Genomic DNA, 57,338 nt, shown 5'->3' with positions numbered 1-57,338 from the left:
GATCCGGATAGCCACCGTGCCCAGCGCCGCCACTGCCGTACCGCGCCTGGTGGATCCGCTGTGCACCCGGCACCCGCTGCTCACCGCGCATGTCATGGCCGACCTGACGTCGAGAGAGATTCTGACGAGGCTCAGGGACTTCTCCGTCGACGCGGCTCTGACCTACCTGGACGACGAGGTACGAGCCGCGTTCCAGGTGGTGTCGCTGTACCAGGAGAAGTACGTCCTGCTCAGCGATGCGTCCTGGGCCCCGATCGGCGGCGAGACGGTGTCCTGGGCCGAGGCGGCGGCGCTTCCGCTGTGTCTGCTCACGCCTGCCATGCGAGGCAGGCGTACCCTCGACGCCCTCTTCGCCGACGTCGGGGCCGAACCGGTGGCAAGGGTGGAGACCGACTCGTTCGCCGCGCTGATCGCCCACGTGGTCCCCGGGCGCTGGGCCGGGATCGTCCCGCTGGCCTTCGTCCACGCACTCGGTGTGCCGCCCGGGGTGCGTGCGGTCCCCATGGCCGAGCCCTCGCGAGCAGTCGAGATCGGCCTCGTGACCTGCCGTCGGGAGCCCGAGTCGGTGACGGTGCGCGCACTGGTGGCCACCGCGCGCCAGGTCGACCTCACGCCCCTGGAACGCCTGCCCCGGATGCCCTCGGGGTTCGGCGCCGCGTCGGGCGTGCGAGGCGACGCGGCCACACGGCCTTCGGCCGGCTGAGCGGTACGCGCACTTTTCGGCCGGCTCCGCCGCCTGTGGCCACTCCTCGACGCGGGCCCCGTCCCTCACATCGACACCGGCCTGCGCGATGTCGTACGCCATGCTCCGAAACGAGGCGTCTGCCGTGCCTGGCATACGCGGGTGGCCGGCGCCCGACCGGGCGGGCGCCGACTCACAGAGACCCTGGGGGCAGGGCACGACCTGTCGCACCTTGAGCCCGAGGCGATCATCAGCTGTGCGCGGGCACCCGACCGGGCGCCCGCGTTCAAGACCCCGCATGGTCGGCGAAGCAGCTTCCACACGGGAACGCGTCCATCCGGGGACCCATGGCTGAGGGACCAGCCCTCGGCGCCCCGGCCTGCTCGCGCGGTCAGCCCTCCGTACGAGCGGGCAGTCGCCATCCCGGGCGCGGGAAGTGGCAGGTGTAGCCCTCCGGGTAACGCTCCAGGTAGTCCTGGTGCTCGGGCTCGGCCTCCCAGAAGGGGCCGACCGGCTCGACCTCGGTGACGACCTTGCCCGGCCACAGTCCGGAGGCGTCCACGTCCGCGATGGTGTCCTCGGCGATCCGCTTCTGCTCGTCGTCCACGTAGTAGATCGCCGAGCGGTAGCTGAGACCGATGTCGTTGCCCTGGCGGTTCTTGGTGCTCGGGTCGTGGATCTGGAAGAAGAACTCCAAGATCGCGCGGTAGTCGGTCTTCTCGGGGTCGAAAAGGATCTCGATGGCCTCGGCGTGGGTCCCGTGGTTACGGTACGTCGCGTTCGGCACGTCCCCGCCGGTGTAACCGACCCGGGTCGACGTCACGCCCGGGAGCCGGCGGACGAGGTCCTGCATCCCCCAGAAGCATCCGCCCGCCAGCACGGCCCTCTGCGTCTGCGCTGCCATTTCGGCCCCTCCAATATCTTTCGCCTCGGTCACTCGGGCTGCCCGGCTCGCACACGATCGGCAACCCGTACTTCTGCCTACATCAGCGTGTAAGGGCCCCAAACAATTCCGGGCCCCCGCGGCCGCCGGCCGCCGCGCGGGCGAGCCATGCGGACGACGCGGCGAACCACTGCCGGTCCACCGGCCCAGTGCCTCTCCCCGCGACGCCGGCTCACCGCCCGTCCGGCTTGGCCGGCGGAACGATCTCCCGCTTGAGGATCTTGCCTGTGGGCCCTTTCGGCAGGGTGTCCTCGATCCATACCTTCCGCGGATACTTGTACGCGGCGACCTGCCGCTTGACGTAATCACGCAGCTCGTCCGGTGTGGCCCGGGCGCCCGGCTTGAGGACGACCGCCGCGCCTACCTCCTCACCGAGGTCAGGACTGGGCAGACCGACCACCGCGGCATCGGCCACCGCCGGATGCTTGTACAGCACGGCTTCGACCTCGCGCGGGTACACGTTGTAGCCGCCACGAATGATGACGTCCTTCTTCCGGCCGACGATCCAGAAATATCCGTCCTGGTCGACCCGGCCGATGTCGCCGGTGTGGAACCAGCCGTCCCGGACCGCGGCGGCGGTCTCCTCGGGGCGTTGCCAGTACCGCTTCATCACGTTGTGGCCGCGAATCGCGATCTCGCCCGATTCTCCGAGTGGTACCTCCTGGTCGTTGTCGTCGACCACCCGCATCTGGACGCCCCGGATCGGGGTGCCGACCGAACCGGGCTTGGGCCCGGTCTCCGGGTTGTTGAGCGAGGCGACGGGCGAGGTCTCGGACAGTCCGTACCCTTCGAGCACGACGCAGCCGAACGCGGCCTGGAAGTCGCGCAGCACCTGGGCCGGCATCGCCGCGCCGCCGGAGAAGCAGTACCGCAGCCGGGAGACGTCGTAGGCGTCCCGGCCGGGCTGCCGCAACAGCCTGCTGAATATCGTCGGCACCCCGACGAAGGCCGTCACTCCGTGCCCGGCGAGGATGCCCAGTGCCTTCTCGGCGTCGAAGCGCGGCAGCAGCGTGACGCACGCACCGGAGGCGACGGCGGCGTTGAGAGTGCAGGTCTGCCCGAACGCGTGGAAGAGCGGCAACCCACCGAAAATCACGTCGTCGGGGGTGAGCAGGAGCAGCTCGGTGGCCACGATGTCGCAGTTGCGGGTCAGGTTGGCGTGGGTCAGCTCGGCCCCCTTCGGCTGACCGGTCGTCCCCGAGGTGTAGAGAATCACCGCCGTGTCGTTCTCCCGGTCGGTGAGGTCCTCGGCGGGGGTGCCCGAGGCAAGCAGATGGTCGAATCCGGCGGGATCGACGGCGACCGCTTCGGCCCCGGTCTGCTGCGCACCGGCCCGCGCCTCGTCGGCGGAGGTGTGCGAGGCGAACAGCAGCCGGGCACCCGAGTCACCGAGGTAGTAGGCGACCTCCCGGGACTTGAGCAGGGGGTTCATCGGAACGACGATGCCGCCAGCCCGGAGTATGCCGTAGTAGACGATCGCGAACTCGGGGGTGTTGGGGAGCATGATCGCGACTCGATCGCCCGGTTTCACGCCACGGTCGCGAAGCAGTCCGGCCATACGGGCGCTGCTCTGGTCGAGCGTGCGATAGGAGGTGGTGTCGTCGCCGAGACGCAGCGCGGGGCGATCGGGGTGAACCCGGGCGCTGCGGACCACGTTGGACGCGAGATGCATGCCGGATCCTCCTTCCGAGGTCTCGGCCCGTGCCCGGCCACGGAGCCCCCGCGTGATAGGGGGCTTGCCGACGCGGCCCTCGCCCTGCACGGGATCTGGAGATGATCAGCAGGGTGAGTCTCACTGGTCGGGGCTTGCGCTCAAGGAGTCCAGCGCGAGGAGCTCGAGTCCGTCCTGCCTGAGCCGCTTCAAGAGACCCATGATGAGGGCGACGCTACGCCCCGAGCAGGTGTCATGCCACCGACGGCGGCCCGGGGGTGTCGCGTGCTCGTCCACCTTTCGGCCGTGACGCTGCCCACCGCGCAGCTGCGGGTTCGGCGTCGGGAGCGCGGCGACTCCTGGCCGTGTCACCGCCTGCCAGGACCTTCGCCGTTGGGTGCGGCTCGTCCTCAGTGAGTCTCCGCTCCGGCTGCCTCGGGGGACGCGAGAGCGGCCTGCATCGCCACCCCGTCCACGTAGGAGTGCTTCTCCTTCACCGCACCGTTCTCGACCAGGACGAAATCCGCGAGATCCACGTCGACCGCGGCTCCCGACACGGACGTCCCGGTCAGCTTCCACTGGACGACCCAGAAGGCCTCACCGGTGCGCAGCGAGACGAACTCGAAGGTCAGGTCCGGGACGAGCGCGAACATCCCGGCCACCGTCTCGCGGATGGCCGCGCGCCCCCGCACAGGACCCTGACCCGAGTGCAGATGGAACACCGAGTCGCACGTGTGGAGCTCGGCGATCCGGTCGGGGTCGCGGGCCTCCCAGCCGGCGTGGTAGCGCTCGAACAGATCACGAGTGGCAGCGGTCACGGGCGGGCCTCCGTCTCAGGGAGAAGCGGGCACACCGCATGCAACTTCCCGAGCGGTTGTACGTCAAGGTCGCCCCGCAGGACACCTGGACCCGATCGAGTCGCCTGACAGCGCGACGCCGCCCGCCACGGTCGTAGGCGGCGCACGGCATGGTCACGTCGTTCGGCGGCCCCCGGTTCTGTTCCTCAATCCCACGTCAGGTGGTACTGGTTCTGGTTCAGTCCGGCGTCTTGCGGCGCCGGGTCGAGGATCGCCTGGTCCAGGGTGACCTCGCCACCGGCGTTGACCAGGTGGTAGCGGACGGACCACTCGGCGTCCTTGGCACAGAGTTCATCCGCCCAGTCGCCCAGCCCTGGCGGGCAGATGTTGAGCAGGATGCGGGTGTTGAACCACCGTTCGGTATCGGTGTCGCCCCCTGGTCCCCGATCGACGAAGGCGTCGACGTCACGGAGGATCAATCCCCCTACGAAGCCCGCCCGTTCCTCGCCTTTGGTCACCGACCAAAGATGCACCGGCTGGTTCGGGCACGCAGCGATGTTGAGACCGACGGAGCCGATCACCTCGCCGCCGTTCGTCACGATGCGGTACGCGCGATGGCCCGGAGCGCACGCCCCTGGCGCGGCAGAGGCCGGCCCGGCCGAGACAGCACCCGTGATGCCTATGGTCGACATGACGATCGCGCATGCGGCCACAACGCGGTCACGACCTACCGGGGTGGCACGCCGTCGGCTTGCCGTCCTTTCGATCTTGTACACCGCAGTCTCCCTTCGGTACCGCGTGACCACCACGACGAGCAGCACATCGTGACCGTCCCGGGCCGTACGGTCGCGTCCGGGTGCTCTTTGTGATGCCGCTGATACGGCAGGTCGTCGTTCTGCTCCTCTGTGCGCTCGGGCCTGCATAAGGACTACGTCAGGACCGCGTTAGGAAGGAGTCAGGAATTGAGGCCCTCCGCTCCTCCTTCCGTGTCCGTCCACTAAGCTTGCGATTTTAGCTTTTGTCGTCACTCTGTGTGTTTACCGGTGGTCGGTTCGCTCTTGCGGTAGGGCGGTCGCTTGGATTTCGGGCGGTTCTTCGAGCCTTTCGGGCGGCCTGGGCCGGGGCGGGTGGGTTTCGGCGAGTCGGCGGGTGTGCCGATGCGTGCGCGGAGTCGGCGGAAGCCGAGGCGGACCTTGTAGGGGCTGAGGGGCTTACCCGGGTCCGGTCTTGGGTGCCAGGGGCGGCGCAGGTCGTCCACGAGGTGGCGGGCGAGGCGTAGTTGGGCGTAGGCGCCCATGGCCAGGGACACCCACCGGTCGGTGGCTGCCGCCGAGCTCAGGTGCGCGCTGGCCAGGCCGAGATAGGACTTGGCGAAGCGGTGGAAGTGCTCCTGGTCGAAGCGCCGCAGGTAGGCCTTCCAGAGCAGGTCCGGGTCGGCCGGAACGGGGCCGGCGTGCCACAGCCACAGGTCCTTGGGTGGCTTGCGGCCGTCGGGCAGGTGGTCGACGACCACTTGCAGGACCGTGCCGCGCACGATCGGCAACTGCTTGTCCCGCGGCCAGTTGGCCCAGCGGCCGGTGCTGCCGAGTTTTTGGTGCAGTCCGCTCCAGGCGCGGACGGTCACGGTGCCGTACAGCTCGGACTCCACGGTGCGTTCGAAGGCGGGGGCGTGTCGTTTGGCGGGGTCGGAACAGGAGAACTCCGCGCCGTGGCGCAGCGGCGCGCCCATCTGGCCCGGTCGCCGGGGCGGGGGGTCGAGGTAGAAGACCCGGGTGGCACGTAGCCGGACCAGCAGTTGCACGTCATGGCCGGCCAGGGCGTGGGTGAGGTCGGTGGCGTAGTTGCCGGCGTCGAGCAGGACCAGCGGCGGCGGGTCGCCGGGCTGCCACTTCCCGGTCGCGGTCAGGTCTTTGAGCAGCCCGGTGATCTGGTCGATCGTGACGTCGGTGTGCTCCTCGCCGGGCCGCAGTCGGCGTGCCTCGATGGGGTCGACCCAGGAGGAGGACCCCCACTGGATGCCGACGAGCAGGCTGTAGGGCCAGCCGGGCAGCCAGCGGTCCCCGCCCTTGCCGCGGACCTGCACCATCGTCCGCTCGTCGGCGTACTCGGCGTCGGGGCGCGCGTGCGGAGTGGTGTCGATCGCGAACATCAGCGGCTCGCCCTCCCTGGCCGGGGCCGACAGGCCGATCAGCAGGTACCGCAAGCGGCTACTGCTTATCTGGCCATGGGCCAGGGCGTCGTAGACAGAGCCGTGTCGTCGGCGGAACTCCGGCTCCAAGGACAGCTCAACCGGTGATCGCACCGGGCCCTGCGCGCAGAGCATCGCGTCCGCCAACTCGAACAGGGCATCCCCGCGGCGGGTGAAGCAGGCATGGAGACCCGCACGGAACCTGGATAACTCGGACAACGCCTCGACGCGGGCAGGGGTGTCTTGCAGACTGTCCATCACGGCCTTCTGGTGCAGCTGGATCTCTGGCGAGAACCCAACATCACCCGAAGGCCGTTCCCATGTCCGGCGAACAGCAGAATCCAAACCTAAACGATCTTCACGTCCTAAAATCGCAAGCTAAGAGCGTGCGCGGATAGGCGGGTGTAAGGGCTGGATGCAGGTGCAGGCACGGGCCTGCGCGATCATGTGAGTTGCTACGCTCCGTGACCGTGGAGGCTCCGTGCCTGCGCTCCCATTATGGCTTGTCGATCCGCTCTGGCAGCAGTTCCGGGAACTGCTACCAGAGCGCGGTGAGTTCGCTTCCGACCACCCGCTGGGCTGTCATCGCCGACGCATCGGTGACCGCACTGTCTTCGACCGGCTCGTGCAGGTACTGGTGTTCGGCTGCGGCTACCGCAAGGTCGCCGACAATGCGTGCTCGGCGACGACCATCCGTACCCGCCGTCAGGAGTGGATCGAAGCTGGGGTCTTCGAACGCCTGGAGCTGCTCGTTCTGGAAGCCTACGACCGTTTCATCGGCCTACAGCTGTCGGATGTGCCAGTCGACGGCTGTCACTCAAAGGCCCCCTGCGGTGGTGAAGTTGCAGGCCCTTCGCCCGTGGACCGGCGAAAGGGCGGTATGAAACGCTCCACCGCAACAGACGCCGGCGGCATCCCGCTCGGCGCTGTCACCGCTCCCGGCAACCGGCACGACTCCCCGCTGCTGGGTCCCACCCTGGAGAGACTCGAACGTATCGGGCCGCTCCCGGAAAACGCCACGGTCCACCTCGACGCCGCCTACGGCACCGGCAAGGGAACCAGAACGGCAGCAGAGTACGGCCTGCGGGCACAGGTCGCGGTCAAGGGCGTGGCCGCACCGATCCAGAACACCAAACGATGGCCGGTGGAGCGCACGAACGCCTGGGGCAATCAATTCTTCAAGATCGCTCGCTGCACCGAACGCCGCACCGAAGTCATCGATGCGTACCTGTCGTTGGCCCACGCCATCATCACTCTGCGTCGCCTCATCCGCCGCGCGTGGACCCTCTACCGCTGGGACACACGCCCCCGGAAACGCCCCTGAACACCGCCTATCCGCGCACGCTCTAAGCTTGATCTTTAACCTGCACGGTTCTTGTGTTCCGCGATGCTGAGATCGCGTTTCACGGTTTTACCGACGTCGTGGTTGGGTGCCCGGCGGTGGTTCTTCGAGCCGGTCGGGCGTCCGGGGCCGGGCCGGGAAGGTTTGGGTGCGGCCGCCGGACGGGCCGTCTTCGCTCGGAGGTTCCGAAACCCCCGCCGCACCCGCGCGGGCGTGAGCCGCCCCGGCTCGGCGGGCTTCTCCCAGGGGCGGCGAAGATCCTCGGCGAGTGGGCGGGCGAGCCGGAGCTGCGTGTGGGCGATGATGACCAGCCAGGTCCAGCGGTCCGCCGTATCGGGCTCACGGACCTTCGGACGGGTCCAGCCGAGCGTCTGCTTGATCATCCTGAAGGTGTGTTCAAGATCGAACCTTCGCAGGAAGGCCTGCCAGAACACATCGACCAGTCCAGCGCTCGCACCGGTGACCGACGACCACAGCCAGACCGGCTTGGGGTCACGGTCACCGGGCAGGTACTCGACCCTGAGGCGGATCAACGTGCCATGCAGAACGGGGAGTTCGCCCTCGTGGTCCAGCCAGGGCCCGCGGTGGGTGAGCCGGGGATGCATCCGGTCCCATGCCATCGCCTCGGCTTTCCCATAGCGGGTGGTGTCGGTGACGGTCGCCACCTCCGGCTCGTGCCAGGTGTCGGACTTGGCCAGGGTGAAGGTTCCGCCGTGCTTGCGGGGCCGGCCCCCCTTGGGGCTGTAACGGTGCGGTGGTGCGGGTCGAAGCAGCACCCGGTCGGAGCGGAGACGGCCCACCAGCTCGACCGGCAGGTCCGTGAGGACGAAAGCGAGGCGGGTGACGTCGTAGCCGGCGTCCATCACAATCAGGATGTCCGGGTCACCGTCGCTCCAGTGCCCTGCAGCGATGATCCGGTCGACAACTTCGCGGAGCTGGGCGGCGGTCACCGCAGTGGCGTCGTCGGCCGGGCCCAGCCGCACCGCGTCCAGCAGCGCGGTCCAGGATGTGCGTCCGGTCTCCAAGGCAGCGACGAAAGAGTAGGGCCAGCCCGGGATGAACTGCGAGTTGCTCTTGGCCCGCCCGTAGACATGACAGAACAGCCGCTCCGCGCTGGTCGGCGCATCGGGCCGCAGCCACGGCGAGACATCGACCGCCAGCACGATCCTCCCATCGGCCGCCCTGGGTAGCGGCAGGGACGCCAACGACCGGCGCAGACGTTCCACCTGGAGGCGCCCGCAGTTCAGCGCGTCGTACATCGCGCCGTGTCCCCGCTGGTGCTCCGCCACCAGCGTCAGGTCGACCAGCGAGGTGACCGGGCCGTCGGCACACAGAACCGCATCCGTCAGCTCGAACAGTGCATCCGCTCGCCGGGACAGGCAGGCATGGAAGTCCTCACGGAAGCAGGACAACACGGACAGCGACTCGACGCGGGCGGCGTCATCCAGAACACTCATCACAGCGGCCGTTTCTTGGTGCTTCGTTGCTCGACACTCCGAAGCCTCAAGGACGGCCGCGCTCTCTGTCCGGCGAATCAAGAACCCCGACAAGAAACGATCTTGCCGAGGTTAAAGATCAAGCTAAGAGCCCGTGAACAAACTGATCGTTGTCGGCGGGTGGGAATCGGTGAAGTGACGTGAACGACCAGGACCTCTTGGTAGCAACTGCGGTGTCGAAGCCCAGTCGCGCCAAGAGGTCCTGTCATGCCGTTGTACGCCCCTGCCGCCACCGCTGTCACCCCAGACGGGCAAGGTCACTGCCCCTGCCTGGCCTGCCGGTTCGGGCACGGTCGCCGTCATCCGGCCCGGCCCCGCCGCTACACCTCAGACACCACGGATGCGGAGTGGCAGGTCATCGCTTCGGTACTGCCGTGGCCGGCATGGCTGGACGGCAATGGCGGGCGGCCGGAGGAGTACTGCCGTCGGCTGATCGTGGACGCGATCTTCTACGTCGCGGACAACGGCAACAAGTGGCGCAACCTGCCAGGCGACTTCCCGCACTGGCGCACGGTGCACACCATCTTCACCCGGTGGTGGCAGGACGGAAGCGTCGACGCCATCCACAACGACCTGCGTGACGAGGTCCGCCGATCCGAGGGCCGGGACACCGACCCGACCGCCGCGATCATCGACTCGCAGTCGGTACGCGCTGCGGAGACGGTCGGCGCCGACAGCCGCGGGTACGACGCGGGCAAGAAGGTGGCAGGCCGCAAGCGCCACGTGATCGTGGACACGATCGGCTTGCTCCTCGTCGTCATGGTCACCAGCGCGAGCGTGCAGGACCGCGACGGCGCCCGCCCCTCGCTGACGCACCTGCGTGACCTCTTCGAATCAATCAGCCTGGTCTGGGCCGACGGCGGCTACGCCGGGAAACTCGTCACCTGGGCCAAGAAGAAGCTCCAGCTCACGATCGAGATCGTCAAGCGCAACGACGACGTCAAGGGCTTCGTGGTACTGCCACGCAGGTGGGTGGTTGAGCGCACGCTGTCGTGGATCTTCCAGCGCCGCCGCTGCGTACGCGACTACGAACGGTTACCCGAGCACCATGAAGCCATGGTCAAGTGGTCCATGATCATGCTGATGTCCCGGCGCCTGGCGGGCACGAAGGACGCCAAGCACCGGAAATGATCAGTTTGTTCACGGGCTCTAACACTGACGTGCAGAGATGCCGGGGGGACACCGGAGAGAACGCCCCATGGACGTGGACCCCGCACCGATGACCGATCGGTCTCACGACCCCGCCACTGCTCGAGCTGCCGTGGCCGCACGTTCTGTTCGAGCAGTGGCCGTCATCGGTGGTCTCGCGCTCGTGGCCCTGGGCCTGAGTGCCTGCGGTGGCCCTCCGCACGCCGTGCCGAGGAAGCCGTCGGCGGCCACCTCCGCCGCGGACATGGGCGGCATGAACGCGCTGGTCGCCGCCGCGAAGCGCGAGGGCGCGCTCAACGGGATCACGCTTGCCCGGAACTGGGCCAACAACGGCGGTCTGATCGACGGTTTCGAGAAGAAGTACGGAATCAGGGTCACGGTCGCCATTCCGGAGGGCCACAGCCAGGACGAGATCGACGCGATGAAGAAGTCCAAGGGCCGGCCGGACGCCCCGGACGTGTTGGACTTGGGGGACACCTTCGCGCGGGCGGCAGCGAGGGACAACCTGCTCGCGCGGTACAAGGTCGCCGCGTACGACTCGATTCCCGCCAACCAGAAGGACCCGCAGGCCCGCTGGACCAACAACTACGGGGGCTATGTCTCCATCGGCTGCGACGCCAACCGGGTCCGGACGTGCCCCCGTACCTTCGCCGATCTGGTGAAGCCCGAGTACAGGGGCAAGGTCGCGCTCTCCGGCGATCCCACCCGGGCCGGTTCCGGCTTCGCCGACGTCTATGCGGCCGCCCTCGCGAACGAGGGGTCGTTCGGCGACATCGAGCCAGGTGTCGACTTCTTCGGCGACCTCCGCAAGAGGGGCAACTTCAACCCCGCCGAGGCCACGTCGACCGGGGTCGAGACGCGTCGGACGCCCATCGGTGTCGGATGGGACTTCCTCAACCTCGGTTACGCCGATCAGTTCCGGGACAAGGGCATCGACTGGCGGGTCTCGATCCCCTTGGACGGCACCTTCGCCCTGTACTACGCGGAGGCGATCAACAAGGACGCCCCGCACCCCGCGGCCGCCCGGCTGTGGCTGGAGTACCTCTTCAGCACCGAAGGCCAGAATCTCCGGCTCGCCGGATACGCCCGCCCCGTGCTGATGGACGCCATGCGGCGCAGCGGCACCCTGGACACGGCCGCCGCCGCGAGGCTGCCGACGGTCGAGGGGACGCCGCAGTTCCCCACGGACGCGCAGCTCGAGAAGTCGCAGCAGACGGTCCTCGAGCAGTGGGAGCGGGCCGTCAGGGGCTGAGACGCGCGGTTGTGGAGAAGGGGTCCCGCCGCCGGGACCTGCAGGGTACCGACGGGTAACATGGCGGCCTCGCCTGCCGGAAGGAAGGGAAGCCGTGGCCATGCCCGTCAGTGACGTCGAGGCATTCTTCGAACGGGTGGCGGAGGATCGCTTCGTCCCCACCGCCTGCGCCCGGGGCCCCTGGGACGAGCACAGCCAGCACGCGGGGCCGCCCGCCGCACTACTCGGGAGGGCTGTCCAGTCCCGCCCCGGGTCCCGCGAAGACATGCGCCTCGCCCGGATCACCTTCGAGATCCTGCGGCCGGTGCCCTTGCGCACGCTGTCGGTGACCACGCGGGTCCTCAGGGAGGGCCGGAGCGTGGAACTGGTCGAGGCGTCCCTGACCCCGGACGGCGGGGACGAGGTGATGCGGGCGAGGGCACTGCGCATCCGGACCGCTCCCGGTTCCGTGACCCCGACGAAGGACGTTCCTGTCGTCCGCGCCCCTGAGGAGTCCAGTCCCGAGGCGTTCTTCCCGGTGCCGTGGGACATCGGCTACCACACGGCCATGGAGACGCGGTTCGCGGCGGGTTCCTTCCTTGCGCTCGGGCCGGCGACCTGCTGGATGCGTATGCGGGTCCCGTTGGTGGCGGGGGAGGCGATCACGCCGCTGGACCGAGTTCTGGTGGCGGCGGACTCCGGCAACGGGCTGAGCAACGTGCTCGACTTCGCGTCGCAGGTGTTCATCAACCCCGACCTGACAGTCCACCTGCACCGCCACCCCATCGGCGAATGGGTCTGTCTCGACGCCCGCACCAGCATCGATGAGGACGGGATGGGCATGGCCGAAGCCGCGCTCCACGACGAACGCGGTCCGATCGGCCGCAGCGTGCAGAGCCTGTTCGTCGGCAGCCGGAGCTGAGGAACGCGGGCCGCGGGCTTGGGATCGCGCGCGTCCCGGCCGCCCGCGCGCACGGTGGACGCACCACTGCCAGCGCGCCCACACAGCGCCTGCACCACTGTTGGCGAAACACTGGCTACTGAATACCGTATACACACGACCGACCGCCTCCTCGGCGGTCAGCGGTTCTTTCGGATTTCGCAGCGGATTGAGGTGGCCAGCATGCTCGTACCAGCATCCCGTCCCGCCCAGCCCACCACCGGCCCCGCCGGCGACGAGACGGTCATCGACCGCCTCGTACGGTCCAATAAGGGCTACGCCGCCGGATTCGCCGACCCGGGCATGGGTGCCCGGCCGGTCCTCGGCGTCGCCGTGGTGGCCTGTATGGACGCCCGGCTCGATCTGCACGCCGCGCTCGGCCTCGAACTGGGCGACTGCCACACCATCCGCAACGCGGGCGGCGTCGTCACCGACGACACGATCCGTTCCCTCACCATCAGCCAGCGCGCGCTCGGCACCCGCAGCATCGTCCTCATCCACCACACCGGCTGCGGCCTCGAGTCCCTGACCGAGGAGTTCCGGCACGACCTGGAGATGGAGGTCGGCCAGCGGCCCGCCTGGGCGGTGGAGGCCTTCCGCGACGTCGACCAGGACATACGGCAGTCGATGCAGCGGGTGCGCACGTCGCCGTTCCTGCTGCACACGGACGACGTACGAGGCTTCGTCTTCGACGTGAAGACCGGAGCGCTGCGGGAGGTCGGCGCACGGTCCTGATTCGACGTCAGCTCTGCCGGGCCTCTCGGCCGCGAGCTGCGCGAGAGGCCACGAGCAAATAGCTCCGGTTCCCCTCTGGTGCATCCACAGCACGCTTCGGCATACTGTATGCAATCTTCTCCAGAGGGGGTCCCCGTGTCGTATCGCAGCACTCTCTCCCGTCTCCTGGACGCCGTCATCGCCCCCTCCGCCGAGAGGGTCCGGGCGCAGGGCAGGTTCCCGCGCAGTTCGCTGACGGCCCTGGGGCAGGCGGGACTTCTGGGACTCACCGTCTCCACCGACCTCGGGGGCGGTGGGCGTGGGCTCGCGGACGCCGCCGACGTGGTGACGCGGGTGGCCCGCGCCTGTCCGGCGACCGCCACCGTGCTCCAGTCCCACTACGCGGCGGCCGCCGTCGTCGAGGCGTACGGCAGCCGCTGGCTCCGAGGCGAGATCGCCGCCGGGCGCCACCTCAGCAGCCTCGCTCTGGACGAGGCCGCGGCCGAAGGTCGCCGAACGCGGCTTCAGTCGGGAGCCTCTGACGCCTCCGCGACCCGCTCGGGTGGCGTGGTCGCCCTGCGTGCCCGCAAGCACGACGTGGTCGCGGCCGGAGAGGCGGACAGCTACATCTGGTCCTCACGGCCGCTCGCCGCGCGGGACGGGCTGACCCTGTGGGTGGTCCCGGCGCACGCCGCCGACCTGTTCGTCCCGGCGAGTCCGGTCGGGGCGGGCCCGTACGGCAGCGGGACCTCCACGGTCTTCGCCGACCCGGTGCTGATCCCCGCCGATGCGATGCTCGGGCCGGACGGCGAAGGGTTCGACATCGTGCAGGGCATCGTCGAGCCGTGGCTGCTCGAGTTGCAGACCGCCGTGGGCGCCGCAGTCACCGGCCCGGTGGCGGTCGGCAGCTCCTTCGGGTCCGCTCGTCTCGCCACGGATTCTCTTGCCTGACGTAGGGACGCCGACTTGTCGACCGGCCGGGACCGGGCCGCTCGGCGGGACGCGGGTGGGTGGAAGCCGTCCGTCTGGCGGCCCGTCAGCTCCGGTCCGTCTCCGCGGCGATCGCGTTCCGGTACTCGGCGACGGTACGGCGGGTGTGCTGCCGCATGATCTCGCAGGCGCGGTCGGGATCGCCGTCGGCGATGGCCTGGATGAGCTGGGCGTGCTCGTTCCACGCGTCCTTGCCGCGGGGCTTGGCGATGGGGGTGTAGTACCACCGCACCTTCTGGCCGACCTGCGCGATCAACTCGGTCAGAACGGAGTTGCCGGCCACGGAGGTGATGTGGGCGTGCAGGGCGGTGTTGGCCGCGACGAGCCGTTCGACGTCGTCCTCGGCGAGGGCGTCGACGCCGGCCTGCTGCAGTGCCCAGAGCTGTTCGACGTCCTTGAGCTTCGCGTGCTGGGCGGCGAGTTCGGCGGAGTGGGTCTCCAGCACCGAGCGGACGCTGAGGAGTTCGGTGGCTTCTTCCGGGGTGGGGGAGTGGACGAAGGCGCCCTGCGCGGGGCGCAGATCGACCCAGCCGCTGGTCTGCAGGCGCTGAAGGGCTTCGCGAACGGGCTGGCGGCTGACGCCGAGGTGTTCGGCGAGTTCGGCCTCGACGAGATGCTGTCCGGGCTTGAGCGAACCGTTGATGATCAGTTCGGTCAGGGCGTCGTAGACCGCCTGGCGCAGCGGAGCCGGGCGAGCCACGCGGCGGGTCGCCGCGGCTGTCAGAGCCTCGCGCATGGGACCCCCGTTCTGCCGTCCACCGGTGGGCCGGACGGCTGTGCCTGTGGTGGCGTCGGAATGATCGTCGGCGGCTTTCTCAGCATACAGGTTTTCGTATGCAAGATGGCGTGTGCCGCTGACCTGCGGCGATGTCATGCCGGTCTGGTCACTCGGGCCACCGTCGACCGGTTTTGTGTCCATTTGTCGAAGCCGGGCAACGGCCCGCGCATCTACATATTTTCCGCTGTGGAGCTTCTGTATACAGAAACCTGTATGGGGTATGGTCGAACGAGGAGGCGCAGCGATCATGACGATTCGCGGGAGTGACGTGACGATCGAGGACGTGGTCCGCAGGGTGGTGGCCGGTCACCGGGATCAGCGCGGCTCGCTGCTCCCCGTACTGCACGCCGTACAGGCCGAGTTGGGCCATGTGCCGCAAGAGGCGATTCCGGTGCTCGCCGACGAGCTCAACCTCTCCCGGGCCGACGTCCACGGAGTGGTGACCTTCTACCACGACTTCCGCCGCGAGCCCGCCGGGCGCACGACCGTACGGATCTGCCGTGCCGAGGCGTGCCAGGCCCTGGGCGCCGGCGAACTCGAGGACTACGCCCGCGAGGCCGGGCTGTCCCTCGGGGAGACGTCGGCGGACGGGTCGGTGACCGTCGAGCAGGTCTTCTGCCTCGGCAATTGCGCCCTCGGGCCGTCCGTAGAGGTGAACGGACGGCTGCACGGGCGCGTCGGCAAGGCCCGGCTGGGCGCGATCCTCAACGAGGCGGTCTCCTCATGAACGACGCATCGCACTCCACGGCCAAGGTCTACGTCCCCAGCGACTCGGCCGCCCGCTCCGTCGGCGCGGACGAGGTCGCGGACGCCTTGCAACGCGCGACGGCCCGCGGAGACCTCGACATCGACGTGGTGCGCAACGGATCGCGCGGCATGCTGTGGCTGGAGCCGCTGATCGAGGTGGTCACCCCGCAGGGGCGGATCGGCTACGGACCGGTGGCCCCCTCGGACGTGGAGGACCTCCTGGCCGCCGGCATGCTCGACGGGGCCGACCATCCGCTGCGGACCGGTGTCGTGGACGAACTGCCCTGGCTGGCCCGCCAGACCCGCGTCACCTTCGCCAGAGTCGGCGTGACCGACCCCTTGTCGGCAGAGGACTACCTTGCGCACGGCGGGCTGAGGGGGCTGCGCACGGCTCTGGGGCGCAGGCCCGATGACGTGGCCGCCGAGGTCACCGAGTCGGGGTTGCGGGGCCGGGGCGGCGCGGGATTCCCCGCGGGCATCAAATGGAAGACCGTCCTGGAGTGCACGGACGAGCTGAAGTTCGTCTGCTGCAACGCCGACGAGGGCGACAGCGGGACCTTCGCCGACCGCATGGTCATGGAGGGCGACCCGTTCATGCTCATCGAGGGCATGACGATCGCCGCGCACGCGGTGGGCGCGAGCGAGGGATACCTCTACATCCGCTCGGAGTATCCCGACGCGGTGGCCACGATGCGCTCGGCGATCGGGATCGCGCGCGAGCACGGCTGGCTCGGCAAGGGAATCCTCGGCTCGGCGCTCGACTTCGACCTGCACGTCCGCGTCGGCGCCGGCGCGTACATCTGCGGCGAGGAGACCTCCATGCTGGAGAGCCTGGAGGGCAAGCGGGGCACGGTCCGGTCGAAGCCGCCGATCCCCGCGATCCAGGGCCTGTTCGGCAAGCCGACCGTGGTGAACAACGTCCTCACCCTGGCCACCGTGCCGACCGTGCTCGCCCACGGGGCGAAGGCCTACCAGGACCTCGGCGTCGAACGGTCGCGCGGCACCCAGGTGTTCCAGCTGGGCGGCAACGTCGCGCACGGCGGCATCGTGGAGACCGCGTTCGGCGTCACCCTGCGCGAACTCGTCGAGGACTACGGCGGCGGCACCTTCTCCGGACGGCCCGTGCGCACGGTGCAGGTCGGCGGGCCGCTCGGCGCCTATCTGCCGACCTCGATGTTCGACCTGCCCATGGACTACGAGGCCCTCGCCGCGGCCGGTGCGATGGTCGGCCACGGCGGCATCGTCGTCTTCGACGACACCGTCGACATGGCCGCCCAGGCGCGCTTCGCCATGGAGTTCTGCGCCGAGGAGTCCTGCGGCAAGTGCACACCCTGCCGGGTCGGTTCGGTACGCGGTGTCGAAGTGATCGACAAGATCGTGGCCGGGCAGCACCGGGACGAGAACCTGGCGTTGCTCGAGGACCTGTGCGACCTGATGACCGATGGCTCACTGTGCGCCATGGGCGGGCTGACGCCGATGCCCGTGCGCAGCGCCATCGCGCATTTCCCGGACGACTTCCTCGCGCGCACCCCCGGCCGGGAGAACCAGCCCCAGCACGCGACTGGCGCGAGGACGGAGGGCACGGCATGACACTTCTCAAGGAACCCGACTTCGGCACCCCGGACCGGCCCGGCGAGGTGACGGTGTCGGTGGAGGTGGACGGACTGCCGGTCACCGTCCCCGAGGGCACGTCGGTGATGCGGGCCGCCGCGCTGGCCGGCGTCGACATACCCAAACTGTGCGCCACCGACAGCCTCGAGCCGTTCGGCTCCTGCCGGTTGTGCGTGGTGGAGATCGACGGCCGTCGCGGCACCCCGGCGTCCTGCACCACACCGGTGGCCGACGGCATGAAGGTGCGCACCCAGACCCCGAAGGTGGAGAAGCTCCGCCAGGGCGTCATGGAGCTCTACATCTCCGACCATCCCCTGGACTGCCTCACCTGCCCGGCCAACGGCGATTGCGAACTGCAGGACATGGCGGGCGTCGTCGGGCTGCGGCAGGTCCGGTACGGCTACGAGGGCGCCAATCACCTCGACGCCGAGAAGGACACGTCCAACCCGTACTTCGACTTCGACGCGTCCAAGTGCATCGTCTGCTCCCGCTGCGTACGCGCCTGCGGCGAGGTGCAGGGTACGTTCGCGCTGACCATCGAGGGCCGCGGCTTCGACTCCAAGGTCTCCCCGGGCGCCGGGGAGACGTTCATGGACTCCGAGTGCGTCTCCTGCGGGGCGTGCGTGCAGGCCTGCCCGACCTCGACGCTCCAGGAGCGTTCGGTGGTGGAACTCGGCATGCCGACCCGGTCGGTGGTGACCACCTGCGCGTACTGCGGCGTCGGCTGCTCGTTCAAGGCCGAACTGCGCGGCGACGAGCTGGTGCGGATGGTGCCGTACAAGGACGGCGGGGCGAACGAGGGCCACTCCTGTGTGAAGGGCCGGTTCGCCTTCGGCTACGCGACGCACCCCGACCGGAAGCTCAAGCCCATGGTCCGCGACAAGATCACCGATCCATGGCGTGAGGTCGAGTGGGACGAGGCCATCGGCACGGTCGCCCGGCGGATGCGCGAGATCCAGGAAAGGTACGGGTCGGGTTCGATCGGTGCCATCTCCTCGTCCAGGTGCACCAACGAAGAGGTCTACGTCGTCCAGAAGATGGTGCGCGCGGCCTTCGGCAACAACAACGTGGACACCTGTGCCCGCGTCTGCCACTCCCCGACGGGATACGGCCTCAAGCAGACCTTCGGCGAGTCGGCGGGCACGCAGGACTTCCGTTCGGTGGCGCAGGCCGACGTGATCATGGTGATCGGGGCGAATCCCACGGACGGTCACCCGGTGTTCTCGTCGCGGATGAAGCGCCGGCTGCGCGAGGGCGCGAAGCTGATCGTGGTCGACCCCCGCCGTATCGACCTGGTCCGCTCGCCGCACATCGAGGCCACGCACCATCTCCAGCTGCGGCCGAGCACCAATGTCGCGGTGGTCAACGCCATGGCGCACGTCGTGGTCACCGAGGGCCTGGTCGACCGGTCCTTCGTGGAGCAGCGGTGCGAAGGTTTCGACGAGTGGGCGGAGTTCGTCGCTCGCCCGGAGAACAGCCCGGAGGCGACCGAGGCGCTCACCGGTGTGCCGGCCGAGGAGCTGCGGGCCGCGGCCAGGCTGTACGCCGAGGCGCCCAACGGAGCCATCTACTACGGCCTCGGTGTCACCGAGCACAGCCAGGGCTCGACCATGGTGATGGGCATGGCCAACCTGGCGATGGCCTGCGGCAACATCGGCCGGGACGGCGTGGGCGTGAATCCGCTGCGCGGCCAGAACAACGTGCAGGGCTCGTGCGACATGGGCTCGTTCCCGCACGAGCTGCCCGGCTACCGGCACGTCTCCGACGACGCGGTGCGCAACGTGTTCGAGAACCTGTGGGGCGGCACCATCCTCGCCGAGCCCGGGCTGAGGATTCCCAACATGTTCGACGCGGCGATCGACGGAAGCTTCCGCGGTCTGTTCGTGCACGGCGAGGACATCGCCCAGTCCGACCCGAACCTCAAGCACGTCACCGCCGCGCTCGAGGTGATGGAACTGGTGGTCGTACAGGACCTGTTCCTCAACGAGACGGCCAAGTTCGCGCACGTCTTCCTGCCCGGCGCGTCCTTCCTCGAGAAGGACGGCACGTTCACCAACGCCGAACGCCGGATCAACCGGGTGCGCGCAGTGATGACGCCGAAGTCGGGCAAGCACGAGTGGCAGATCGTGTGCGAGATCGCCACCGCCATGGGCTATCCGATGTCCTACGACCATCCCGGCCAGATCATGGACGAGATCGCCGCGGTCACACCGACCTTCGCCGGCGTCTCCTTCGCGCTGCTGGACAAGCTCGGCAGCATCCAGTGGCCGTGCAACGAATCGGCACCGGAAGGCACGCCGGTCATGCACGTGGACGAGTTCGTGCGCGGCAAGGGCAAGTTCGTGGTGACCGCCTATGTGCCGACGAACGAACGCAGTACCCGGCGCTTCCCGTTGGTGCTCACCACCGGACGCATCCTCAGCCAGTACAACGTCGGCGCCCAGACCCGCCGTACCGGCAACGTGGCCTGGCACTCCGAGGACATCCTGGAGTTGCACCCTCACGACGCCGAGGTACGCGGCATCTCGGACGGTGACCTGGTGACGCTGGCCAGCCGGGTCGGGCAGACCACATTGCGCGCGGAGATCTCCGACCGTATGCCGACCGGGGTGGTGTACACGACGTTCCATCACCCCGTGACCGGTGCCAACGTGGTGACCACCGAGAACTCCGACTGGGCGACCAACTGCCCCGAGTACAAAGTGACCGCCGTACAGGTCGGGCTCGCGCATCCGCTCCGGCGCGGCGACGACACCGAGGCGGTCGAGGAAGACGTGCTGACGGTGGTGAACTGAGATGACCGCCACCGTGCCACCGGAACGCCGGATGGCGAACGACATCGCCGCGAACCTCGCACACCTGCCGAAGGACCGGGCCGTCGAGGCGGTCGCGGGACACATGGACAGGTTCTGGGACCCGCGGATGCGCACCCGGCTGTTCGAGTACGTCGACACCGGAGCCGACGGACTGGACCCACTGGTGGTCGCCGCGGTCCGGCTCATGCGCTGACCCCCGCGCCCCCGAAGGTGCCTTCCGCGCCCGGATGACGAGGCCTCCGTCTGCCTCTGTCACCGGAGCCGGGAGGCCCTTCGGCATGCCCGGACTCGCCCCGCGGAACGCCTGGTTGCCACGGTCGCGGGCGTCCGTCCATTCCCCGACGCCGGGTTGAGGACGCGGCGCGCGGAGCCTGTACAGCTCACGAGGATACTGCATACAGTATTCATCTACGCTGTCCCTTTCAGGAGGAGTCACCGTGAAAATCGCAGTCCTCGGAGCCGGCGCGATAGGCGCCTACGTCGGAGCGGCACTGCACCAGGGTGGCGCTGAGGTCCACCTGATCGCCCGGGGCGAGCACCTGCGGGCCATGCGCGCACACGGAGTCCACGTGCGCAGCCCCCGGGGGGACTTCGTGGCCCGGCCGCACGCCACGGACGACCCGGCCGAGATCGGCCCCGTGGACTACGTGTTCCTGGGGCTGAAGGCGCACTCCTACCCGTCCAGCGGACCGCTGGTCGCCCCGCTGCTCGGCGACCGGACCGCGGTGGTGGCAGGGCAGAACGGCATCCCGTGGTGGTACTTCCACAAACTGGCGGGCCCCTACGAAGGACTGAAGATCGAGGCGGTCGACCCGGGCGGCGCCACCAGCAAGGTGCTGCCGCCGGAACGGGCCATCGGCTGCGTCGTCTACCCCGCCACCGTCATCGAATCCCCCGGCGTCATCCGGCACTTGGAGGGCACGCGCTTCTCCATCGGCGAGCCGTCGGGGGAGGTCTCCGAACGGTGCACGGCGCTGAGCGAAGCCATGGTCGCGGGCGGACTGAAGTGCCCCGTGGAGTCGAACCTCCGCGACGACATCTGGATCAAGCTGATGGGCAACGTGGCGTTCAATCCGATCAGCGCGCTCACCCGGGCGACGATGGCCGAGATCTGCCGGCACCCCCTCACCCGCCGGCTGGTCGCCCAACTCATGGAGGAGACCCTGGACATCGCGGCCCGGGTCGGCAGCTGCCCCGCCATCTCGATCGAGAAGCGGCTGCGCGGCGCGGAGGGAGTGGGGGACCACAAGACCTCGATGCTCCAGGACCTGGAGGCCGGCAAGCAGCTCGAACTCGACGCCATCGTGACCGCGGTCGTGGAGATGGCCGACATCTCCGGCGCCGAGGCACCCACGCTGCGTGCGATCCACGCCGCCACCGACCTCCTCGCGCAGTGCGGTGCGGCCGGCCCGGGAAGCGGCAGCAGCGCCCCGAAGCCGGCCTCGGCCTAAGAGCCATCACGTAACGCAGTCCGGGGCCTGCTGCCCCGCCAGGGGTGCTTCGTTTACGGGATGTCGATCTTGAGGTTGTGGAGTGCGGCGACGCCAGCGACGGCGTGGTTGACCGCCTCGCCGCGGCGCCTGCGTTGGCGGAGGATCTGGTGGTCTTTGAGCCGGGCGATGGTGTGTTCTGCGACGGCCCGGCGTTTGCGGAACCGGCGGTAGGTGCGGTCTTTGATGAGGCGACCGTCGAGGCCTCGGCGTGGCGTGCGGATGCGGTCGCGGCCTCGGTAGCCGCCGTCGCCCGACGGGCGGGGATGGTCAGGGAGTGTTTTCTGGAGGGTTTCGCGGAAAACGACGTTGTCGTTGCGGTTGCCGGGCCAGGCGTCTTTGACGGCGACGACTCTCCGGTGGCGGACCCGGCAGAGGATCTGCGCGTTGACGCTGTGCCGGTAGTTCTTGCTCTTCGCTGTGCGCTGCTGGTCGTGGACGGGGATCAGCGTTGCGTCGACAATCCACAGCTCCCGCCGGTCAGTCGGTGGGGGTCCGAGGAGCTCGGCGAGCGGTTGGGCGAGCCGAGTCATGACCCGGTGGCCGGCGTGTGGGAGACGCCGGAGAGGGAGCCGAGTTGCTGCATGGTGAGGTTGGTCCGGTAGGCCAGAACAGCGAGGAGGGTCCGGTCGGCGAACGGCGGTGACCAGGGCCTACCGCGGCCCGTATGGGGTGCGAGCTCTCACAGTTGCTCGATGAGGTGCTGCATGTGCGGCCCGGTCTGTGCTGTCCGGGCACGAAGGTCGGCCGACGTGCGGCGGGCAAGAGGCAGGTGCATGAAGGCCTTCGTGGAGAGCGAAGTCTTGTCGTGGCACGGGGCGTTGTCGGTGGGGTTTTGTAGCTTTGGCGTTGGTTGCCGTGCTGGTCTAACTGCGGACAGGTGACGGCGTCCGGCATGAGGCGAAGAAGGAGGTGGAGCATCGGTGACCGCAGAACTGTGTGAGACCGCGGCCTCCTTCGATGCTGCTCCTGCTCGTCGATACCGGGGAAGGAACAAGGGGAAGCGCTGGACGCGAGGCGCGGACATCGAGCTTGCGGTGATCCGTCTGCCGCTGGATGTCCACGATCCCGGCGCCCGGCACCGGACCGAGGGTCTGTTCTGGGCGATGTGGTCCGTCAAACGCGCACTGCAGCGTGATGGGCGGGATGCCGTCGACGCGTACTGGGCCGGCGATGTCCGCCGCGAGAGGGACGCGAAAGTCTGGCGGCTTCAGCTGGGTCTGTCCCGGGAAGGGATGGAACGCCGCGCCTACCGGCACATGGAAAACTCCAGGCACCTCGCCCATCACGTCACCAAAGCACTGGTGATGCACCAGGCCGACGAGGTCTTCGAGACTTCCGTGAGCCGGCATCTGTTCTTGGACTCTTCCGGCCGCAGGCACGGCCGGCCCCGCGCGGGCCGGTGGTGGGACTACACCCGCATCCCAGGCCGCGCCCGATCCCACACCATCTCGCGGAAGTGGGAGACCTTCCGGCTGCACGGCACCCTGGCCGGGCACCTGGACACCTACCGGAACCGCAACCTCGACCATACGGTCACCACCCCGGAGCAGGCTGCCGCGCTTTCTGCAGGGACCGGGGTGCTGGAGCAGCCTCGGCATCTGCCTGCTCCTATGCGCCCTACGGGACGTATTCAGACGGGCGAGGTGACGGCGAAGGGTACGACGAAGACGCGGGCCGCGACGTGGTGGGACCACACCGGGCCTTTGGTCGTCGTGTTCACCGGCGGCGCCGGTTCACGTCGTGGTGACCTGGTCCTGTCCGTCCGGCTGCCCTCGGGTTCGGGTCGCTGGCCGCGCCTGGTGCACTTCCTGACCAATCCCGGTACCTGGCACAAGATCGACCTCGTGCGCCGCCGCGACACCTCAGCGCCGGGCGGGTGGGCCTACGAAGCCCACCTGATGGTCCTGAGCGGCGGCTACGCGTCCCCCGCCACGAAGGCCCGGCGTGCGGCGGCGGCCGCACTCGAGCGGGTCGGTGGCATCGACGGCAACGTCTCCAACCTCTCCATCGTCTCCTTCCCCCACACCTTCGACCCCGCCGACGGCGACGTCGAAACAACCCGCATCGAGCCCAGCGACGCGGAGCTTGCCGCGCTGGCGAAAGCCCGCCGCAAGGACCGCGGCCGCAGGCGCGCCCTGGACCGCTCCCGCCGAGCGTCCAACCCCGGCCAGTACCGGCCGTCGAAACGCCAACAGGCCCGGGCCGAAAGGCGCCAGGCCGCGGGCCTGCCCGCCCGGGCCGTCGAAACGCCCGGCGGGGCAAGGGCAGCGAACAAGGCTGGGGTGCCCAAGCAGCCCTACCGGCGCGACAGCCTGTCAGCCGGCTTCCGGCTCGACCGGGCTCGCCTTGCCGAAGCCGCCGCCACCCAGGCTGCGGCAAAAGACCACCGCGCCCGCCGCATCGCCGAAGAGATCACCGCCGAGCACGGCGCGAACCTGATCGTCGAGGACTGCGATATCCGCACCTGGTACCGCAGGTGGGGCAAAGCACTGCAGGCCACCACACCCGGACGGCTCATCACCGCTCTTGGCCGGGAATGCGAGAAGACCGGCGGGCGGATGCTCCGGGCCTCCACCTTCACCACCACACTCTCCCAGACCTGCTTCTGCGGCGAAAAGGTCGTTAAAACCCTCGCCGACCGCATCCACCACTGCCCCGCCTGCGGGCTGACCGGCGACCGAGACAAGGTCTCCGCCGCCCTCTGCGCCCACGTCCACCTCACCGACCCCGACCACCCAAGCACCGCGCGCCTGGACACAGTCCAGGCGCGCCACACACAGATCGTGTTCCATGAAGGGCTGCAAGAAGCCCTGTCGAGTCAACCGCAGCGCCGTGCCCGCCCCAGCCGGGGCCGCACCCACGCGGCAGCCCACAAGCCGGATGCTTCCGGCCGCGGGCCTCTGCTCGACAAAACACCACCACCCGGTACCGGACTTACCCCGAATGAGACCCGACCCGCCAACGAGCGGCACAAGGCCCACGTCGGAACAGCCGGCTGCACGGAGCCGGCACGCCACCCAGCCATGCCAGCCCCGCACAGACATCGGGCGGACATCACAGCATTACGTGATGGCTCTTAGCGCGGACCGTTGCGGCAGTACCGGTGCGGCACAGCCGCATCCGCCGCAACGGCTCTGGGGCAGGGGTGTACCAGAAGACCCCGGCGTGTCGCGCTCGTGTGCCGGGCTGATCACACGGCATCTTGTCCGCCTTCGGCCGGCTCAGGGATGATCTTCCCGTCCCAGGTGCCGGCCGGTGCGGGCGGCCCTGTGACTCCGCCGGAGGCCGGGCGCGGCCCCGGGCAGAGAGGAGTCGTTCATGCTGTTCCGCCAGCTGGAGTACTTCGTGGCGGTGGCCAGGGAGAGGCACTTCGCCCGCGCGGCCGAGGCCTGCTACGTCTCGCAGCCCGCGCTCTCGGCGGCCATCGCCAAGCTCGAGCGGGAGCTGAACGTCACGCTGATCAACCGGGGCCACAACTACCAGGGCCTGACCCCGGAAGGGGAACGGCTCGTCGTGTGGGCCAAACGGATCCTCGCCGAGCAGGACGCCTTCAAGGCCGAGGTGGCGGCGGTCCAGTCGGGCATCACGGGCACGTTGCGGCTGGGTACGGAGCCCACGGCGTCGACGACGCTGGCGCTGCCCGTGGCCGCCTTCTGCGCGGCCCATCCGCTGGCCAAGGTGCAGGTTCGCTCCCGGCTGTCGACAAAGGAGCTCCTGCGCCAGCTGCGCGAGTTCGAACTGGACGCGGCGATAGCCCACTTCGCCCCCGGCGACCGGGAGAACCTCCAGGTGATGCCTTTGTACGAGGAGAGGTACATGCTCCTGGTCTCGGGCGACCATGTGATCTCCCAGACCAGCACCATGACATGGACGGAGGCGGCCCAGCTCCCGCTCGCGCTGCTGACGCCCGACCACCGGATCCGCGAGCTCATCGACAGCGTGTTCGCGGACAAGGGGGTCGTGGTCACCCCCCAGGTGGAGACGGACTCGATCGCCTCCCTCTACGCACACGTGGGTGGCGGCGAGTGGGCGAGCATCGTGCCGCACTCATGGCTGCGGGCGATGCCGGTCATCGGCAGGACCAGGGCGGTGCGCCTGGTCGACCCCGACGCCAGGGCCCAGGTCTCGGTGGCGATCCACGCGGCGACCCCCGGTTCGGTCGCCGCCCGTGCCTTCGTCAACGCGGCGACGAGCCTGTCGCTCGACGACTTCTTCGACCAGCCGCTGCCCACCGAGCACCGGGTGGTGCGGTGACACGGCCGCTCGGGACACCTGGCGACGGGCGCGGCGAGCGGGGAGCAGCCGTCACCTGAGCAGCCGGCGGGGTGAGCGGAAGCGCTGCATGTGGCGCAAGCCCCGTGTGGCGAGAGCCGCGCGTGTGAGGCAAGCCCCGTGTGACGGAAGGCCGGTGTGGAGACGGAAGCGCGCGTGACGGAAGCCCCTGTGAGACACAAACCCGGCCGTCATTGCGCGTACCGGGCCTCCACCGCCCGCCGGTCGAGCGCTCCCTGGGCCGTGTGCGGCAGCGCGGCGACGACCTCGATCCGGTCGGGCACCTCGAAGGCGGCCAGCCGGTCCCGGCAGTACTGCAGGATCTCCTCGGCCCCGACGCCCTCGCCCTCGTGTACGACGACTGCGGCGCCCACAAGCTGGGCGTAGGCCGCGTCCGGCACGGCGAACACGGCCGCCTCGGCGACTCCGGGGCATCCGGCGAGGATGTCCTCGACGTGCTCGGGAGAGACCTTCTCGCCCCCGCGGTCGATGAGGTTCTTGATGCGCCCGCGGAGGTACAGGTGGCCGTCCTCGTCCAGCATGCCGAGGTCGCCGGTGCAGAACCAGCCGTCGGTGAACCTGCGCGCGGTCTCGGCCGGGTCGGCGAGGTAGCCACGCGTGACGGTGAGTCCCTGCACCCACACCTCGCCCTCCACACCGACGGGACAGGTACGCCCCCTCGTGTCCACGACACGAAGCTCCACTCCGGTCGGCCCACCGACCGACCCCTGCTTCAGGGGACCCCGCTGGTGCAGCGGCTCACTCGTTGCCTGGTGCGTGGCCTCGGTCATCCCGTACGCGGACAGCAGGGGAGCGCCGAGCGTACGCTCAAGGGCCCGCTGCGTGGCCGTGTTGAGCGGGGCGCTGGAACTGCGTACGAACCTTAGCGGCGGGACCCGCGGCCCGGGGAACTCGATCGCGGAGCTGTCCAGCAGGATCTCGTGGACGGCAGGGACCGCGGTGAACCATGTGGCGGTCGCGTCCCGGAGGTCGGTCCAGAACGTCCGGGCCGAGAACCGGCCCCGCTCCGGGAGCAGTACGCACCCTCCGCTGGCGAGTGTCGCCAGGAGCGCCGCGAACAGCCCGTGACCGTGGAAGAACGGCATGACCGCGACCGTCGCGTCGCCGGGGCCCAGCTCGTAGGTGGCGCAGATGCCCCGCACGGAGGCGGCCACGTTGGTGTGTGTGAGCGGGACCATCTTGGCCCGGTCGGTGGTGCCGGCGGTGAACAGCACGAGGGCGTCATGGGCGCGGAGTTCGTGTGCCGCGCCATGGACGCGCCGTACGGTGCGGGCGCCGGTGTCCAGGAGGGCCGCTGCCGTACCGGCACGCGACACCTCGACCCGCAGGGGCCAGACCGGGACCTGGACCGGTTCGGCCGGCCCGGCGTCGGCCGCCGGGGGACCGGCGAGGACCGCCTGCGCGCCCAGCGCCTCCAGCCGCGCGGACAATTGTGATGCGGGCAGGGCGGGATCCATGGGCGCGACCACCAGCCCGGCACGCGCCGCACCCAGCAATGCGACCACGAACTCGGCGGTGTTGGCGCAGATCAGTCCCACCGCGTCGCCGCGGTCGAGCCCTGTGCGGCCGAGCCGGGCCGCCACGTCGTCGACCAGGGTGGACAGGGCGCGGTAGGACAGCGGGACCCGGTCTCCGGTGACGACGAGGGCCCCGGCGTGCGGACGGTCGCGTACGTGCCGGTCGAGGACATCGCTCAGGCCCGCGATCGCCGGGGGCCGGTACCGGTCCGCGTTGCGCACCGATGCCGCGGCCGGAACGGCCATGACCCCACCTCCTCGTGCGCCTTCCGATGAAGCAGTCCTCTGCGAGCCTGCGGTGGCGCAGAGCACCCGTCCAATACGCGCTTGCGAACGCCCGATAGCAGCTGTTTATCAAGGGTGTTGAAGGGCCGTGCGGCCCGCCCCGACCAGGGCTCGATAGATGCTGTTTATCGGCTGGTCGTCGATGGGTCTTGGACGCGGCGATGCGCGCTGCGGAAGGTGAGAACAGAAGCCGCAGCAGCACGACTTGTCCCAAGGAGGACCTCGGACCATGACCGCCCCCTCACCACTGGAGACCGCGGCGAACGCCGACGTGCCGGCCGAGCTCACCGATGGGTATCACCTGGTCGTCGACGCGCTGAAGATGAACGACGTCGACACCGTCTACGGGGTGGTCGGCATCCCGATCACCGACCTGGCCCGCCTCGCACAGGCCCAGGGCATCCGCTACGTCGGCTTCCGTCACGAGAGCAACGCGGGACACGCGGCGGCGGCGGCCGGGTACCTCACGAAGAAGCCCGGCGTATGCCTGACCGTGTCGGCACCGGGTTTCCTCAACGGGCTGGTCGCGCTGGCGAACGCCACCACCAACTGCTTCCCCATGGTGCAGATCTCGGGCTCCAGCGAGCGCCACCTGGTCGACCTCAAGCAGGGCGACTACGAGGAGATGGACCAGCTGGCCGCCGCGCAGCCGTTCTGCAAGGCCGCGTACCGGGTGAGCCGGGTGGAGGACATCGGCCGCGGTATCGCCCGCGCCCTGCGCACCGCGATCTCGGGGCGTCCCGGCGGTGTCTACCTCGACATCCCGGCCGCGGTGCTCGGCGCCATCATGGACGCGGAGGAGGGAGCGAAGACGCTGAGCCGCCTCGTCGACCCCGCGCCGCGCCAACTCCCGTCCGCCGAGGCCGTGGACCGGGCGATCGAGCTCCTGGCCGGCGCGCAGCGGCCGCTCGTGGTGCTCGGCAAGGGCGCCGCGTACGCACAGGCGGACGCCAAGATCCGCACGTTCATCGAGTCCACCGGCGTGTCGTACGTACCGATGTCGATGGCGAAGGGGCTGCTGCCCGACGACCACCCGCAGTCGGCGGCCACCGCCCGCTCGCTCGCGCTGAAGAAGGCCGACGTGGTGATGCTCGTCGGCGCGCGCCTCAACTGGCTGCTCAACCACGGCGAGGCGCCGCAGTGGAACCCCGACGCGAAGTTCATCCAGGTGGACATCGAGCCCAAGGAGATGGACAGCAACCAGCCCATCGCCGCCCCGCTCGTCGGTGACATCGAGTCCGTGCTCGACGTACTGGCGGAGCGGACCAAGCCGGGCCAGATCGCGGCCCCCACGGCCTGGCGGGAGGAACTGGCCGCACGCTCGGCGCAGAACGTCGCCAAGATGGCGGAGCGCCTCAAGGCCGATCCGCATCCCATGCAGTTCATGGGTGCCCTGAAGGCGGTACGCGATGTCGTGCACGAGCGCCCCGAGACGTACATCGTCAATGAGGGCGCCAACGCACTGGACATCGCGCGCAACGTGATCGACATGCAGGTGCCGCGCCACCGCCTCGACAGCGGCACGTGGGGCGTCATGGGTATCGGCATGGGCTACGCCATCGCCGCCGCCGTGGAGGGCGGAGCGCCCGTCGTGGCCGTGGAGGGCGACAGCGCGTTCGGCTTCAGCGGGATGGAGATCGAGACGATCTGCCGCTACAACCTGCCTGTCGTCACGGTCATCATGAACAACGGCGGTGTCTACCGGGGCGACGACGTCAACCCCCTCGGTGACGCACCGTCCCCGACGACCCTCATGCTCTCGGCCCGCCACGACCAGATGATCGAGGCGTTCGGCGGCAAGGGCTACCGCGCGACCACGCCCGCCGAGGTCACCGCCGCCCTCACCGAGGCGCTGGAGTCGGGCGGCCCGGCGCTCATCGACTGTGTGATCGACCCGTCGGCCGGCACCGAGAGCGGCCACATCTCGCACCTCAACCCCAAGGGCATCACGGTCGGCAACATCGCGCCGGCGAAGAAGTAGCGCCTGCGACGCGCGCGCCATCGACGCGTGCGTCGCCGGGGCGATCCCGCCGACGCGAGTGCCGGCGATCCCGGGGCCCGCGAACCGCGAACTCGGCGTCCGCGGGGCTTGTAGCCCGAGCACCCGCAATCGGAGGGCCTACCGCCCCCGGACTCGCCGTCCTGAGGCCTGCCGTCCGAACGCCTCCGAACCCCGAACTCCCTTCCCGCACACCCACCCTCGCACCAGAGCATTCAGGAAAAGGAAGCCACATGAGTGAAAAGCCGCTCGCCGGAATCAAGGTGATCGACTTCACCGGGGTCCAGGCCGGTCCCGCGTGCACCCAGATGCTCGCCTGGTTCGGCGCCGATGTCATCAAGGTCGAGCGCATCAGCGGCGGGGACGTGACCCGCCGTCAGTTGCGTGACATCCCTGACATCGACGCCCTCTACTTCACCATGCTGAACAGCAACAAGCGCTCGCTGGCCATCAACACCAAGACCGCCGAGGGCAAGGAGGTCATGGAGAGGCTGATCCGCGAGTCGGACATCCTGGTCGAGAACTTCGCGCCGGGCGCCATGGACCGTATGGGCCTCGGGTGGGACTACATCCACGAGCTGAACCCGCGCCTGATCTTCGGTTCCGTCAAGGGCTTCAACGACGACTCCAAGTGGAACGACCTCAAGGTCTACGAGAACGTCGCGCAGGCCGCCGGCGGCGCCGCGTCCACCACCGGTTTCTGGGACGGCCCGCCCACCATCAGCGGCTCGGCCCTCGGTGACAGCAACACCGGTATGCACCTGCTGGTCGGCCTGCTGACCGCGATCATCCAGCGCAACCAGACGGGCCTTGGGCAGAAGGTGTCGGTGTCGATGCAGGACGCCGTGCTCAACCTGACGCGAGTCAAGCTGCGTGACCAGCAGCGTCTGGCGCGGGTCGGCTACCTGGAGGAGTACCCGCAGTACCCGCACGGCGAGTTCGGCGACGCGGTGCCCCGCGGCGGCAACGCAGGCGGCGGCGGCCAGCCGGGCTGGATCCTGAAGTGCAAGGGCTGGGAGACCGACCCCAACGCCTACATCTACTTCACGGTCCAGGAGCAGAACTGGGCCCGCACCTGCGAGGCCATCGGCCACCCCGAGTGGAAGGAGGACCCGGAGTACACCTCCGCCCGGGCCCGCCAGCCGCACATCATGGAGATCTTCGGCGAGATCGAGAAGTGGCTCGCCGACAAGACCAAGTACGAGGCGGTCGACATCCTGCGCGAGTGGGAGGTGCCCTGCGCCCCCGTGCTCAGCATGAAGGAGCTCGCCGAGGACCCCGACATGCGCAAGAGCGGCACGATCGTCGAGGTCGACCAGAAGGAGCGCGGCACCTACCTGACGGTGGGCAGCCCGATCAAGTTCTCCGCCTTCAAGCCCGACGTCGCCGGCGCGCCGCTGCTGGGCGAGCACACGGACGAGGTGCTCGCGGACCTCGGCTACGACGCGGACTCGATCCGCAAGCTGCACGAGAACGAGGTCGTCGCCTGACCCGAACGACCAGGGGTGCCCTGCGCGCGAGTATCGCGCGCAGGGCACCCCTGCGTATGAGGCGACGTAAGCCGAACGCCCACCCGGCGGGCCGCAGACGCGAGGTCGGTCGACTGCGGCCCGCACCGGGTGTGTGTCGCCGGCGGCGTCAGACAGCCGTACCGGCCGAGGCGGACTGAAGCTGCCGGCGGATCTCCTTCTCCCGGGCGCGTCGCGCGGTGACGTCCCGGATGACCGCTCCGACGTGACTGGCGTTGCCGTCGGCGTCGGTCAGCATGACCACGCTGAACTCGATGGAAATGGTCCTGCCGTCCGCGGTCACTGCGGGAACCGCCAGGAGGTCGTCCTGCCCGTACTTGCTGGACCCACTCGCCATGGACGCATCGAAGCCGTCCCAATGACGCCGCTGGTGCTTCTCGGGGATGATCGCGTCCAGGCTCTGCCCGGCAACCTCGGCCGCCGAGTATCCGAAGATCCGCTCCGCCCCCTGATTCCAGTAGCGGATCAGCCCTTGACGGTCGACGATCACGATGCCGTCGGGTGCCTGGGCCGCCATGTCCAGCACCACCGCAGCGTCCAGAAGTTCCATTCCGCGTCTCCTTCGAGCGGGGCGAAATCGATCCGTGTGTGCAGCATACAAAATACGGTATCCACCCGAACATGGGCCAGGTTCGGACGGCGATGGTGTGGTGATGGGAAAGGGCGAAGGCTCCCCACCCGCGCCGCGCGGTGAACGGGCCAACATGTATCGCGACGTTCGCGTTGTCGCCTGCAGGGTGCCTCTGTTCGTCGGAGTACTGCGGCTGCGATGATCAGCCAGCGGATCTGACCGAGGTCGACGAGAGCCGTCACGCCGTCCGCATGAGCCGTTCAGCGTGCTCCAACTCGTCCCGCCGGACGGCGCTGGGCTGTGCTCCGCAGAACTCCCATCGCGTGGTGACACCGTCCGGACCCTCGAACACGGCCCGGGAGAGAGCGGTTTCGATCCGGCTGCGGACGTCGGCCTCGGATTCGGGTTCGGCAGCGAACAGCACGCGCAGCGTCACCTCGTCGCCAGAGCGCTCGGCCGAGGTGTGGTGCGGCGCCAGCGGGCACGGAGGCTCGTGGTCCCAGTGCCCGCACAGCGCGACCGTGATCGCTGCACCAAGGGTTCGTACATCACCGTCGGCTGCCATCCGGACGGCCGCGTCATGGGCACATGCTCGGCGCACGGGCTCAGTATGGACCTGGACATCGAGGCGCGTCGTGGGACACGCCCCCGCCGCCCGCGACCAGATCATCGGCGGCATGGTTCTGCCTGACGCCTGGCCTGATCGGACCGCAACCCGTGGCGAGACGGTGAATCCGAGCAATGGGGGACTGCCAATGTCACCCGTTCGGCGGGACTCGCCGTCGGCCGGCTCATGACCCGTTTGGGGGTTGCGGGTACACCGGCCGGAGATCTGCATCGCCCCGCCGCGTCACGTCGCGCGCGCCGCCGCCCCGCGCCGATCAGGGCCTTGCATCCCGCCTCGGGGTTTCGGCGTGCGCCCGGCACCGACGGGCGGGGGAGTGCGGTCGCTCATAAGCTCGGTTCCACCTCGCGGCTCGAGTCCCACGACCCGGCCGTCTTCCGCGGCTCACCTGGAGTCAGTCCATGACGCATGTGCGCAGACGGTTGCGCAGTGGGGCCAAGACCGCCGCCATGGTGGGGGCGCTCGCGCTGCCGGTCGTGGCGGGGGCCGCGTTCGGCGTGCCCGAGCCGGATGCCACCGACGTGCCCGTCGCCGTACCGCACACGTTGCCGGATCAGGGGCCCGATCCCGGGGTGTTGCAACTCACCTCCGCCGTGAAGGAACGGCTAGACGACGCCGTTCAGGGGGTCATGCGCGAGGCCGACGTGCCCGGTGTGACCGTGGGGCTGTGGACGCCCGACCGGGGCAGTTATGTGCGGTCGTTCGGAGTCGCCGACCAGCGTGACGGGCGGTCGATGGCCGCGGATCTGTACATGCGGATCGGCAGTGAGACCAAGACCTTCACCGTGACGGCGTTACTCCAGTTGGCCGACCGGGGCAGGGTGCGTCTTGACGACCCCATCGCGAAGTACGTCGACGGTGTGCCGAATGGAAGCAGGATCACTCTGCGTCAGCTGGCCGGGATGCGCAGTGGCCTGTTCAACTACACCAGGGACGAGACCTTCAACAAGGCGCTGACCTCCGATCCGAAGCGGTCCTTCACACCGCGGGAGCTGCTCGGCTACGCCTTCGGGCACCCCGCCCTGTTCCCGCCCGGGGAGAAGTTCGACTACAGCAACACCAATCTCGTCCTGCTGGGCCTGGTCGTCGAGAAGGCCGGTGGCCTGCCGCTCAGGGACTTCATCCGGAAGAACGTGCTCGCACCGGCCGGGCTGGACCACTCGGTTTTCCCGGCCGACGCCGCGTTTCCCGTTCCGCACGCACAGGGGTATACCGACCAGACCGCGAGCGGGAAGGTCGAGGACGCGGCCGACTGGAATCCGTCGTGGGCCTGGGCGGCCGGCGCGATGATCTCCGATCTGCGGGATCTGCGCACATGGGCGCGCACGGTGGCCACCGGCACACTTCCGGACGGCGGCACCCTCGTCAGCCCCGCTGTGCAGAAGCAGCGGCTGACCACGCCATCGCCTCCGGAGCCGGGCTCCGGGTACGGCCTCGGCATCTTCAACGTCCATGGCTGGATCGGGCACAACGGTTCCATGCCGGGATACGGGTCCCTGACCGTGTATCTCCCCTCGTCCCAGGCGACCCTGGTCGTCCTGCTCAACACCGACATCGACCACGACGGCGAGGAGCCCAGCACCCTCTTCGGCGAGGCCATCACCGCCATCGTCACGCCGAGGCACGTCTTCGACCTGCCCGCGCAGCCCACGGACCGCTGAGGGTCCCCGCCGCGAATAATCCGGTGCCGAGCGGCCGTCCCGCTTCCTACACTCACCACGTATCGCGCGCCGCCCCGTCCTCGCGGCGCGTGTCATGACGAGCGAGGGGAGCCCGGCCGTGCGTGAGCGCACCGCTGTCGTCGTCCCCTCGTCACGCTACGAGGTGATCCTCGTGTCCTCGTTCGTCCGGTGCCGGCTGCGCGGCCGGAACCGGATGCACGGGACGAACCTCTGACCTCTGTCCGCCCCCGCCCATGCGTGCCATGGCGGGCCCGAGCGGATGTCGGAACCCGTCCCGGTCACGGACGCGTTGTGCGGGCGTGCTGCTCCGAGCAGGACGCCACGACCTCCAGGCAGGAGGGCACCACGTGCGTCCTGCAATCGCGCCGCCCCGTCGGATCATCCCGAAAGGCCCTGGGCCGTGCGCACCGACCTGCACCGTCAATCCATCAGTCCCCTCACCGCCGTTCGCAACCTGGGCATCCTCGCCCACGTCGACGCCGGTAAGACCACCGTCACCGAGCGGATCCTGTACCTGACCGGGACCACGCACAAGCGCGGCGAGGTCCACGAGGGCACGACCGTCACCGACTTCGACCCCCAGGAGCGCGACCGTGGCATCACCATCTTCGCCGCCGCCGTCAGTTGCAGCTGGGACGGCCACCGGATCAACCTGATCGACACCCCGGGCCACGTGGACTTCGCCGACGAGGTGGAGCGCTCGCTGCGTGTGCTGGACGGCGCGATCGCCGTGTTCGACGCGGTCGCGGGTGTCGAGCCGCAGAGCGAGTCCGTATGGCGGCAGGCCGACCGGTACGCGGTGCCGCGGATCGCCTTCGTGAACAAGCTGGATCGCGCCGGCGCCGACCTCGACACCGCGGTCGACTCCATCAGGCGGCGGCTGCATCCGGCCCCGCTGGTCGTCCAGTTGCCGATCGGCGCGGAGGACGGCTTCACCGGCGTGGTGGATCTGCTGCGTATGCGATCGCTGATCTGGACGGACGGCAGCGACACGGCCGAGGTGGGCCCGGTGCCGGACGCCTTGCACGACGAGGCGCTACGACGCCGCAGGCTGCTGGAGGAGGCCGTGGCCGAACTCGATCCCTCGGCACTGGAGGAGTTCTGCGCGCGCTCCACGCTGGACGAGCGGACCCTGCGTCGTGCGCTGCGTGAGCTGACCCGGACCGGTGAGGGCGTGGTCGTGCTGTGCGGTTCCGCCTACCGCAACCGGGGAATCGAACCGCTGCTCGACGCGGTCGCGGACTACCTGCCCTCGCCGCTGGACGTGCCCGCGGTGCGCGGCACCGTGGGCGGCGCCGAACAGGAACGCCCGGCCGACCCGGCAGCGCCGTTCGCGGCGCTGGCGTTCAAGGTGAACGCGGGCGCCACAGGCCGGCTCACCTGTCTGCGCGTCTATTCGGGCACGTTGAGGAAGGGAGACACCGTGCTGGACACGAGCACCGGGCGCACCGAGCGGATCGCCCGGATCCTGCGGGTGCGGGCCGATCGCCACACGGAGCTGGAGACGGCCGTGGCTGGGGACATCGTCGCGGTGATCGGGCCGAAGCGGGCCCGCGCCGGTGCGACGCTGTGCGCACCGGGGTCACCGCTGGTCCTGGAACCGCCGGTGGTCGCCGATCCGGTGGTCTCCGTCGCGGTCGAGGCCCGCAGGAGCACCGACAGCGACCACCTGGTCCCGGCGCTTGCACGGCTGGTCGAGGAGGACCCCTCGCTGGTCCTGCGGACCGACGCCGAGACCGGTCAGACGGTGCTGTCCGGCATGGGCGAACTGCACCTGGAGGTGGCGGTCGAGAAGGTCCGCCGCGCCCACGGTCTCGACGTCAACGTCGGCCGTCCGAAGGTGACATACCGGGAGACGGTCGTCCGCGGGGTGGCAAGTCAGCTGTACCGCCACGTCAAACAGGACGGCGGCGCGGGGCAGTTCGCGCATGTGGTCCTCGATGTGGAACCGCTGGAGGCGGAGGGAGACGGTGTTGCCGCGAGCGGATTCGAGTTCCGCTCGGTCGTCGTCGGCGGCCGGGTGCCGCAGGAGTACGTCCGGGCGGTGGAGGCCGGATGCCGGGACGCCCTGGCGGAGGGGCCACTCGGCGGCCATCCGGTGACCGGGCTGCGTGTCGTCCTGACCGACGGCGCGACCCATCCGAAGGACTCCTCGGAGACGGCGTTCCGCACGGCTGGCCGGCTCGGGCTGCGTCAGGCGCTCAGAGTCTGCGCCTTGGTCCTGCTGGAACCGGTGGCGGAAGTCACGGTCACTGTGCCCGACGACGCGGTCGGCTCGGTGCTTGGTGACCTGGCGGCACGCCGGGGGCGGGCGTCGGGCACGAAGGCGCAGACGGGCACGACGGTGATCACCGCCACCGTGCCGCTGGCCGAACTGTTCGGCTACGCGACCCGGTTGCGCAGCCGCACTCAGGGCCGCGGCGCCTTCACCACCCGGCCCGCCGGCCATGCCCCGGTCCCGGGGTCGGTGTCTGACGGGACGTCGGCCAGGTAACCGGGTCCCGCTGAGGGGTCGGCCCCGCTCACGGGCGGGGCCGGCCTCCGATCGGACGGTGGCCTATTGCCCCGGCGACGGTTCGGTCCTGCGCGCGGGAGACCGGTGCCTGACGGATGCCCCCAGCACTCCGCTGCACCGCTGACCCGGTGACGGTTCCTTCGAGAGCGGGACCCTCACCGGGTCAACGGGCAGGCATCCCCAACTCCCCTCCGTCATAAGTCATTTCATCCTCCACGTCGTGGCCCACATCACACCCTGCGGTGATCGGAATGTGCATGCGGCTTCACACCTTCATGGCATGCTCACATCTTGTTACTCGCCGGTATTTCTGAACCGGCGGGTCTTTTCCGCTACCCCCCACCACCTCAGGACAGGTCTTGCGTATCCGCAAGTGGCGCCTGCGGGCCGTCGTGCCCGCACTCACAGCCTCCGCACTCCTGCTCGCCTCGGGCTGCTCGTCCGGCCCCGGTCCGTCCTCCGCCTCCGACGCCGCGCGCGCCGGACAGGCCGAGGCCGCCGTGCAGGCGACCAGCGGCACCGATCGCCCGCTCGCCGTCGCCGCCGCACCCGCCGCGACGCCGACCGCACTCGCCCGGCCGGGCAAGAGCGGCGGACAGGCCCGGCAGAGCACGCTCAAAGTAAGTTCGTACGACCGTCACACCCGGCGGGCCGTCATCTCCCATACGAGTAAAGGAACTGTTCATCCGTCAGGTACCCCCGCCACAACGACTCCTTCGAGTTCCCCGAGTGGCCCCTCCGAGTCGGGGCGCATCGCGGTCGGCGACGTGATCGCCAGCGCGCCCGCGCCCGGCGCCCCGGACGGTCTGCTCGCCAAGGTCACCGAGGTGCTGGGCGAGAAGGGCGACGGCACCGAGGTGCAGACGGCGCCGACCACCCTCGACGCCCTGCTCGGTGACGACGATGCCAAGGGTGCGGTGCCGGTGGACCCGGCCTCCTTCGACATCGAACGGGTGCTGCCCGATGTGAAGGTCTCCTGGGCCAAGACGGGCGACCTCCACTCCGGACCCGAGGGCACGAAGGTCCCGCTGGGCAGCCTGCGCGTGGACGTTCAGGCCGATGTGCCCGTGGCCGCGGGCGCACCGGTGTCGGCGGACGCGACCGTGGCCGGATATGTCCAGGTCGCGCCCGAGGTCGACTTCTCCTACGGGGGGAGCGGTTCGGGCGCCGCCGCCGGGGAGGCCGGGCCCGCCTCGGCGTACCTCGGGGTCTCGGGCGACTGGACCTCGCAGTGGTCCCTGAAGGGCCGGGCCTCGGCGTCCGCCGAGCCGGTGCGGGTGCCGTTCGCCAAGCTCCACGCCGATCCCGTCCTCCAGGTCGGCCCCATCCCCGTTGTCGTCAACCTCGATTTGACCTGCTACTTCGAGATCAGCGGCGACGGCAGAGTGACCGTCTCGGTCGAACAGGACCTCAAGGGCGACTTCAAGGCCGGCGGCACCTTCGGCGTGGCCAAGGGCTGGACGCCCGTGAACGAGTCGACGATGACGAGCACCCCGGTCCGCGCCTCCGTCACGACCGCGGGCGGCGTCAAGGCGGTCCTCGGCGCGGAGGCCGCAGTGGGTCTGTACGGCACGGTGGGTGTCACCGCCGACCTCGCACCGTATCTGCGGGGCGAGGCCTCGGCGACCGCGACGGCCGCCGCCGGCTCGGGCACCCAGCCCACGGCCGGCGTACTCGGGTCATGGGCCCTGTACGGCGGTGTCGATCTGAGCGGGGCGCTGCAGGTGCAGTTGGCCGTCTTCGGTACGCCTGTTGTCCGGCACACCGTTCCGCTCGGCGCACTGCACCGGGAGTGGAGGCTCGCCGGCAGCAGCGCGTAGGAGCGGCGCGAGCACGGCAGGGCGGGCGTCCCGGGCGGGTGGGGACGCCCGCCCGTGCTACCCGTCCCGTCCCGTGGGACGTCCCTCGCGCTGTCCGGAACAGCGAAACGGAATTCCCGGCCGCCGCCACGGAAACGCTGGGCGTCGTGAGATCACGCTTCGTGATCGCACTGTCAGCACGGAGGTTTCCATGATTCGTCGGACACTGCAGGGCGGCCTGGTGGCCGCGGTCGCGCTCTTCGCGCTCGTGCCCACGGCGGCCGTGGCCGTCGAGGGCGACCAGGCCATTCCGGCGCCGGTCGTCGCGACGGTCCCGCACCGTCCGCACACGCTGCTCCCCGTCGCCCCCGCCCGGCACGCACCCGTCCGTCACCGGGCACACCACTCCAAGCGGTGCCACCACCACCTCAGGCACGCACGACATCTCCGTCACGTTCGTCACGCGAGCCGCATCCACCACATCACCGGCACCGCCTACCACCGCCGTGCCGTGCGGGTCGTGGGGCACGTGACCACGCGGCACATCCGGCTGAACATCCGCTCCGGTCCCGGTCTCGGGTACCGGGTGGTCGGCCACCGTCACGCCCAGGGCCGGCTGTTGCTGGTCTGCAAGAAGCACGGCTCGTACATCTACGGGAACGGGCGCTGGTACAGGCTCGCGGGTGGAAGGGGGTATGTGTCCGCCCACTACGTCCGTGTGCGGAGCGCCGTGCCCTGGTGCTGACGCGCCCCGCCCCGATCTCTCCCGAAGATGCGGTCTGCCCGGACACCCGAGGGTGTCCGGGCAGGCTGTCTGTGTGTCACCGACCCGATGGTTTCTCGATCTCTTTCCGGAGCCAATGTGTGGCTGCCCTACATTGTCGGGAACACATCCCGACAACAGGGGCGAACCGCCCAAAATAGAATCGGCGTTGAGGGACAGGTCATGCGACATCCCCAAGGACCCAGACCGTGAAAGCCGGCGCAGCACGGGCGGCGTGGGTCTCGCGGTCGGCGGCCACCCCGCCCCCGCAGACGGACGGGCCGTTCGTGACGGAACTGCGCGATCTGAAGGAACGAACCGGTCTCAGCCTCGCGGCCCTCGCCGCGCGCACCCCCTACAGCAAATCCGCCTGGCACCGGTATCTCAACGGCGCTCAGCGGCCTCCCCGTTCGGCGGTCGAGGCGCTCGCCCTGCTCGCCGGCGCGGATCCCGGCCCGTTGCTGGCCCTGTGGGAGACGGCCGACCGTCCGCCCGCCGTGGATGCCCCGGCCCGTCACGAGGAACCGGGACGATGGCTCCTCAGGCTCCGCCGACCGCCGCTCACCGCACTCGCCCTGATCGTCACCGTCGCCACCGTGTCCATGACCCTCGTCACGGCCCACCGCTCCGGTGCGCCGGGCGGGCGACAGGTGGCGGCCTCGCCGAGGTGCCGGGGCACCTCCTGTCAGGGGCAGCTGCCCGACGTCGCCGCATGCGACCGGGACGCACAGGCGAAGAGCTCGGTCCGGGCCGCCTCCTACGCGGTGCGGCTGGAGTACTCCCCGTCCTGCGGCGCGGCCTGGGCCGAGGTCCAGGCCCAGGCCTCGGACGCCCGCGTCATCTCCGTCCGCTCAGGGCGTGACGTGCTGTCGGCGGCGTACGGGGACGGTTCCGGCGGCACGGCGAGCCCCATGCTCGCCGTGGCTTCACCAGAAGGAGTGGAGGCGTGCGCCGAGGTGGACGGCAAGCTGGCGTGCACCGGCCTGGACGCGCATCCCACCGGCGAGCACTGAGCCGATGATCCCACTGCAGTTCATCTCCTGGTGTACGGCGTGTCCTCGCACTTCCGCTGACGGATGTCCTACATGTTGTAGGGTTTGGCTCGTTCGTCCGCCGGCCGGCAGCGGCCGGCGCGTTGTCGCCGATCGGGAGAGCCGTGCAGGAGCCAGACGAGCCGTCACCCGTGAGCGGCCCGGTCTTCGAGTCGGTGGTGGACCGGGCCCTGGACCATCCGCAGGTCGCGGCCGCGATTGGCGCCGCCCCCATGCGCGAGTGGCTGCGCTCGCAGGCGCTTCAGGCGCGCGATCGGCTGACCGGTGCCGCGGCCCATGAACTCGACCGCTATCTCGCGCTCCGTGCCGCCGCGGTAGCGCGCCGGCGGCGTCGGTCACGCGACGACAACCGGGCCGAGAGCAGACTCCTGCCCGTGTTCGCGGTGCTGGTGCCGAGCCTCGGCGCCGCGGCCACCGGTGTCTTCCTGCTGTGCGGATTCGGCCTCCGGGCCTTCGCCGTGCGCCCGCACATCGGCGACGGGCTCGTGATGGCCGGGGTGATCGCCGCCGCCGTGACGGCGGGAGCGGCCCTCGGGGACCTCGGCTGGATTCTGGCGACCCGCGCGCGCTGCCGGAACGGCCGCGACGACGACCGGGCGGAGGCCGATCCCGAGGTGCGCAGTGCCCGTGCGGACTGGGAGCGCGCCCTGCTGGAGCGGGCACTGGTGCCGTTCTTGCTCGCGCATGTCGATCTCGAGCTGGCGGACCGCGGGCCCGCGGAGGGCGAGCCTGTGGGCTTCGAGCGGGTCGTGGGCGCGGAGGAGCGGGCCCAGTAGCGCTACCACGGCTCCCCGCACGGGGAACCGGTTCATGTCCCATGCGGTCGTCCTTGCCTGATTCCTACCTTTTGCCGGGCTCCGCTTTACCCCTACGAAACGTAGGGTCGGTGTGTTGGTCCAGGAGGACCGAGGGCAGACTGTCCCGCACTCTTGTGTCAGTTTCCGTCCACGCCGGTCGCTCCGGCTTCTTGTCAAGGTGAGTCATCGCGGTGCCCGCAGAGCAACAATCACTGATCCCCCAGCAGCGCGACCAGCGTGCGCGCGGTACGGCGGGGGAGGGTTCGCCCCTGCTCGCGCGCCTGCGCCCCGGGGCGGCCGCGGCCACGGTCTGGTACCTCAGACTGCAGGCCGTGCTGAACATCGTTGCCGTCCTCTCCCTGCCCTTCCGAGAAGAGGTCCACGAGCACAACGTCGGCGAGTTCTTCACCCCGTACCTGGCCACCGCGGGACTGGTCTCGGCGGCGCTCGCACTGTTCCTCGCGCTGGTGATGCGCCGCCGCAAGCGGGCCGCGTGGATCTTCAACATGCTGCTGGCCGGCCCCCTGTTCGCGCTCTACGTACTCGCCCTGACCCAGGACGACTACCGGCAGCACGCCTTCAACTGGATCTCGGCCCTGCTCACCGGACTGTTTGTGGCCGCCCTGCTGCTCGGCCGCAAGGAGTTCCGCGCCGTGGGCGACCGCTCCAACCCGCGGCTCGCGCTGATCGTCGGTGCGGCGGGCATCCTCGTCAGCGGCGGCCTCGGCGCCCTCCTGGTGGATGCCACCAACAAGGTCTCCGGCGCCTCCCTGACCGACAAGATCGCGTACACGCTGCTGCGTGGGGTCAGCGTCGGCCCGCTGGCCGACCGTATCGACACCGTGGACGCCCCGCGCTGGGTGGACATCGTCATCAACGTCCTGATCGCCGTCTCCTTCCTCCTCGTCCTGTACGCCTGCTTCCGCGCCCCCCGCGGCCGGGAACTCCTCGGCGAGGACGACGAACGGCGACTGCGCGACCTGCTCGCCAGACACGGCGACCGCGACTCCCTCGGCTACTTCGCGCTGCGCCGCGACAAGGCCGTCGTCTGGTCGCCGAGCGGAAAGGCCGCCATCACCTACCGGGTGGTCGGGGGCGTCACGCTGGCCGCCGGCGACCCCATCGGTGACCCCGAGGCCTGGCCCGGCGCCATCGAGGAGTGGCTGGAGGAGGCTCGCCGCCATGCCTGGACGCCCGCCGTGATGGGAGCCAGCGAGGAGGCCGGGACGATCTACGCCCGGCACGGCCTGGACGCCCTCGAACTGGGTGACGAGGCGATCGTTGACGTCGCCGACTTCAGCCTCGAGGGGCGCGCGATGCGGGTCGTGCGACAGGCGCACAACCGGGTCCGCCGCGCGGGGTACACCGTGCGGATCCGGCGCCACGGCGACATCCCCGAGTCCGACATGGCCATCCTGATCGAGAAGGCCGACCGCTGGCGCGACGGCGGCAGCGAGCGAGGCTTCTCCATGGCGCTGGGCCGCCTCGGCGACCCGGCCGACGGCTGCTGCATGATGCTGGAGTGCCGCGACGCCGAAGGTGAGCCCAGGGCCCTGCTCAGCTTTGTGCCCTGGGGTGAGCACGGCCTCTCCCTCGACCTGATGCGGCGCGATCGCGGCTGCGAGAACGGCCTGATGGAATTCATGGTCATCGAGCTGCTGACACGCGCCCGCGACCTCGGCATCGAACGGGTGTCGCTCAACTTCGCCATGTTCCGCGCCGTCTTCGAGCGCGGTGCCCGCCTCGGGGCGGGTCCCGTCCTGCGGCTGTGGCGCTCGGTGCTGACCTTCTTCTCCCGCTGGTGGCAGATAGAGTCCCTCTACCGCGCCAACGCCAAGTACCGGCCGGTGTGGGAACCCCGCTTCCTGCTGTTCGAGAAGAGCAGCGACATCCCGCGCATCGGGATCGCCAGCGCGCGTGCCGAGGGCTTCCTCACAGCGCCGAGCCTGCCGTCCCTCTTCAGGCGGCGGCACGCCCCGGCCGCGCAGGGGCAGTCGCAACTGTCCCGTGGGAAAGGTTGCTGAACGGGTACGGAAAGGGTCATCGAGCGGTAAAGTCCCGGGCCTGCGGTGAGACGCGGCACCCGGGACGACGTACAGGAGGCGAGGGGGTAAGACCCCCGCGCCGCCAGTCGCCCCGGAGGTACCCCGCTCGTGACGATCGTCAAAGCACCGCCGGCGCCGGTCGACCGGCCACGGGGCGACGAGGAGGCTCCGCAGGACCGCCGGTTCACCTCCTCCCACGGCTTGATCCTCCTGCTGCTTCTGCTGGTCGTCGGGCAGGGCCCGATCCGGCGGGCGCTCGGCGCTCCGGTGATGCAGAGCTGGATGACCGTCTTCCTCGCCGTGGTCATCCAGGCGCTGCCCTTCCTCGTCCTCGGTGTGCTGCTCTCGGCGGCCCTCGCGGTGTTCGTCCCGCCGTCGTTCTTCGCCCAGGCCCTGCCGAAACGGCCGGCCCTCGCGGTGCCGGTCGCCGGGGTGGCCGGAGCGGTGCTGCCCGGCTGCGAATGCGCCTCCGTGCCGGTCGCCGGGGCTCTGGTGCGCCGGGGCGTCCCGCCCGCGGCGGCGCTGGCCTTCCTGCTGTCCGCTCCCGCGATCAACCCGATCGTGCTGACCGCCACGGCCGTCGCGTTCCCGCGCGACCCGGAGATGGTTCTGGCCCGGTTCGCGGCCAGCCTGCTCGTGGCGTGCGCGATGGGCTGGCTGTGGCAGCGCCTCGGCCGTACCGACTGGCTGCGGCCGCCGGCCCGCGCCTCGCACGAGGGGCAGAGCAAGGGCGCCGCATTCTGGGACTCCGTACGCCACGACGTGATGCACGCCGGCGGATTCCTGGTCGTCGGAGCCATGGCCGCGGCCACGCTGAAGGCCGTGGCGCCGGCGAGCTGGCTGCGTACGGCGGCGGGCGATCCGGTCGTGGCGCTCCTCGCGCTCTCGGTTCTCGCGGTGCTGCTGTCCATCTGCTCCGAGGCGGACGCCTTCGTGGCGGCGTCGCTGTCGCAGTTCTCGCTCACCGCCCGGCTGGCGTTCCTCGTGGTCGGCCCGATGATCGACCTGAAGCTGTTCGCGATGCAGGCCGGCACCTTCGGACGCGCCTTCGCGCTGCGGTTCGCGCCCGCCACCTTCGTACTGGCGATCCTGGTGTCGGTCGTGGTCGGGGCGGTGCTGCTGTGAACCGTCAAGCACAGGCGGCCGTCCTGTTCCTGCTCGGCGGGGCGATGCTGCACGCCGGAACGACCAGCCTGTATCTGCGCTATGTGAAGGCCGGGCTGCAGCCGCTGCTGCTCGCGGCCGGTGCCGTCCTGATCGTGGCGTCCGCGGCCACCGCCTGGTACGAGCTGCGCCGGGGGCGGGCGGCCCGGCGACAGAAAGGCGCGGGCCGTACGCCCGAGGGGCACGGCGACGGTCACAGCGGCGACGGTCACGGTCACCGCGAGCCCCGTGTCTCCTGGCTCCTCGTGCTGCCCCTGTTCGCCCTCATCCTGGTCGCCCCGCCCGCGCTCGGCTCCTACAGCGCTCTTCGCTCCGGTACGGCGCTCCAGCCGCCGCTGGCCTACCCGGCCCTGCCGTCGGGCGATCCGGCCCCGCTGAGCCTGGTGGACTACGCGGGCCGCGCGGCGTACGGGCACGGGCGTTCGCTGGGGGACCGCAAGGTCGAGGTCACGGGATTCGTCGCCCTCGACCCCGGCGGTACGCCCTACCTCGTCCGCATGGCCCTCAACTGCTGTGCCGCCGACGCCCAGCCGGTCAAGATCGGTCTGTCGGGGAAGCTGCCGCCCGTGCTGCAGCCGGACTCCTGGCTCCAGGTCACCGGCACCTACACCGGCAGGCGGACCAAGGACCCGGTCAACGGTGGGATCATCCCGTTCCTGGACGTCATCCAGGCCAAGCCGGTCCCCGAGCCCAAGGACCCGTACGACGAGAGCTGGAACCAGTAATGGGAGGGCCCGAGGCCTCCGGGCCGGGTCAGTGGGCCGTCGTCCGGACCCCGTCCAGGGCCACGGCCAGCACCCGGTCCCGCTGCGCGTCGTCGAGGAAGTTCGTCGCCGTGATTCCGGCGACCATGCGCAGCAGGTCGTCGAAGCCGATGTCCGTACGGGCCTCGCCCGCCTTCTGTGCCTGCTCGAACAGCGGGCCGCCGGCCTGGTACATGGACTCCCGGCAGGCCAGGAAGACGTCCGACTCGTCGTCCATGGCCTCACGGATCGCCCGCTTGGTCACCGTGTAGTCCACGAAGCGGCGCAGCCACGAGGTGAGCGCCTGCCACGGCTCGAGTCCGGCGACCTCCCGGGCCACCCGGCACAGATCGTTCACCTCGCCCGCGTACACGCTCTCGAACAGATGGCGACGGGTGGGGAAGTTCCGGTAGAGCGTCCCGATGCCGACGCCGGCGCGGCGGGCGATGTCCTCCAGCGAGGCCTCCGCGCCGTGTTCCGCGAAGGCCTCGCGTGCCGCGGCGATCAGGGCGTCGTAGTTCCGGGCGGCGTCCTTCCGGTGCGGTCGCTGGGACGCGACGATCTCGCTGACGGGGAACGGCTGAACCGACACGTGTGCCTCCCTGGCCGGAACGAGCTTGAAGCGGAGGTGTGCCTCCGTTACAGTGGAGGCGTACCTCCACTTTAGCAGTCGAGGTGCGCCCGTCGTGGAGGCGTGCGGCCGCAGGCATCCACGGCAGGCGCGCGACCTCTCGACCCCTTCGATCCGACGACGGGTCCGCGCAGTCCGCGCCGCCACCCGTGCCACCACCCGTTCCGCGACCGCCGCCCATGGCCGTCGGCGTGCTCCGCGCTGCCCGCAGCGCGACCGAGCCCGTACGACCGTGGCCGGACGACCTCGGCCGCACCCTGTTCGGAGAGGCTTTTGATGCCCCGCAAGTCCACCCGCCTCACCTTCGCGGTCCTCGCGACCGGTGCCGGCGTGTTCTCCATGCTGCAGTCGCTGATCGCGCCGGCCCTGCCGACCGTCCAGCATGCGCTGCACACCTCACAGTCCACCGCGACCTGGGTGATGACGGCCTATCTGCTGTCCGCCTCGATCTTCACCCCGATCCTCGGCCGGGTCGGCGACCTCTCCGGAAGGAAGCGCACTCTCGTCGCCGTCCTGCTGACCGTGCTGGCCGGCTGTCTGCTCGCCGCGCTCGCCTCGAACATCGGCGTGCTGATTCTGGCCCGGGTGATCCAGGGTGCCGGCGGCGCGCTGTTCCCCCTCTCCTTCGGCATCATCCGGGACGAGTTCGCCCCGGGCGAGGTGAGCGGGAGCATCAGCAACCTGTCCGCGGTGATCGCCGCCGGCGGTGGCGTCGGCATCGTGGCGGCCGGCCCCATCGTGTCCGCGCTCGACTACCGCTGGCTGTTCTGGATCCCCGTCGCCGTCGTCGCGGCGACCGTACTGATCGCCTTCCGCTTCGTGCCCGAGTCGCCCAACAGGGCCGAGGGACGTGTCAACTGGCTGGGCGCCGTGCTGCTGTCGGCATGGCTGGTGGCCCTGCTGCTGCCGCTGAGCCAGGCGACCCAGTGGGGCTGGGGATCGGCCCGGGTGATCGGCCTGTTCGTCGCCGCGGTGGTGCTCTTCGCGCTGTGGCTGCTGGCCGAGGCACGCTCCAGGACCCCGCTCATCGACCTGCGCGTGATGCGGCTCCCCGCCGTGTGGACGACCAACACCGCCGCCTTGCTGTTCGGCGCGGGAATGTACTCGATCTGGTCCTTCCTGCCGGGCTTCATGCAGACGCCGCGCAGCGCCGGATACGGCTTCGGCGCGTCCGTCACCGTCTCCGGACTGCTCATGCTGCCGATGCTGATCGCCATGTTCTGCTCCGGCGTCCTCAGCGGCCGACTGGAGCCGGTGCTCGGAGTCAAGGCGCTGCTCACCGCCGGTGCCGCTCTCGGCGCGGTCGCCTGCGGCATGCTCACCCTCTGGCACGACCAGCAGTGGCAGGTGGCCCTCGTCTCCGGTGTGTTCGGCCTGGGCATCGGACTGGCCTTCGCCTCGATGGCCCAGCTGATCGTGGGCAGCGTCTCCATCGAGCAGACGGGCGCCGCGACCGGGATGAACGCCAACATCCGGACGATCGGCGGTTCCATCGGTGCCGCGGTCACCAGCGTGCTCGTGACCGGGCGGCTGCAGCCCTCGGGTCTGCCCTACGACTCCGGCTACACGCACGGCTTCGGCCTGCTCGCCCTGCTCTGCCTGGGCGCGGCGCTGGCCGCGCTGCTCGTCCCGGCCCGGCGCGCGGGCCGCGTGACCGGCCTGCCCCGTGCGGCCGAGGCGCCGGCCCACAGCGAGCCGGAAGCCGCCGCCCCGGCGGTGCGCGGCTGACGGCCCGCGACCCCTGCGGGCCGGACGGCGGCGCGGGGCACTCGACGGATCGAACCCGCGGACGGCACACCGACCGCCGCCACGGCCCTCAGGCCGTGGCGGCGGTCGCGGTTTCAGCGGCCGGCGGACCGGACCGGGCCGGCGAGTTCGCGCGCGTGCTCGACCGCGGCGCCGACGGTGGTGCGGAGCACGGGACCGTGGCCGGGGAGAAGGACGTCGGCGTCCAGCTTCTCGAGGAGGGTCAGGGAGTCCAGGGCGCGGTCGCGGTCGCGGTGGAACATCCCGGGCAGCAGCTGCGGCCCGCGCAGGCGGGACGTCGGATGGGCGCTGACCAGCGCGTCTCCCGTGATCAGAACCCCTGAATCGGGCAAGTGGTAGGCGCAGTGCCCGTCGGTGTGGCCGGGGGTGAGCACCGGAACCGGGCGCCCGGGCAGGTCCAGCGGGCCCTCGTCGGGGAACGCCTGCGGCTCGGCGACCGGGACGTGCTCCGTTCCCCCCGCGCGCAGGGCGTGCACGGCCCAGGGGAGGACCCCTGGCCGCCAGCCGTTGGCCAGGACCTTGCCGATCGACACCTGGTGCAGGAACTCCCGCCGGGCGTGGGGCAGTTCGGCCTCATGCATCAGGACGGGGGTCCCGTGCGTGCGGCGCAGGTGCTCCGCCGCGCCCAGGTGGTCGTTGTGCGCGTGCGTGATCAGCACGGCCGTCACGGCAGCGGGGGCGACGCCCACGGAGGCCAGCGACGAGAGGAGGCGCTCCCGGTCCCGGGGATAGCCCGTGTCGACCAGGGTGGCGCTGTCGCCGTCCTTCACGATCACCCAGTTGGTGTTGCTCCCCGGTACGAGATACACGTCGGAGCCGATCTCGACGATGCTGTCGTCGGGCATGGATCACCGGATCTTCCCTCGGGCCCTGAAGGGCGACCGACCCTACCTCTCGGTGCGGACGCCGCTCCGGCGTCGCCGGCCCATCCTCTCGCGACCGTGCGCGGGGCCCGTCGGCACCCCCCGGAAGATCCCCTCACACCGCCACGTGCCGCATGGCGCGTTCGCGTACGACCTCGCTCGCGCTCTTGTCGTCGCGCAGCCCGAGAAACCGCGGGTGGCGCAGCATGCCGTCCTTGGTCCACTCGGTGAACCCGATCTGCGCGACCGGTTCGGGCCGCGTCCAATGGGCGCCCCTCTCACGTACCGGGTCGTCGAACGGCGAGGCCTGGGTGGCCAGTTCGTCGAGCCGGGCGCGGAGGCGGAGCAGGGTGCGGCGGTCGAACCCGGTGCCGACCTTGCCCGCGTAGCGGAGCCGGTCGTCCTCGTAGTAGCCGAGGAGCAGCGCCCCGAACCCGACCCGGCTGCCGGCAGGCTCGGTGAAACCCCCGATGACGAACTCCTGACCCAGGGAGCACTTGAGCTTCAGCCAGTCCGTGGAACGGCGGGACTGGTAGGTGCTGTCCGCCCGTTTGGCGATCAGCCCCTCCCAGCCGCGGCTGCACGCCTCGGCCAGCAGGTCGGCGCCGCCCTCGTTGCGGTGGGTGGTCAGCCGCAGCGGGGCCCGGCGAGCATGGGCCGCGCGGCGAGTTCCGCCCCGGGACGTGCCCAGGCGAGCAGCCGGCGCTGCTCGGCGGTCAGCGTGTCGGTAAGACCGTTCATCGGCCGCTCACCCCGCGCCGGCCTCGGCGGCGACCCGGGCGAGCGTGCGTCCGCTGCACGCCGACCGGGCCCGGCGCGGATCCGGCGTCCCGTGCCGGGCCGAGTGGGCGTGGCCCGCCTTGACCAGGAGCCAGGCCTCGCCCTCGCCGTTCCCCTTTCCGCTGCGGAAGCGGGTGAGGGCGTACTCGCCGCGCAGCTTCGTCCCATGCAGCCGGAACGTGGCGTGCCCGCGCTCCAGTGCCTCCTCGAAGGGGACGGGCCGCCCACGGCGGTCGTGGCTCAGCGGCCGGTATGTCCCGCGGTCCCACACGATGACGGTGCCGCCTCCGTACTCTCCCTCCGGGATGACGCCCTCGAAGTCCGCGTACTCCAGCGGGTGGTCCTCCGTGGGCATCGCGAGCCGCTTGTCCCCGGGATCGGCGGAGGGTCCCTTGGGGACGGCCCAGGACCTGAGGACGTCGCCGACCTGGAGCCGGAAGTCGAAGTGCAGGGTACTCGCGTCGTGGATCTGCACCACGAAACGGGGTTCCTCGTCCCGAGACGCCGTGTCGCCCCGGGGTTCGCGGGTCCGGTCGAAGTCCCGTTTGCCGCGATACTCCCGCAGCCGATCGCTGCCGCCCACGGCAGGCTCCCTTCCCGCCGACCGCCCGAGGCGGTTCACGCCGTCTTCCGGGGCCCGAGTACCCCTTCGGCCGTCATGACCACCTGAACGGTGCGGCGCCGTGCGGGCGGGAGCCGGCGTGCGGCACGCGGGTCATGCGTCCCGGTCGGCGGCCGGTGCCGGCCCGGTGGCGATGTGCTGCAGCGCGGTGGTGAGTTGGGTCAGGTCGTAGGGGCCGAGGTGGTCCATGATGTGCCGGCGCACGCTGGCCAGGTGGGTCGGCCAGGCCTCCCGCAGACGCTCGAGTCCGGAGTCGGTCAGGACGGCGTTCCAGCCGCGCCCGTCCTCGTCGCATTTGACGCGCTGGACGAAGCCCTGCTTCTCGAGGCGGTTCACGACCCGGGTCATCCCGCTGAGCGAGAGGTTGCAGATGGCGGCCAGTTCGCTCATGCGCAGGTGCGCGCCTGGGGCTTCGGACAGATACATCAGCGCTGTGTACTCGGACAACGTGATCCGGGCATCGCGGACCATGTCGGCGTCGACGACCCGCGGCACCGCCAGCATCACCCGGCCCAGTGCGCGCAGGAATCCTTCCTCGCTCGAGGTGAGGGGCGGCAGGGGGCGTTCCTTGGACGGCATGCTGCCGATTGTATCTGCTTGACAAGTCAAGGACCCGATGCATCTACTTGGCCCTGCAAGTTTTTACTTGACGAGGCAAGCACATGTTCGGATTCGGAAAACGCAGAGGTAAGACCATGACCAAGATCGGCATCATCCTGGGAAGCACGCGTCCGGGCCGCAACGGCGAGGCCGTCGCCCGCTGGGTCCACGAGATCGCGGACCGGCGCAGCGACGCCGAGTTCGAGCTCGTGGACCTGGCGGACTACAAGCTGCCGCTGCTCGACGAGGCCTACCCGCCGTCGATGGGCCAGTACACCCAGCCGCACACCCAGGCCTGGGCGGACAAGATCGCCTCCCTCGACGGCTTCGTGATCGTCACGCCCGAGTACAACCGCTCGGTGCCCGGAGCCCTCAAGAACGCCCTCGACTTCCTCTACGCCGAGTGGAACAACAAGGCGGTCGGCTTCGTCAGCTACGGCGGCAACGGCGGCACCCGCGCCGTGGAGCACCTGCGCGGTGTCGCAGGCGAGCTCCAGATGGCGGACGTCCGGTCCCAGGTCGCCCTCTCTCTCTTCGCCGACTTCGAGAACTTCAGCGTCTTCAAGCCGCTCGACGTCCAGCACGACACCCTCGTCACCACGCTCGACCAGGTCATCGCCTGGAGCAAGGCGCTGGCCCCGCTGCGCGCGAACTGACCGCAGCGCCCCGAGCGGTCTCCCGAGACCGGTCCTGTGCCGGTTGGACGCGCGAGCTCCCGCAGCCGATCCCAGCGGCTGCGGGAGCTCGCGGTGCCGGGCGGCCGGGGACGAGACGGCCCGCCGCCGGCGGGCCGGGCACCACCGGAACCGGAGCCTTTCATGACGAACCCTCCCGCTGACCACACGGGTGACGAGCAGGCGGTCACGCTCGGACTCGACACCTTCGGCGATGTGACCGACGACGACAGCGGCCGTCCGCTGTCGCACGGTCAGACGATCCGCAACCTGGTCGAGGAGGGCGTCCTCGCCGACGAGGTCGGACTCGACCACTTCGCTATCGGAGAGCACCACACCGACTGGATGCCGCTGTCGGCGGCCGACGTGGTCCTGGGCGCCATCGCCGCCCGCACCTCGCGCATCCGCCTCGGCTCGGGTGTCACCGTCATCAGCTCGGACGACCCCGTCCGGGTCTACCAGCGCTACGCCACCCTGGACGCCGTCGCCCACGGCCGCGCCGAGGTGATCCTCGGGCGGGGTTCGAGCACCGAGTCCTTCCCGCTCTTCGGCTACGAACTGCGCGACTACGACCGCCTCTTCGAGGAGAAGGTCGCCCTGTTCGCCGAACTCCTCAAGGAGAAGCCCGTCCGCTGGTCCGGCACCACCCGGCCGCGCCTGGACGGCCTCTCCGTCTACCCGCACACCGAATCGGGCACGATCCCGACCTGGATCGGCGTCGGCGGCAGCCCCGACTCGGTCATCCGCACGGCTCGGTACGGCTTCTCGCTGATGCTCGCGATCATCGGCGGCCCGACGGCACGGTTCGCCCCGTTCTCCGGTCTCTTCCGCCAGGCACTCGAGGAGTTCGGGCAGCCCGAGCGGCCGGTGGGCGTGCACTCACCGGGCCATGTGGCCGCCACGGACGAGCAGGCGGTCGAGGAGTTCTGGCCGTATTACGAGAGCACGATCCGCAAGGTCGCCGCGCAGCGGGGTTTCCGCGCGCCGACCTTCGAGCAGTTCCTGCACGACGTCGGCCCCGGTGGCGCGCTGTACGTCGGCTCGCCCGAGACTGTGGCGCGGAAGATCGTCACCACGCTGCGGACCCTGGGGGCGACCCGCTTCGACCTGAAGTACGGCATGAACGGGCTGCCGCACCGGGCGCTCATGGAGTGCATCGAGCTCTTCGGCACGAAGGTGGCGCCTCAGGTGCGCGACATGATGGCCTCCTGAGGGGCCGGAGCCCCCGCGGTCAGGGCGGGTAGGCTCCGGAGCATGCGGATCTCCGTCTCCTCGGACATGGACGAGCCCGTCGCCCGCAGCCTCGTAGCCCAACTGCGCGGCCGCGGCCACGAGGTGGTGACACACGGCGCGCTGCACTCCGGGGACGACCCCCAGTGGGCGGTGTGCTCCCAGGCCGCCGCCCGCGAGGTCGCCGACGGCAGGTCCGACCAGGCCGTCGTGTGCTGCTGGACCGGGACGGGCGCTTCGATCGCCGCCAACAAGGTGCCCGGTGTACGGGCGGCGCTGTGCACGGACGCGTACACGGCGGACGGCGCACGCCGCTGGAACGACGCCAACGTACTGGCGCTCAGTCTGCGGCTGACGTCCGAGCCGCTGCTGACGGAGATCCTCGACGCCTGGTTCGCCGCCGAGGCCAGCGAGGACCCCGAGGACCGGGAGAACGTGGCCCATGTCGGACGTCTGGATCTCGGCAGGGCGGTCCCGTAGGTTCCGCGGTCCGGGCCGGAGGCCTGGTCCTCGGCAGGACGGTTCCGGCGCCGGCGCCGGACGTCCCCTCCGCCGAACTCCGGGTCAGTGGCCCGCCACCAGCTCCAGCACCTCCTTCCGGGCCGGCGTCGCCGCCGCGCGGACGCGGACGGTCCACAGCCACAGCACGTCCCGGCCGAACGACCACACCAGGGAGGCCAGCGCGACCGCGACGATCCCCGCGGTCACCGGGTACGGCAGCCAGTTCGAGGCGGCCGCCAGCAGGGCGATTCCCTGCACCGCGGCGACCGTCTTGCGCGCCATGCTCGGGGGCAGCTCGCCGTTCAGCCACGGCAGCACCTTGGCCGCCGCCACGAAGACGTAGCGCATCGAGCCGATCAGCAGCACCCAGGGCCCCAGTGTCATCGACACGTACACGCTCAGCACCAGGATCAGGAAGGCGTCGACCTCCATGTCGAAGCGTGCGCCGAGCGCGGTCGAGGTGCCGGTGCGGCGGGCCACCTTGCCGTCCACGCCGTCCAGGATCAGCGCCACCCCCGTCAGTCCCACGAAGACCGTCACCGGCGGTGAGCTCTCGAAGGAGTCCGCGACCAGCGCGGTGACGCCGCCCACCAGGATCGCCCGGCCCAGCGTCACCCGGTTGGCGGCACCGAAGGAGCGAAGCCGCGAGCGGAGCACGGCGCGGGTGAGGACGGCCCAGGTGGCGAGGGCGAAGGCCAGGCCCGTCAGCCAGCCGGCCGGGCCCATGCCGATGGCCGTGCCCAACAAGGCCAACAGCAGTACCTGCACGCCCGCTCCCACGGTCGTCTCCTGCTGCAAGAGCCTTGCGTCGTATGTGTGGTTCAGGGCCACCGCTCACCCTCCGGCCGAGTGACAGATTCGATCTTCGCGCGTACCTTGTGCGCGACTTCTCATAGCTGCGTACGTGGTGAGACGCCGGATCGTTCAGGGAGACGCACATGAACCTCACAGCCCGCGCCTTCTGGCTGCGTTCGCCGGGTCACGGGGAGCTGCGCGACGTGGAGCTCCCGAAGCCCGGCGACGGCGAGGTCCTCGTGCGCGCGCTGTACTCCGGTGTCAGCCGCGGCACCGAGACCCTCGTCTTCCGCGGCGGCGTACCCGAGAGCCAGCACGCCGCGATGCGCGCGCCCTTCCAGGAAGGCGACTTCCCGGCGCCCGTGAAGTACGGCTACCTGAGCGTCGGGCAAGTGGAACAGGGCCCCGGCGAACTGGTCGGCAGGACCGTCTTCTGCCTGTATCCGCACCAGAACCGGTACGTGGTCCCGACCTCGGCCGTCACCGTCGTACCCGACACCGTGCCCGCTGCACGCGCCATCCTCGCCGGCACCGTCGAGACCGCGGTCAACGCCCTGTGGGACGCGGGGCCGCTCGTCGGCGACCGGATCGCGGTCGTCGGCGGCGGCATGGTCGGATGCTCCGTCGCCGCCCTGCTGGCCCGTCATCCCGGGGTCAGGGTCCAGCTGGTCGACGCCGATCCGGAGCGAGCCGAGACCGCCCGCGCGCTCGGCGTCGACTTCGCCCTGCCGCAGGACGCCCTCGGCGAGTGCGACCTCGTCGTCCACGCCAGCGCGAGCGAAGCGGGGCTCGTACGCGCCCTGGAACTGCTCGCCCCCGAAGGCACGGTCGTCGAGCTCAGCTGGTACGGCGACCGGCGCGTCACCCTGCCGCTCGGTGAGGCCTTCCACTCGCGCCGTCTCACCGTCCGCAGCAGCCAGGTCGGCACCGTCTCGCCGCGCGCCCGTGCCGGACGCACCTACGCCGACCGGCTCGCCCTCGCCCTCGAACTGCTCTCCGAGCCCGCGTTCGACGCGCTGATCACCGGCGAGTCCGCCTTCGAAGACCTCCCCGACGTGCTGCCACGCCTCGCACGTGGTGAGCTCAAGGGGTTGTGCCACCGAGTTCAGTACACCGACGACTGATCCCGTTGTCCGAATCGCCCCGACTCCGAGGAAACGCGCAAGGAATTCGCACGGAACCTCGAAACAAGGAGAACGGGCAGCTGAACAACGCGCAGGGGCCGGCCGTACTACATGGCATGCCCCGGCAGGGGATCAGACGCACCGCACCTGGAGGGTCGTCCGTTGTTCAGCATCACCGTCCGCGATCACCTGATGATCGCCCACAGCTTCCGCGGCGAGGTCTTCGGCCCGGCGCAGCGCCTGCACGGTGCGACGTTCCTCGTGGACGCCACCTTCCGGCGCGCCGAGCTGGACGACGACAACATCGTCGTCGACATCGGACTGGCCACGCAGGAGCTCGGCGCCGTGGTGAGCGAGCTCAACTACCGCAACCTCGACGACGAGCCGGACTTCGCGAACATCAACACCTCCACGGAGTACCTGGCGAAGGTGATCGCCGACCGCCTCGCCGAGCGCATCCACAAGGGCGCGCTGGGGGAGAGCGCCCGTGGCATCGAGTGCATCGCCGTCACGCTCCACGAATCGCACATCGCCTGGGCGAGTTACGAGCGTGGCCTGTGACCGACACGACCATCGGCCACGCGGCCCCGGACACGGCCGGCCAGGCGTCCCAGCCCCGGCTGCACTACGTTCCGGTGCAGAGCGCGGCCTTGAGGAACGCCCACATCATTCCCATGTCCCTGCGCACCGTGCACTTCGTCATGCCGGGCGGCGTCGACGACCCGGCCACCCCCAGCGGCGGCAACGCCTACGACCGCCGTATCTGCCTCGACCTGCCCGGCTTCGGCTGGCAGGTCCACCAGCACGCCGTCGAGGGCTCCTGGCCCCGGCCCGGTGCCGTGGGCCGGGCGGAACTCGCCCGGACGCTGCGCGAACTGCCCGACGGCACGGTCGTCATGCTCGACGGCCTGGTCGCCTGCGGTGTCCCCGAGATCGTGGTGCCGGAGGCCGAACGCCTGTGCCTCGCCGTCCTGGTGCACCTGCCGCTCGGCGACGAGACGGGCCTCGCCCCGCAGACCGCGGCGGACCTCGACGCCAAGGAGCGGGCCACCCTCCGGGCCGTACCCGCCGTCGTCGCCACCAGTGACTGGGCCGTGCGCCGGCTCGTCTCGCACCACGGGCTCGCCCCCGAGCGCGTCCATGTCGCCGCCCCCGGTGCCGACATCGCGCCCCTCGCCCCCGGCACCGACGGAGTCTCACGGCTGCTGTGCGTCGCCGCGGTCACCCCGCGCAAGGGCCAGCACCGGCTGGTCGAGGCCCTCGCCGCCGTCCGGGACCTGCCGTGGACCTGCGCCTGCGTCGGCGGGCTCGGCCACGATCCCGAGTACGTCGCCCGTCTGCGCGCGCTCATCGACGGACACGGACTCGGCGACCGGCTGCACCTCGTCGGGCCCCGGTCCGGGGCCGAACTGGACGCCAGTTACGCCACTGCCGACCTCATGGTCCTCACCTCGTACGCCGAGACGTACGGCATGGCCGTCACCGAGGCACTCGCCCGCGGCATCCCCGTCCTCGCCACCGACGTCGGCGGCCTGCCGGAGGCGCTGGGACGCGCACCCGACGGTGGGGTGCCCGGCATCCTCGTACCGCCGGAGGACCCCGCCGCGCTCGCCGTGGAACTGCGCGGCTGGTTCGGCGAGACGGACGTACGGCGCCGGCTCAAGGCCGCGGCCCGCGGCCGTCGCGCCGCGCTGAACGGCTGGGCCACCACGGCCCGCAGCCTGGCGGGCGTCCTGGCGCGGCTGCGCCACGAGCCCTGGAGGGCGGCATGAGCATGAGTACGACTCCGACGGGGCCCGACTCCGGTACGGCGTCCTCGGACGCCGCCGGCCACGGGGTCCTCTCCGCCATACCGGCGCCCGGCGCCGGTGAGTCCGAGGTCCCGCGGTACGCCCCGCAGTGGCTCCAGTTGCGTGAGCCCGCCGACGCCGCGGCACGGGCGCACGACCTGCTGGACCCGCTGCGGATACGGCTGGCCAACCGGCCCGGACGCACCAGGGACCTGGTCGTGCACGACCTGGGGTGCGGCACGGGTTCCATGGGCCGCTGGCTCGCCCCGCTCCTGGACGGCGCACAGCACTGGGTTCTGCACGACCGCGACCCGTACCTGCTGCACTTCGCCACGGTGGGGGCGCCCCGGGCGGGCGCCGACGGCAGCCGGGTGACGGTCACCACCCAGCGCGGCGACATCGACCGGCTCACCCCCGACGCCCTGACGGGGGCCTCGCTGGTGACCGCCTCCGCGCTGCTCGACGTCCTCACCGCGGACGAGATGGACACGCTCGCCGCCGCCGTCGTGGGCGCGGGCTGCCCGGCACTGCTGACGCTGTCCGTCGTCGGCCGCGTGAAACTCACTCCCGCCCATCCCATGGACGAGGAGATCGGCGACGCGTTCAACGCGCACCAGCGCCGGGGCGGACTCCTCGGGCCCGACGCGGTGGTCGCCGCCCGCGAGACCTTCGACCGTCTGGGGGCGGACGTACGGGCGCATCCGAGCCCCTGGCGGCTCGGTCCGGAACAGGCGGAACTGACCGAGGAGTGGCTGCGTGGCTGGGTAGGCGCCGCCGTGGAGCAGCGCCCGGAGCTGGCGGCCCGTGCGGCGGCGTATCTGCGCGACCGGTCGGCCGCCTGCGCGGCGGACGAGCTGCGCGTGACGGTGCACCACAGCGACGTACTTGTACTGCCGCAGCCGACGGGAGGGGCAGAATGACGGCTCGGACGGCCTCCGTGGTGGAGGCGGGGGAGGCGATGCGCAGGGCCGAGGGCAGCACGGTGCCGGCCGCGCAGACTATCCCGCCGCAGAC

The 57,338-nt window shown here is 70.4% G+C and carries 49 protein-coding genes and 2 pseudogenes (2 of these 51 only partly in view); 34 read left to right on the top strand and 17 right to left on the bottom strand.

Annotation, left to right across the window (positions count from 1 at the left end; translation table 11 throughout):
- Positions 1–703, top strand: partial view of a LysR family transcriptional regulator gene (locus ACQEXA_RS10545; RefSeq protein ID WP_432935122.1) — the 3' portion only. The gene continues 275 nt to the left of window position 1, outside the view; the window shows 703 of its 978 coding nt (coding positions 276–978); its start codon lies off the left edge, out of view; its stop codon occupies positions 701–703.
- A gap of 370 nt (positions 704–1,073) precedes the next feature.
- Here ACQEXA_RS10545 and msrA read toward each other — a convergent pair whose 3' ends face one another.
- From msrA to ACQEXA_RS10520, 5 genes are all read right to left on the bottom strand, one after another.
- Positions 1,074–1,586 carry a peptide-methionine (S)-S-oxide reductase MsrA gene (gene msrA / locus ACQEXA_RS10540; protein WP_432935123.1) on the bottom strand — a complete coding sequence of 171 codons (513 nt, stop codon included), beginning with the start codon at positions 1,584–1,586 and terminating at the stop codon, positions 1,074–1,076.
- A 211-nt stretch (positions 1,587–1,797) separates the two neighbouring features.
- Positions 1,798–3,297, bottom strand: coding sequence for a long-chain-fatty-acid--CoA ligase (locus ACQEXA_RS10535; protein ID WP_432935124.1), 1,500 nt, complete (start codon positions 3,295–3,297; stop codon positions 1,798–1,800).
- A gap of 389 nt (positions 3,298–3,686) precedes the next feature.
- The gene (locus ACQEXA_RS10530; protein WP_432935125.1) at positions 3,687–4,094 is read right to left on the bottom strand and encodes a nuclear transport factor 2 family protein; all 408 of its coding nucleotides are present in this window, start codon (positions 4,092–4,094) and stop codon (positions 3,687–3,689) included.
- Positions 4,095–4,279: 185 nt separating this feature from the next.
- Entirely contained in the window at positions 4,280–4,849 is a 570-nt protein-coding gene (locus ACQEXA_RS10525) for a hypothetical protein (RefSeq protein WP_433129513.1), read from the bottom strand.
- A gap of 248 nt (positions 4,850–5,097) precedes the next feature.
- The gene (locus ACQEXA_RS10520) at positions 5,098–6,519 is read right to left on the bottom strand and encodes a transposase (protein WP_433128786.1); all 1,422 of its coding nucleotides are present in this window, start codon (positions 6,517–6,519) and stop codon (positions 5,098–5,100) included.
- A 223-nt stretch (positions 6,520–6,742) separates the two neighbouring features.
- On the opposite strand from ACQEXA_RS10520, the gene ACQEXA_RS10515 reads away from it, so the two are divergent.
- Positions 6,743–7,585, top strand: coding sequence for an IS5 family transposase (locus tag ACQEXA_RS10515; protein WP_432938449.1), 843 nt, complete (start codon positions 6,743–6,745; stop codon positions 7,583–7,585).
- Positions 7,586–7,620: 35 nt separating this feature from the next.
- Here ACQEXA_RS10515 and ACQEXA_RS10510 read toward each other — a convergent pair whose 3' ends face one another.
- On the bottom strand, positions 7,621–9,060 hold the full coding sequence (locus ACQEXA_RS10510; protein WP_433129511.1) for an NF041680 family putative transposase: 1,440 nt from the start codon (positions 9,058–9,060) through the stop codon (positions 7,621–7,623).
- Positions 9,061–9,306: 246 nt separating this feature from the next.
- Here ACQEXA_RS10510 and ACQEXA_RS10505 point away from each other — a divergent pair, with 246 nt between their 5' ends.
- From ACQEXA_RS10505 to ACQEXA_RS10485, 5 genes are all read left to right on the top strand, one after another.
- Positions 9,307–10,230 carry an IS5 family transposase gene (locus ACQEXA_RS10505; protein ID WP_432929601.1) on the top strand — a complete coding sequence of 308 codons (924 nt, stop codon included), beginning with the start codon at positions 9,307–9,309 and terminating at the stop codon, positions 10,228–10,230.
- Between the two features lie 88 nt (positions 10,231–10,318).
- Positions 10,319–11,500 (top strand): ABC transporter substrate-binding protein, encoded by a 1,182-nt coding sequence (locus ACQEXA_RS10500; protein ID WP_432935127.1) that lies wholly within the window; start codon positions 10,319–10,321, stop codon positions 11,498–11,500.
- Positions 11,501–11,600: 100 nt separating this feature from the next.
- A complete protein-coding gene (locus tag ACQEXA_RS10495; protein ID WP_432935128.1) occupies positions 11,601–12,401 on the top strand; it encodes a thioesterase family protein in 801 nt (266 codons plus the stop codon).
- Positions 12,402–12,602: 201 nt separating this feature from the next.
- Positions 12,603–13,154, top strand: coding sequence for a beta-class carbonic anhydrase (locus ACQEXA_RS10490; protein WP_432935129.1), 552 nt, complete (start codon positions 12,603–12,605; stop codon positions 13,152–13,154).
- Between the two features lie 135 nt (positions 13,155–13,289).
- Positions 13,290–14,084, top strand: a complete 795-nt coding sequence (locus ACQEXA_RS10485) for an acyl-CoA dehydrogenase family protein (RefSeq protein WP_432935130.1) — start codon at positions 13,290–13,292, stop codon at positions 14,082–14,084.
- 85 nt (positions 14,085–14,169) lie between these two features.
- Here ACQEXA_RS10485 and ACQEXA_RS10480 read toward each other — a convergent pair whose 3' ends face one another.
- Positions 14,170–14,859, bottom strand: coding sequence for a GntR family transcriptional regulator (locus ACQEXA_RS10480; protein WP_432935131.1), 690 nt, complete (start codon positions 14,857–14,859; stop codon positions 14,170–14,172).
- Between the two features lie 289 nt (positions 14,860–15,148).
- Between ACQEXA_RS10480 and ACQEXA_RS10475 the strand changes: the two genes are divergently transcribed.
- The 5 genes from ACQEXA_RS10475 to ACQEXA_RS10455 all read left to right on the top strand — a co-directional run bounded on the left by ACQEXA_RS10475 (position 15,149) and on the right by ACQEXA_RS10455 (position 21,526).
- Complete coding sequence (locus ACQEXA_RS10475) at positions 15,149–15,628, top strand: formate dehydrogenase subunit gamma (RefSeq protein ID WP_359407494.1); 480 nt, start codon at positions 15,149–15,151, stop codon at positions 15,626–15,628.
- Positions 15,625–17,238 (top strand): formate dehydrogenase beta subunit, encoded by a 1,614-nt coding sequence (locus ACQEXA_RS10470; protein WP_433129509.1) that lies wholly within the window; start codon positions 15,625–15,627, stop codon positions 17,236–17,238. Before ACQEXA_RS10475 ends, ACQEXA_RS10470 begins: the two co-directional genes overlap by 4 nt.
- Positions 17,235–20,054, top strand: coding sequence for a formate dehydrogenase subunit alpha (gene fdhF, locus ACQEXA_RS10465; RefSeq protein ID WP_433129507.1), 2,820 nt, complete (start codon positions 17,235–17,237; stop codon positions 20,052–20,054). Before ACQEXA_RS10470 ends, fdhF begins: the two co-directional genes overlap by 4 nt.
- A gap of 1 nt (position 20,055) precedes the next feature.
- Positions 20,056–20,268 (top strand): formate dehydrogenase subunit delta, encoded by a 213-nt coding sequence (locus ACQEXA_RS10460; protein WP_359407485.1) that lies wholly within the window; start codon positions 20,056–20,058, stop codon positions 20,266–20,268.
- A 244-nt stretch (positions 20,269–20,512) separates the two neighbouring features.
- Positions 20,513–21,526: a 2-dehydropantoate 2-reductase gene (locus tag ACQEXA_RS10455; protein ID WP_432935134.1), complete on the top strand. Its 1,014-nt coding sequence runs from the start codon at positions 20,513–20,515 to the stop codon at positions 21,524–21,526.
- 53 nt (positions 21,527–21,579) lie between these two features.
- Here ACQEXA_RS10455 and ACQEXA_RS10450 read toward each other — a convergent pair whose 3' ends face one another.
- Positions 21,580–22,098, bottom strand: coding sequence for a transposase (locus ACQEXA_RS10450; protein WP_432935135.1), 519 nt, complete (start codon positions 22,096–22,098; stop codon positions 21,580–21,582).
- Between the two features lie 390 nt (positions 22,099–22,488).
- Here ACQEXA_RS10450 and ACQEXA_RS10445 point away from each other — a divergent pair, with 390 nt between their 5' ends.
- Together ACQEXA_RS10445 and ACQEXA_RS10440 are read left to right on the top strand one after the other, a co-directional pair.
- Positions 22,489–24,648 (top strand): zinc ribbon domain-containing protein, encoded by a 2,160-nt coding sequence (locus ACQEXA_RS10445; protein ID WP_433129505.1) that lies wholly within the window; start codon positions 22,489–22,491, stop codon positions 24,646–24,648.
- Positions 24,649–24,886: 238 nt separating this feature from the next.
- Positions 24,887–25,822: a LysR family transcriptional regulator gene (locus tag ACQEXA_RS10440; RefSeq protein ID WP_359411234.1), complete on the top strand. Its 936-nt coding sequence runs from the start codon at positions 24,887–24,889 to the stop codon at positions 25,820–25,822.
- A 209-nt stretch (positions 25,823–26,031) separates the two neighbouring features.
- Here the strand turns inward: ACQEXA_RS10440 and ACQEXA_RS10435 are convergent, their stop codons facing one another.
- Positions 26,032–27,624 (bottom strand): FadD7 family fatty acid--CoA ligase, encoded by a 1,593-nt coding sequence (locus ACQEXA_RS10435; RefSeq protein WP_432935137.1) that lies wholly within the window; start codon positions 27,622–27,624, stop codon positions 26,032–26,034.
- Between the two features lie 268 nt (positions 27,625–27,892).
- On the opposite strand from ACQEXA_RS10435, the gene oxc reads away from it, so the two are divergent.
- Positions 27,893–29,644: an oxalyl-CoA decarboxylase gene (gene oxc, locus ACQEXA_RS10430; RefSeq protein ID WP_432935138.1), complete on the top strand. Its 1,752-nt coding sequence runs from the start codon at positions 27,893–27,895 to the stop codon at positions 29,642–29,644.
- Positions 29,645–29,895: 251 nt separating this feature from the next.
- Positions 29,896–31,152 carry a formyl-CoA transferase gene (frc, locus tag ACQEXA_RS10425; RefSeq protein ID WP_432935139.1) on the top strand — a complete coding sequence of 419 codons (1,257 nt, stop codon included), beginning with the start codon at positions 29,896–29,898 and terminating at the stop codon, positions 31,150–31,152.
- 148 nt (positions 31,153–31,300) lie between these two features.
- Here frc and ACQEXA_RS10420 read toward each other — a convergent pair whose 3' ends face one another.
- Both ACQEXA_RS10420 and ACQEXA_RS10415 read right to left on the bottom strand, forming a co-directional pair.
- Positions 31,301–31,741: a PAS domain S-box protein gene (locus ACQEXA_RS10420; protein ID WP_432935140.1), complete on the bottom strand. Its 441-nt coding sequence runs from the start codon at positions 31,739–31,741 to the stop codon at positions 31,301–31,303.
- 259 nt (positions 31,742–32,000) lie between these two features.
- The gene (locus tag ACQEXA_RS10415; RefSeq protein WP_433129503.1) at positions 32,001–32,363 is read right to left on the bottom strand and encodes a hypothetical protein; all 363 of its coding nucleotides are present in this window, start codon (positions 32,361–32,363) and stop codon (positions 32,001–32,003) included.
- A gap of 425 nt (positions 32,364–32,788) precedes the next feature.
- On the opposite strand from ACQEXA_RS10415, the gene ACQEXA_RS10410 reads away from it, so the two are divergent.
- From ACQEXA_RS10410 to ACQEXA_RS10370, 9 genes are all read left to right on the top strand, one after another.
- Entirely contained in the window at positions 32,789–34,048 is a 1,260-nt protein-coding gene (locus ACQEXA_RS10410; RefSeq protein ID WP_432935142.1) for a serine hydrolase domain-containing protein, read from the top strand.
- Between the two features lie 421 nt (positions 34,049–34,469).
- Positions 34,470–36,563: an elongation factor G gene (fusA, locus tag ACQEXA_RS10405; RefSeq protein ID WP_432935143.1), complete on the top strand. Its 2,094-nt coding sequence runs from the start codon at positions 34,470–34,472 to the stop codon at positions 36,561–36,563.
- A gap of 386 nt (positions 36,564–36,949) precedes the next feature.
- Positions 36,950–38,404: a hypothetical protein gene (locus tag ACQEXA_RS10400; RefSeq protein WP_432939766.1), complete on the top strand. Its 1,455-nt coding sequence runs from the start codon at positions 36,950–36,952 to the stop codon at positions 38,402–38,404.
- A 190-nt stretch (positions 38,405–38,594) separates the two neighbouring features.
- Complete coding sequence (locus ACQEXA_RS10395; RefSeq protein ID WP_432935144.1) at positions 38,595–39,128, top strand: hypothetical protein; 534 nt, start codon at positions 38,595–38,597, stop codon at positions 39,126–39,128.
- A 227-nt stretch (positions 39,129–39,355) separates the two neighbouring features.
- Positions 39,356–40,159, top strand: coding sequence for a DUF2690 domain-containing protein (locus ACQEXA_RS10390; RefSeq protein ID WP_432935145.1), 804 nt, complete (start codon positions 39,356–39,358; stop codon positions 40,157–40,159).
- 143 nt (positions 40,160–40,302) lie between these two features.
- Positions 40,303–40,974 (top strand): hypothetical protein, encoded by a 672-nt coding sequence (locus ACQEXA_RS10385; protein ID WP_432935146.1) that lies wholly within the window; start codon positions 40,303–40,305, stop codon positions 40,972–40,974.
- Between the two features lie 290 nt (positions 40,975–41,264).
- Positions 41,265–43,019 carry a phosphatidylglycerol lysyltransferase domain-containing protein gene (locus ACQEXA_RS10380; protein WP_432939768.1) on the top strand — a complete coding sequence of 585 codons (1,755 nt, stop codon included), beginning with the start codon at positions 41,265–41,267 and terminating at the stop codon, positions 43,017–43,019.
- Between the two features lie 129 nt (positions 43,020–43,148).
- Positions 43,149–44,165 (top strand): permease, encoded by a 1,017-nt coding sequence (locus ACQEXA_RS10375; protein ID WP_432935147.1) that lies wholly within the window; start codon positions 43,149–43,151, stop codon positions 44,163–44,165.
- Complete coding sequence (locus ACQEXA_RS10370; protein WP_432935148.1) at positions 44,162–44,929, top strand: TIGR03943 family putative permease subunit; 768 nt, start codon at positions 44,162–44,164, stop codon at positions 44,927–44,929. The genes ACQEXA_RS10375 and ACQEXA_RS10370 overlap by 4 nt, the downstream gene beginning before the upstream one ends.
- Before the next feature lie 28 nt (positions 44,930–44,957).
- Here the strand turns inward: ACQEXA_RS10370 and ACQEXA_RS10365 are convergent, their stop codons facing one another.
- The gene (locus ACQEXA_RS10365) at positions 44,958–45,539 is read right to left on the bottom strand and encodes a TetR/AcrR family transcriptional regulator (protein ID WP_432935149.1); all 582 of its coding nucleotides are present in this window, start codon (positions 45,537–45,539) and stop codon (positions 44,958–44,960) included.
- A gap of 315 nt (positions 45,540–45,854) precedes the next feature.
- Between ACQEXA_RS10365 and ACQEXA_RS10360 the strand changes: the two genes are divergently transcribed.
- A complete protein-coding gene (locus ACQEXA_RS10360) occupies positions 45,855–47,306 on the top strand; it encodes an MFS transporter (protein ID WP_432935150.1) in 1,452 nt (483 codons plus the stop codon).
- Between the two features lie 113 nt (positions 47,307–47,419).
- On the opposite strand, the gene ACQEXA_RS10355 is transcribed toward ACQEXA_RS10360, so the two are convergent.
- From ACQEXA_RS10355 to ACQEXA_RS10340, 4 genes and pseudogenes are all read right to left on the bottom strand, one after another.
- Positions 47,420–48,190, bottom strand: a complete 771-nt coding sequence (locus ACQEXA_RS10355; RefSeq protein WP_432935151.1) for an MBL fold metallo-hydrolase — start codon at positions 48,188–48,190, stop codon at positions 47,420–47,422.
- Positions 48,191–48,323: 133 nt separating this feature from the next.
- Positions 48,324–48,857, bottom strand: a pseudogene (locus ACQEXA_RS10350) (non-homologous end-joining DNA ligase); the annotation flags it as partial.
- Between the two features lie 99 nt (positions 48,858–48,956).
- The gene (locus ACQEXA_RS10345; RefSeq protein ID WP_432935152.1) at positions 48,957–49,571 is read right to left on the bottom strand and encodes a DNA polymerase ligase N-terminal domain-containing protein; all 615 of its coding nucleotides are present in this window, start codon (positions 49,569–49,571) and stop codon (positions 48,957–48,959) included.
- Positions 49,572–49,703: 132 nt separating this feature from the next.
- Positions 49,704–50,189, bottom strand: a complete 486-nt coding sequence (locus ACQEXA_RS10340; protein ID WP_432935153.1) for a MarR family winged helix-turn-helix transcriptional regulator — start codon at positions 50,187–50,189, stop codon at positions 49,704–49,706.
- Positions 50,190–50,305: 116 nt separating this feature from the next.
- On the opposite strand from ACQEXA_RS10340, the gene ACQEXA_RS10335 reads away from it, so the two are divergent.
- The 3 genes from ACQEXA_RS10335 (at position 50,306) to ACQEXA_RS10325 (ending at position 52,594) form a co-directional block, all read left to right on the top strand.
- Positions 50,306–50,866 carry an NADPH-dependent FMN reductase gene (locus ACQEXA_RS10335; RefSeq protein WP_360999453.1) on the top strand — a complete coding sequence of 187 codons (561 nt, stop codon included), beginning with the start codon at positions 50,306–50,308 and terminating at the stop codon, positions 50,864–50,866.
- A 162-nt stretch (positions 50,867–51,028) separates the two neighbouring features.
- Complete coding sequence (locus ACQEXA_RS10330) at positions 51,029–52,096, top strand: LLM class flavin-dependent oxidoreductase (RefSeq protein ID WP_433129501.1); 1,068 nt, start codon at positions 51,029–51,031, stop codon at positions 52,094–52,096.
- A gap of 42 nt (positions 52,097–52,138) precedes the next feature.
- Complete coding sequence (locus tag ACQEXA_RS10325; RefSeq protein WP_432935155.1) at positions 52,139–52,594, top strand: RpiB/LacA/LacB family sugar-phosphate isomerase; 456 nt, start codon at positions 52,139–52,141, stop codon at positions 52,592–52,594.
- Positions 52,595–52,678: 84 nt separating this feature from the next.
- Here ACQEXA_RS10325 and ACQEXA_RS10320 read toward each other — a convergent pair whose 3' ends face one another.
- On the bottom strand, positions 52,679–53,446 hold the full coding sequence (locus ACQEXA_RS10320; protein WP_432935156.1) for a CDP-alcohol phosphatidyltransferase family protein: 768 nt from the start codon (positions 53,444–53,446) through the stop codon (positions 52,679–52,681).
- Positions 53,447–53,553: 107 nt separating this feature from the next.
- Here ACQEXA_RS10320 and ACQEXA_RS10315 point away from each other — a divergent pair, with 107 nt between their 5' ends.
- From ACQEXA_RS10315 to ACQEXA_RS10295, 5 genes and pseudogenes are all read left to right on the top strand, one after another.
- On the top strand, positions 53,554–54,534 hold the full coding sequence (locus ACQEXA_RS10315; RefSeq protein WP_432935157.1) for an FAD-dependent oxidoreductase: 981 nt from the start codon (positions 53,554–53,556) through the stop codon (positions 54,532–54,534).
- Between the two features lie 162 nt (positions 54,535–54,696).
- Positions 54,697–55,095: a 6-pyruvoyl trahydropterin synthase family protein gene (locus ACQEXA_RS10310; RefSeq protein ID WP_432935158.1), complete on the top strand. Its 399-nt coding sequence runs from the start codon at positions 54,697–54,699 to the stop codon at positions 55,093–55,095.
- Positions 55,092–56,306, top strand: a complete 1,215-nt coding sequence (locus tag ACQEXA_RS10305) for a glycosyltransferase family 4 protein (RefSeq protein WP_432935159.1) — start codon at positions 55,092–55,094, stop codon at positions 56,304–56,306. Before ACQEXA_RS10310 ends, ACQEXA_RS10305 begins: the two co-directional genes overlap by 4 nt.
- Complete coding sequence (locus ACQEXA_RS10300) at positions 56,303–57,244, top strand: class I SAM-dependent methyltransferase (protein WP_433129499.1); 942 nt, start codon at positions 56,303–56,305, stop codon at positions 57,242–57,244. The genes ACQEXA_RS10305 and ACQEXA_RS10300 overlap by 4 nt, the downstream gene beginning before the upstream one ends.
- Before the next feature lie 38 nt (positions 57,245–57,282).
- Positions 57,283–57,338, top strand: a pseudogene (locus tag ACQEXA_RS10295) (lysylphosphatidylglycerol synthase transmembrane domain-containing protein); its annotated part runs 1,042 nt beyond the window's last position; the annotation flags it as partial.

Source organism: Streptomyces sp. CA-106110, assembly GCF_050936285.1.
In the GTDB taxonomy this organism is placed as follows: domain Bacteria; phylum Actinomycetota; class Actinomycetes; order Streptomycetales; family Streptomycetaceae; genus Streptomyces.
Note: the sequence above shows the minus strand (reverse complement) of the source record. Positions and strands in the feature narration are given on the sequence as shown.

Bases quoted from the DNA above. Each gene is read 5' to 3' on its own strand.
- ACQEXA_RS10440 (WP_359411234.1), top strand. From the start codon at position 24,887: ATGCTGTTCCGCCAGCTGGAGTACTTCGTGGCGGTGGCCAGGGAGAGG.
- ACQEXA_RS10500 (WP_432935127.1), top strand. From the start codon at position 10,319: ATGACCGATCGGTCTCACGACCCCGCCACTGCTCGAGCTGCCGTGGCC.
- fdhF (WP_433129507.1), top strand. From the start codon at position 17,235: ATGACACTTCTCAAGGAACCCGACTTCGGCACCCCGGACCGGCCCGGC.
- ACQEXA_RS10460 (WP_359407485.1), top strand. From the start codon at position 20,056: ATGACCGCCACCGTGCCACCGGAACGCCGGATGGCGAACGACATCGCC.
- ACQEXA_RS10420 (WP_432935140.1), bottom strand. From the start codon at position 31,741: ATGGAACTTCTGGACGCTGCGGTGGTGCTGGACATGGCGGCCCAGGCA.
- ACQEXA_RS10315 (WP_432935157.1), top strand. From the start codon at position 53,554: ATGAACCTCACAGCCCGCGCCTTCTGGCTGCGTTCGCCGGGTCACGGG.
- ACQEXA_RS10360 (WP_432935150.1), top strand. From the start codon at position 45,855: ATGCCCCGCAAGTCCACCCGCCTCACCTTCGCGGTCCTCGCGACCGGT.
- ACQEXA_RS10355 (WP_432935151.1), bottom strand. From the start codon at position 48,190: ATGCCCGACGACAGCATCGTCGAGATCGGCTCCGACGTGTATCTCGTA.
- ACQEXA_RS10330 (WP_433129501.1), top strand. From the start codon at position 51,029: ATGACGAACCCTCCCGCTGACCACACGGGTGACGAGCAGGCGGTCACG.
- ACQEXA_RS10535 (WP_432935124.1), bottom strand. From the start codon at position 3,297: ATGCATCTCGCGTCCAACGTGGTCCGCAGCGCCCGGGTTCACCCCGAT.
- ACQEXA_RS10410 (WP_432935142.1), top strand. From the start codon at position 32,789: ATGACGCATGTGCGCAGACGGTTGCGCAGTGGGGCCAAGACCGCCGCC.
- ACQEXA_RS10475 (WP_359407494.1), top strand. From the start codon at position 15,149: ATGACGATTCGCGGGAGTGACGTGACGATCGAGGACGTGGTCCGCAGG.
- ACQEXA_RS10495 (WP_432935128.1), top strand. From the start codon at position 11,601: ATGCCCGTCAGTGACGTCGAGGCATTCTTCGAACGGGTGGCGGAGGAT.
- frc (WP_432935139.1), top strand. From the start codon at position 29,896: ATGAGTGAAAAGCCGCTCGCCGGAATCAAGGTGATCGACTTCACCGGG.
- ACQEXA_RS10395 (WP_432935144.1), top strand. From the start codon at position 38,595: ATGATTCGTCGGACACTGCAGGGCGGCCTGGTGGCCGCGGTCGCGCTC.
- oxc (WP_432935138.1), top strand. From the start codon at position 27,893: ATGACCGCCCCCTCACCACTGGAGACCGCGGCGAACGCCGACGTGCCG.
- ACQEXA_RS10335 (WP_360999453.1), top strand. From the start codon at position 50,306: ATGACCAAGATCGGCATCATCCTGGGAAGCACGCGTCCGGGCCGCAAC.
- ACQEXA_RS10435 (WP_432935137.1), bottom strand. From the start codon at position 27,624: ATGGCCGTTCCGGCCGCGGCATCGGTGCGCAACGCGGACCGGTACCGG.
- msrA (WP_432935123.1), bottom strand. From the start codon at position 1,586: ATGGCAGCGCAGACGCAGAGGGCCGTGCTGGCGGGCGGATGCTTCTGG.
- ACQEXA_RS10450 (WP_432935135.1), bottom strand. From the start codon at position 22,098: ATGACTCGGCTCGCCCAACCGCTCGCCGAGCTCCTCGGACCCCCACCG.
- ACQEXA_RS10520 (WP_433128786.1), bottom strand. From the start codon at position 6,519: ATGGACAGTCTGCAAGACACCCCTGCCCGCGTCGAGGCGTTGTCCGAG.
- ACQEXA_RS10505 (WP_432929601.1), top strand. From the start codon at position 9,307: ATGCCGTTGTACGCCCCTGCCGCCACCGCTGTCACCCCAGACGGGCAA.
- ACQEXA_RS10325 (WP_432935155.1), top strand. From the start codon at position 52,139: ATGCGGATCTCCGTCTCCTCGGACATGGACGAGCCCGTCGCCCGCAGC.
- ACQEXA_RS10300 (WP_433129499.1), top strand. From the start codon at position 56,303: ATGAGCATGAGTACGACTCCGACGGGGCCCGACTCCGGTACGGCGTCC.
- ACQEXA_RS10480 (WP_432935131.1), bottom strand. From the start codon at position 14,859: ATGCGCGAGGCTCTGACAGCCGCGGCGACCCGCCGCGTGGCTCGCCCG.
- ACQEXA_RS10340 (WP_432935153.1), bottom strand. From the start codon at position 50,189: ATGCCGTCCAAGGAACGCCCCCTGCCGCCCCTCACCTCGAGCGAGGAA.
- ACQEXA_RS10490 (WP_432935129.1), top strand. From the start codon at position 12,603: ATGCTCGTACCAGCATCCCGTCCCGCCCAGCCCACCACCGGCCCCGCC.
- ACQEXA_RS10470 (WP_433129509.1), top strand. From the start codon at position 15,625: ATGAACGACGCATCGCACTCCACGGCCAAGGTCTACGTCCCCAGCGAC.
- ACQEXA_RS10510 (WP_433129511.1), bottom strand. From the start codon at position 9,060: ATGAGTGTTCTGGATGACGCCGCCCGCGTCGAGTCGCTGTCCGTGTTG.